This is a genomic window from Drouetiella sp. (assembly GCF_059504425.1).
This window is the reverse complement of record NZ_JCACIN010000060.1, coordinates 1-42,359: the sequence shown is the minus strand read 5'-3', so window position 1 is coordinate 42,359 and position 42,359 is coordinate 1. Positions and strand designations below refer to the sequence as shown.

Sequence of the window (42,359 nt, the reverse complement as noted above, 5' to 3'; positions counted from 1 at the left end):
ATTACAACCGCGCCATTGCCAGTCTTCAGCGCCAGATTAGCAACTACCCTGACGGCAACCTGGCAGATACTCCCTAGAGACCTATGCCGCCGCATAACAAGTCTGAGCTGACCCATCAACCTGAGCTGCCAAGCCATAGGTCTGAGCTAACGATCGCCGAGCTGGCTCAGATCATGCAGGTGGTGATGCGATTTGGCACTCTGATGTTGCGCTGCGGCACGGTGAGCTTTCGCGTAGAGGAAGCCATGCGGCAGGTGGCGATGACCCTTGGGGTAGAGCGACTGGATGCTTTTACTACTCTGACTGGGATTACGGCGTCGGCGCATTGTGGCGCACTGCACTACACGCAGGTGGCGCGAATTTACAGCATCGGAGTGAATATGAGCCGTCTGAGCGAGGTAGAGTTTCTCTCTCAGCACATTCCCGCTGACGCGACTCCGAGCAGCCTCATGGCGACTCTGGATAAGATCGAGTCCCACCCGTCTCTCTACTCTCCTCCGCTGACGGTGATGGCGGTAGCGATCGCCTGCGGGGCTTTTTCGGGGCTAAATGGGGGAGGTACGGCAGAGTTTATGGCGGCAACAGCGGCGGCAGGCATTGGACAGTGGGTGCGAATGCGTATTAATCGTAGGTATCTCAATCCGATCGCCATTACGGTCGTGTGTGCGGCGATTGCTACGCTCCTCTGCAACTTTGCCCTAAAGAGTTTGATTTGGCTTGGGTTAGAGTCTCAGACCCAAGACTCTGCTTTCCTGGCGGCTGTATTGTTTCTGGTTCCCGGTATGCCGCTGGTGACTGCTGCCTTAGATTTGGTGCGGCTCGATCTGCTTTCGGGTATGTCGCGGGTGATGTATGCGTTATTGCTGCTTGCCGGAGGGGCGTTTGGTATGATGCTGGGCATGTCGCTGGTAGGTCTAAGTCTCACCTAGTAGCTCCGTCTAGTAGCCTCTCCCCATTCAGGTTCTTGCAATGGATTTTTTGCTAAATGCCTTGCTTAGCTTCGTTGGCACTTTGGGTTTCGCTATTCTTTTCAATACGCCCCGCAACGCGCTGTTTATCTGTGCGGCGATCGGCATGGGTGGACATCTGCTGCGCCTGACAGCAGAGAATTTGGGCATGGGCAGCATCAGCGCCACGTTTCTGGGCGCTTGTTTTGTGGGGCTGGTGGGAATTTTGCCTTCGCGATCGCTCCATCTACCGCTTGTGCTGTTTTCGCTGCCTGGGATCATCTGCATGGTACCTGGCACCGTGGCGTACAAGGCGCTTGTGTACTTTCATCGGGGAGATCTGTCGGCAGGATTGCAAGGCACGATTCAGGCAGGATTTAAGGTGGGGGCGATCGCCGCTGGCATTGGCACCGCCCGCATTCTCACCGATGCAGAGTGGGGATTTGAGCGCCGCGTGTGATTGTCTAGGCAGATTCTACGCCGTTTGAGGTTGAATTAGAATTGTCCATGCTAAAGCTGTCTATGCTAAGGCTGTTCAGGCTAAAGCTGTCCATGCAGAGAGAAAGCTAGGTTCTCAGCTATTTGGCAAACCCAAACATAAATCTGGTTGTCTCTAGGCGATCGCATGGCACACTAGCTAAAGCACTTGTCCAACTCCTTGATCCAGCTCTGTGAACTGTGAGTAACCCCTTAGCCCACTTATCTGATCCTCTACTGAATTCTTCATCAGCTGATGGTGCTGCCACCCAGAGCCGCAAGGCAGACCATCTGCGGGTTTGCTTAGAAGATGATGTGCAGTCTCAGCAAACGACTGGATTTGAGCGATACCGCTTTATGCACTGCTGCTTGCCAGAACTCGATCGCAGTGAAATTGACCTCTCCACGCGCTTCTTGGGTAAGACTCTGAATGCGCCGCTGCTGATCTCATCAATGACGGGGGGTACAGAGCTGGCGCAAACGATTAACTATCGGCTGGCAGCCGTGGCACAGCACTACAAAATTGCCATGGGCGTAGGATCTCAGCGGGTGGCGATCGAGAATCCGCAGGTTGCCGCAACCTTTGCCGTGAGATCGCTAGCGCCAGACATTCTCCTGTTTGCCAATTTAGGCGCCGTGCAGTTGAATTACCACTACGGCATAGAAGAATGTCAAAGAGTCGTCGATAGCCTGGAAGCCGATGCCCTGATTTTGCATCTGAATCCGCTCCAGGAATGTGTGCAAACTCAAGGCGATACCAACTTTCGGGGGCTGCTAGGAAAAATTTCCCGCTTGTGCGAGAAGCTGCCCGTCCCGGTGATTGCCAAAGAGGTGGGCAACGGTATCTCGGCTAGGATGGCTCAAAAGCTCATTGAAGTAGGCATCAGCGCGATCGATGTTGCTGGGGCAGGCGGCACGTCTTGGGCAAGGGTAGAAAGTGAACGCGCTCAGGATGAACGTCAGCGGCGGCTGGGCAAGACCTTTGCTGACTGGGGAATTCCAACCGCCGAGTGTATTACCGAAATTCGGGCGATCGCCCCTTCCCTTCCCCTGATTGCCTCTGGCGGTCTGCGTAACGGGCTAGATGGCGCTAAGGCGATCGCTCTAGGAGCCGACCTCGCCGGACTGGCACTGCCTTTCTTACAGGCCGCCGCCGACTCTGAAGCAGCGCTGCATACCCTCATGGAGGCTCTAACCGCAGAGCTTGCCACCGTGATGTTTTGCACCGGAAGTCCGACACTGGCGGGGTTGAGACAGCCCGGTGTGTTGCGGGTACTATGAGAGTGATCGGGGAGAGTGATCTGGCAATATCAGCCGCTGCAATTTGCTCCCTGCACCCCCACCCCACTTGATTAATAAATGCGCGACTTCTTCAAATATACGTTTGCGACCCTAGCGGGAATTGTTCTGTTTTGTACGCTAGGCATTGCTGGACTGACGGCGCTGTTGGTGACGATCGCCTCTAGCAGCAGCAGCACAGAACCCCAGGTTGAAGCAGACTCCATTCTGACGTTTGACCTATCCGAAGAGATTACCGACTCCAGCGCTGCGTCAGAACCCAGAGCCATCATTGGGGCAGCGCTATCGGGTGGTAGCCGTAGCTCTATCCCGCTACGAACGGCGATCGAAGCTATCCGACGTTCTACCACAGACGATCGGATTAAAGGGCTATTGCTGTATGGCAGTATTCAGCCTACGGGTTCTGGCTTTGCCACCTTACAAGAAGTGCGGCAAGCGTTAGAAGCCTTTCGTCAATCGGGGAAGCCAATCTTTGCCTATGATGACGTGCAGTGGCAAGAGAAAGATTACTATCTCGCTTCGGTGGCGAATACGGTGCTGCTCAATCCCAGTAGCCTACTAGAAATTAATGGCTTCAGCTCTGAAAGCACCTTTTTTGCGGGGGCACTGGAAAAGTATGGGGTGGGCATTCAAATTTTGCGGGTAGGCAAGTTCAAAGCTGCCACTGAGTCGCTGACGCGATCGCAAAGCAGCCCGGAAGCCAAGGCGCAGACTCAGGCTCTGCTCACCGATCTCTGGAATGAGTTTGCCACTGCGGCGGCTAAAAGCCGGAAGCTAACCCCGCAGAAGATGCAGGAAATTGCCGATCGCCAGGGATTGCTGATGCCAGAGGAGGCAAAATCTGTGGGCTTAATCGACAAAATTGCCTACGAAGACGAGATCGTTGCCGAGCTTCAGGGGTTGACGGGACAAGAAAAAGGCAGTGAAACCCTGAGACAAATTGATTTGTCCAACTACGCGGCGGCTACATCCTCTGCTCGGCAGTCCTCCAGCAATCAAGTTGCCGTTATCTATGCTGAGGGAGATATCGTCAGCGGTGAAGGCGGCACCGGACAAATCGGAGGCGATGCTCTGGCAAGGCTGCTTCGTAAGCTGCGCCAAGATGACAGCACTAAAGCCGTAGTGCTGCGGGTCAACAGTCCGGGAGGCAGCGCTACGGCATCGGCTCTGGTGGCGCGAGAAATGTCGCTGACCCAAGCCAAAAAACCTGTCATTGTTTCGATGGGCACCTACGCGGCATCGGGCGGTTATCAGATTTCCGCCAACGCTAGCCAAATTTTTGCCTCACCCACGACCATTACCGGATCGATCGGCGTATTTGGAGTTTTGCCCAACGTCCAAGGCATCAGCAACAGCAACGGTATCACCTGGGACACGGTCAAGACTGCGCGTCTGGCGGATGGTGACACCGTTTCGCGCCCCAAAACCCCAGAGGAGCTGGCGATCAGTCAGCGAGTGGTCGATCGCATCTACGATCAGTTCATTAGCCTGGTGGCAGAGTCGCGTCGCCTGCCTAAAACAAAAGTTGCCGAAATAGCCCAAGGTCGCGTCTGGTCAGGGCTACAGGCTCAGAAAATTGGTCTGGTCGATCAGCTAGGCGGGTTAGAAGATGCCATCAAAGCTGCCGTCAAAGCGGCAAACTTGTCGGACGACTGGCAAATTGAAGAATATCCTAAGCCACGATCGTTTGAAGAGCAACTTGGCAAGCTTTTAGGCACTTCAACTCGCGCCACTACGCCTGTTGACCCGCTGACCCAGCAGATGGAGAAATTGGGCAAAGATCTAGAAATCCTGCGATCGATGAACGATCCGCTTGGAGTTTACAGCCGTCTGCCGTTCAACTCCGATATCCGTTAGCCTCTCATGCGCCTCTAGGGGGCAGGTATGGGTGGGGGCATGACTGCGCCAGTATCAGGCATATCAGAAGCCGCGCCAGTGTCAGGTGCGATAGGCTCACTTTCTGCTGCCCCTGAAGGAGTTGCCTCATTGGGGTCACTTGCCTCACTGGGGTTACTTACCTCTGGGGCGGTGCTCGATCGCCCACCCACCGATTGGTTCAGATGATCATAAACTGTGCCAGCCATCTGCCGAATCAGCTCTTGAGCACGATCGTCGTTGTGGGGGCGCTTCACCATGAGAGTAATGGCATAACGCTTGCCGTTCGGCATATCAATAATGCCTGTATCGCCCACCAGAGAGCCAATGTCGCCTGTCTTGTGAGAGATGGTGCTGCCTTCCCCTAGAGAGGTGGGCAGCAGCGTGTCTGTGATAGTATCCTGCATAATGTCGAGAGCACGATCGCGAGATTTCATCGACAACAGCTCTCCTTGACTCAGCATCGCCATCAGCATTGAAAGCTCTTTAGGCGAGGTGGTGTTTGTGCCTGTTAAATCGGGCAGAAGTTGACGAAGAGTCGTTTGCTGCAAGCCCCATTGACGGAATCGCTGGTTTACCACCTCCATGCCGCCCAAACGCCGAAGCACCATATTGGTTGCTGTGTTGTCGCTAGTGATGATCATGTTGCTGATCGTTTCCAGCACCGTATACTCCGATCCCACCGGAGTATACTGCATGTCTCCAGAACCTTCTGCCAGATCAACCTGCTGTAAAACTAGCTTTTCATTCAGCCGTACCCGACCCGCATCCACATCTTGCAGTAGCGCAATCAAAATCGGCACTTTAACCATGCTGGCAGCAGCAAAGCTAGAGCTACCGTTGAGGCTAAAGTAATCGCCTGTGTCCAGATCCACCAAAAATGCCCCTGGAATTAAGTCTTCGCTTTCCTGAGCCATGGGCAAAATTTTGGGCGTGAGTCCGGTGAGTTCCTGCCCTTTGGCAAGCAGAGTTGCAGCGGTCGATCGCCCTCCAAGGTCGCCGCCACCAGAACCGCCGCCCAAAGAAGCAGAATTAGCCCGCTGAGTTGCTAACGCCGAAGGATGAATTGCAGGGTTCCAGATTGACAGCACCGTTCCAGCGATCGCGCCCACGCCCACCCCCAGAATCAACAGGCGTACTAAGTGCAGTAAGGGCGGAGTTGGACGGCGATCGCGCTTCTCTCTGGGCTTACGTTGGAAGTTCGCATCTCGATCTGTTTTGCCCTGTCTGGCAGCCACTTTGGCTCTGAGGGCAGCTGTTCCAGGCTCACCCCCCGGTGCGGCAAGACTGTCTGTGGAAGACCCTACTGACCCACGCATTCCCGATCGCGGCTGATTTTTAGAACGGATAGACTCTCGTCTTGGATCATCCCTTAGCTCTCTGAAAATAGAAGTCCTAGAGTCTGAACTATTGGAATGGCGATGGGTTGCTCCACGCTGAGTGCTCAAGGGCTGAAATCGCGCCCGATCCAAAACGGCATCACGCCCTCTTCCCTGGGGTAATTGCTGCTGCGGTGGCTGCGGGGGGGAAGACCGACGACGGGCTGCACGGCGCCGCTGCGACTCTCTTGGATGACTCGATTCCAGCACAGATGATACCTCTAACACAACTGACTCTTAACACCACCAGCTCTTGTAGTGAGCGATACCCAGCTCTTGTAGTGAGCAATACTATGTGACGAGCAATACCCTGTAGTGAGCAATACTAGACAGGAAACTGCTAAACCGCATATCTCCTCTCAGCCTCACCCAAATTTTCTTTCAGAAACAGGCTGTCTATTTTTAGCAAGCTTGCTGACTTCTGGCAAGAACTTGGAGCCGCTAGTGCGGAAAACAAGTTTTATGAAGTAACTCGCCCTAAAGACTAACGGATCTCCGGTATTGCAGAGAAAGGCTTTACAAAACTTCAAAAATTTAGACGATCGCCTAAACGATACTGCAATCGATCAAAAAATCAGGATTTTCGAAGACTCAAGTTATGCTGATGAAAATAATAAGCTCACTGAATTAAGTCCACTGAATACCTTGCCACTCTCACGCTGAAGTTAGGCTATGCCGAATCTATTCCGCAAATTTGGGCTTAGGAGCGATCGCCCCTACCTCGCCAATCTTGACCTGAATCATCCCTATCTCACCAAACTGACGCTGTGGTTGGGGATTCCGGCAATGCTGTTGCTGCCCAGCGGTTTGGGGGTATGGGCAGTCGCTCAGCTTTTTGGCTTACCAGAATTGCCTAAGTGCCTGACGGTTTCCTGGACAGACGACAACCCGGCAACTCGCCTGTACTGTGCCGAAATTAGCGCCGATCGCTACACGCCTCAAGACTTACAGGAGGCGATTCAACTTGTCAGTTCCATTTCTCACGATCATCCCCTGCGCCCTGAATCCGATCGAATGATTCAAAAATGGTCAGCCAATCTGTTGCAGTTGGGAGAAGCAGCCTATCAAGACGGCAAACTTGAGGAGGCACTTAGCATTGCCGAGAAAATTCCAGACAATGTGCGCACCCGCACTCTAGCGATCGATCGGATGCAGAAATGGCAAGACACCTGGAAACAGGCAGAAGAGCTTTATGAAGAAGCCCAAACTAAGCTGCAAGATAGAAACTGGTTTGGTGTCATGGTCTCTGCTAGACGATTGCTAACCCTGGACAATCGGTATTGGGCAACGACCCAACATCAAGAGCTAATGCGGCAATTGCAGGTTGCCAAAGAAGGCTCTGAAAAACAGATTCTTGCTCGGCAGAAGTCGAAGCCCCTCTCTAGCCCTGCGCAAAACTTTTTGGCTCGGATCAATCAAGAGCAGACCGCCGAAGCTAAAGCGCATCTAGGAAAAGCCAGGAGCCTTGCTAGTCAGGGAGATTCGGCAGCGCTGCAATCAGCGATCGGTGAAGCCCAGCAGGTCATTTTTGGGAGTGATGGTTATGAAGAAGCCCAACAGCTAATTAGTAGATGGCGGCAGCAAGTTGAGGTGATAGAAGATCGTCCTCATCTCGATCGCGCCATGGCTTTAGCCAGCAAGGACAACGAGGCTGATTTACAGGCAGCGATCGCTGAAGCCAATCAAATTAGCTGGGGACGAGCACTCTACGACGAAGCCAATAGCCAGGTCGAGCGGTGGCGCGATCGCGTTTTTGAGCTAGAAACTGCCGCCCGTAACCAACAGCTTAATGAAATGTCCAGAAGCAGTGAATTAACCGGAGGCGGGTCGGCAAGCTCCTATCAGCCAGCTTCTCTGCCTGCCCAGCCCAGCCCAGCAGAAATAGAAGGCGATCGCTCTGCGGTAGAGCCGATCCAGAATGAGCCAATTAACCAGTTTCCTGTCGATTTACCGTCTGCCTCTCCCATTGCCCAACCCTGATCTCAATTACAGCTGTCGCCAGTTTGCTTAGAATATTTTGGGTGGGGCGCGAAGCGCCCCACCCAAAATGTCCCCGTCCTAACCGCCTTAGCGGTTGCTCTGGAAAAGAGTGCCAATTCATGCCAATTCATAAAAAGGCGCATGGCACCCTTTTCTGACGAGAAGGGCGCTGCTGATTCTAGGGATGAGGCATTGCCTCATTGCTTGACACGGTAGCTGCTGACAATCTTCTCAGCGTCACTGTTGTAATCTTGGTAGGACTTATTCACACCAAACAAATTGAGGATATAAATCGTATCGCCGCGTTGCTCAACAAAACTCACGGCATCTAGCGCATTTCCCTGGGGGTCTTTGCCCGTCCAATCGACGCGAATACTGCCATCTGGCTGCTGCTTGGTTTCTTGCCACTCCAGCTCTTTCAGCCGCTTTTCATACTCATCCTTGAGAGCTTTTTCAAGCTGCTCAGTCGTTAGCTTATTGCCCTGAGCTGCGCCAAAATCTACAGAACCGCCAAACCCCTGATCTTCAGAGACGAAAGCCAGTCCGCTGCCTGTCTCCTGATAGGTATAGCCTTTAGGGAAGGTGATTTCAAACAAGTCGCCTTGTTGCTTATAAACCTGTCCATCTGTGGTAGAAGCCGTGACGGATGGAGAGGGAGTCGCCGAGGCCGCTAATGAAGGCGTCGGTGAGGCAGAGGAATCTGAAGAAGGCTGACCTGCGGGCGTACTGCTGGCAGTGCTTGTGGCTTTGCCGCAAGCAGAGAGCATCAAGGCTGCAAGCACCATGAGGGAAGCAAAACGTAAAGCGTATTTCATTCAAAGAGCCGTTTTTCTAGAGTGATTGTATGGTGAACATCCCTCAGTCCATTAATTTATGCGGAGGTCACTGGTTCAAATCAGGACGCTGGATTTAGGACATTGGGGAAAGCTGAATTTCCTATCCCCCGTCCTAACCGATCCGGGTTCAGATTGTCACCCGTTTTTAGACGGACTTATTAGACCTCTTGCCAATCAGAATTTTTGGATTAGGTTTGGCGGAGGCGTAGCCCCCGCCAAACCTAATTTGCAAGAAGTCTATTAATCCATTTAGCCCAGAACAGGCAGCGATCGCCTACCCTTCTTCACCGGAAAATTCTGGCTTCAGCAGCGGAAAGGCGATCGCATCTCGGATACTGGCACAATCGCAGAGCAGCATCACAAGGCGATCAATGCCCATGCCCATGCCCATGGTCGGCGGCATCCCGTATTCTAATGCCGTCAAGAAGTCTTCATCCACACCTTGTGCCTCCAGGTCTCCGGCAGCTTTACGATCGGCTTGTGCCTCCAACCGTCCGCGCTGATCGATTGGATCAGTCAACTCAGAGTAGCCATTTGCCGTTTCTCGCCCGACGATATACAGCTCAAACCGCTCTACTAATCCTGGCTTGCTGCGATGCGGCTTTGCCAGAGGCGAGACCTCAATCGGGTAATCGGTGACGAAAGTTGGCTGAATCAGCGTTGTCTCTACCTTTTCTTCAAAGGTTTCGCTCAGCAGTTTGCCGATCGACTGACATTTCTCTACATTGGGCACTCCCACCTGCTGAGCGGCAGCCCTGGCAGACTCTAGCGTCTCAAACTGGGTGAAATCTAGTCCCGTATGCTCTTTCACTAGGTCATGCATAGTGACTCTGCGCCAGGGGGGCGTGAGGTCGATCGGCTCTCCTTGATAGGTGACTTGCAGCGTGGACAGCACATCTTGAGCCGCAGCAACAATGATTGCCTCCGTCAAAACCATCATGTCGTTGTAGTCACCGTAGGCTTGGTAAACCTCGATCGAGGTAAATTCTGGATTGTGGCGGGTAGAAATGCCCTCGTTGCGGAAGATCCGCCCCATCTCGAACACTTTCTCAAATCCGCCGACGATTAGCCGCTTCAGATGCAGCTCAGTCGCAATCCGCAGATACAGCGTCATCTCCAGCGTGTTGTGGTAAGTGATAAACGGACGCGCATCGGCTCCGCCTGCCTCACTCTGCAAAATTGGCGTTTCGATCTCGATAAACCCCTGGCGATCGAGATAACGCCGAATCGCTGCCGTAATCAGCGCTCGCTTGCGAAAAGTGTTCCGCACTTGAGGATTGACAATCAGATCGACATAGCGCTGGCGGTAGCGCTTCTCTACATCCGTAATGCCATGCCATTTGTCGGGCAGGGGCAGCAGCGACTTGGTAAGAATGGCGTACTGACTAACGCTGACCGAAAGTTCGCCCTTGTCAGTGCGCTTAATAGAGCCTTTCACGCCCAAGAAGTCGCCCATATCGGTTAGCTGCTTTAGGTGATCAAACGCGGCTGGGTCAGTATCTGACATCTCCGCTTCAATCTTCTTTTTGTCGAGATAAAGTTGAATCGTGCCTGTCTCATCTTGCAGCGTAAAAAACGCCAGTTTGCCAAATACCCGCCGGATGAGGATGCGTCCAGCGATCGCTACCTCTACCGCAGCCTCTTCGCCATTGGGCAGGTCAGAATACTGAGTCTGCAACTCTGCGGCGCGATGGGTAATTTCCCAGCGATAGGCAAATGGCGTAAACCCAAGCTGGCGCAATTGTTCAACTTTTTCAAGGCGAGTGGAGCGGAGATCGTCAGAAGACATGGCGAGAGAGTAAAAGTAAATGAGTAGAAATTAGCTCTAAAAATCCTAGTCCTGCTGATGGGCAAACTGGTATGCCCCGATCGCCCCCAAAACGATCGCAGCAATCAGCAGAATTGGAATGGAGTACCAGGGAAACTGGCTAAGCGGCTGAAACACGGCAGCTCTCAAGCCCAGGCTGGTATAGGTCAGCGGCAGCAGATACACGATAAATTTGAGCGCAGTCGGTAAGGTGCTGGGATCAAAAAAGGTGGCTCCCAAAAAGGACATCGGCACAATCAAGAAGTTGTTGAGCAGTCCCACGCCCTCTAGCGATTTGACGTTCAGCCCGACAATAACGCCTAGCCCCGAAAAGACAGCGCAGTTCAGCACGAGCAGCAGCAAAAACAGCGGACTCACAAAGCCGAGGTTTTGGGTGAAGGCGATCGCAATCACCAGCACTGATGCTGAGGTCAATAGCCCCCGCACCACTCCTGCCATCATTTTGCCGAGGAACAGCGCCAAAGGATGCACAGGCAGCAGCAAAATCTCTTCAAAGGTTTTGGAGTAGAGCCGCTCACCGCAGATGGAGAAAGTAGTGCCGCCAAAACTAATGGTCATGGAGGACAGCGCCACCATTCCGGGCAAAATGAACTGGAGGTAGCTATCGCCGACTGGAGGCTTAACGTTCATGGCATTGCCCAGCCCCAGCCCAAAGCCCAAGATATAGATCAGCGGCGAAATCAATCCAGAAGCCACAACTTGCAGGACGCGAACCCGCAGATCGAGCCATTCGCCCCAAAATACCGTCAGGCTGTCTGCCAAAACGCTGCGGAGGAGCGATCGCTTACGCGGCTGTCTCCTATCAAGAGAGGGCTGAGTGGCTACCATAGCGCTGTTAAGAATTGCAAAATTTGTCTCTCTCCATTCTGGCATTGGTTGGGTCTGACCTTTTGCCCAATTCTCACCTTTTGCTCGAATCTCTCACCTTTACACAATCGATTAAATCCTCGGCATACTGGAGGGTATGGGGCAGTTTCAGATGTCTCTGATATGCTGAGATTAGCAACGTCAAGATCTGCAAATGAGCCAGGTGCTAAGACGCTGCAACAGCTGCAAGGTATTTATCATCACCGATATTTATGACCCGTAGACCGAGAGTGCCACCCCGCGAATCCCGATACTCAGACCGATCGCCAGACCGTATGCCAGACCGAGAGCCTATACCCGCCAAACCTGCCTCAGTGCTGAACTCTGCCACGATCGCCATCCTGATCGCGGTCTTTGTGGTGGGCGTATTCATTGGCACCTCTTTTAGTGCCGTTTCCACGACCAGTCAGGGCACCATTTCAACCCGCTACGATATTGACCAGAAAGCGCCAAGTCCTGAAATTTGCTTACAGTATGGAGCCAGTGCCATCACGGTTGATATTCGTGCCTTCATGACCTTCAGCCCCTTCAATGCCTACATTTCTCAGCCTCGGATGCAGCCGGGATGCGTTATTCGCAGCAGCAACTGGGGCGTGTTGCAGGGCAAAAATCTGATTACTTCCCAGCAGGCGAATGAGTGTAAGAACCGGATGAATACCTTCGGCTTCACGGGCAACTTAGACAATGCCGAGAACAAGCCAAAGATTGACTGTATCTACCAAACTGACACAGCTCGAAATCTGTTCCTAGACCAGACAGGGGGCGGTGCTCCTTCTGATTTAGATAACTTCCGGTAAGCGATCCAGAAGTTCATTCTGTAAAACTTCTCCCACAGCTAAAAGCCCTGAAAAGCAACCTTGCTTCTCAGGGCTTCAAATTATGCACAGCTAGAACCTGATCTTACGCATCCAAAACTTTAGCCATGCTTTTATAGGTAGCGCTTTTGTCTGAGCTAGCCTCTTCACTGGCAAAAGGGTCGGTGTATAAATTCAAGATTTGCAGCAAGACAAACCAGAAAAATGTCGGACCTTCAACCAGATACCGTTTCCAAAGGCGACGTGGTTCTGATACTAGGCGATAGAGCCACTCTAGACCCAGTTCACTAATCCATTTGGGGGCACGAGCAACATTCCCTGCTTCAAAATCGATCGTTGCGCCGATCGCCATGAAGATTTTCACATGCTCAAAGCTCTCTCTGTACCTGTGAATAAATTTTTCCTGCTTAGGAGCACCCACGCCGAGCGCCAACACGGTCGCCCCCGATTCATTCACTAACTTAATCAGTTGATGACATTCTTCCTCATTTTTCTCAAAGCCAAATGAAGGAGAATGCGCTCCAACGATGATCGGACGACCCACCCTAGCATTAATTCGTCTCTGAGCCTCTGCCGCAACGCCTTCACGCGCCCCCAGCAGAAAAATCTTAATATCTAGATTATTTTTGTGATGACAATAAAAAGCTGGAAATAGGTCAGATCCTGAAATCTTTTCTCTGATGGGAGAACCTATAAATTTAGAAACATAAAATAGAACTTTGCTATCGCAAGTTTTGAAATCAGCTGCCTTGTAGGCTTCAAAGAACTCGCGATCGGTTTGCAGCTTAACAAGATGATCTACATTTGGCGTATAGACAACTCCCTGGTTAAGATTCTCTAGCAGCTCTGGCATTGAAAGATTGTCGATAGATGCATTCAATAGCTTAACGTTGCCCATTCGGACTATTCCTCCCTCGTGAAGTCAATGAAGGCTCACTTGTCAAAGTCATTTTTTGGATCTCTACAGCCCTGATTGAGTGGCTGCACACTTCTCGCCACGGACACCAGCCTTGCATTTTCCACCTAAGAAATCCAGTACTTCTACCTACTTTTACCAAGATTTCACTAAAAAAATATATCCTCTTAAGTCTTGACGTTGATTTACTTAGAACCAAAGAGCTAGCTAAGTTAGCACACTGACTTGCACATTAATCTTATGGACACTTCAGAATCCATAAATTCTTGAGAGGGCGGCAGAGACAGTGCCTATTGAAGCCATGCTATTTGGGGTCATGCTATAATTGTGTATGCAGGGTGATACAGAACCGATTAGGTCTACCCGGTCGCTCGATGACTCTACGGGTTTTTAGTGCTTTCTTCTGCTTCATCAGTTGAGTTTTTTCTAAAGTCTTGAGGTTCCCTGAGTGATTGCTATATCACTACGCCCTGTAGGTCGTAAGTGGGGCACAGTTAGTTTTGCCTCCACTCTCAATTTGTGTCCTGTTTTAGACTTGCTGCTAGCGGATGTACCGCCTGTACTCCGTCCTGATCTGCGGCTTGGGTTACAGGAGGCACTTGTTAATGCGGTCAAGCATGGCAATAATTTTGATCCCTGCAAGACGATCGCTGTTGAGTTTTTTTCAGTAGAAGATCAGCATTGGTGGGTTATCACTGATCAAGGGACTGGGTTTGCTCCAGGCTGTACCTGCGACACCAATCCTGACGAAAACCGCCAGACGATTGACGAACTTAACGACTGCGGCAGAGGTTTATTCATTCTTCACCAGATTTTTGACCAGGTTCACTGGAATCACCGAGGTACAGAACTCCGACTGTGTAAGCAGTTAAAAAACAGGCCGTTGAAGACTCGCGCTAGGATGCTGATGGCTCGCTAGAGATGCACTGACCGTGGTGTTACGACGCTGTACCTGAGTTGCCAAAGCTTTTTCACTGCCCTGATTTTGGTGGTGCTGAGCCTGTGTATAAATTTTCTGAAAAGGTCACTCCGCCACCCTTTCAGAAAATTTATACGTGAAACTAGCAACGCCCCGATTTTTTCACTGACGATCTTTTCACTAAATAGCGTGGTCAATTGAGAAGGCGATCGCGTAGCTTCACCTTAAACCCTCTTTTGTTACCTTTAGTGGAGTAAATTAGACTGAAAGGAGTAGAGTTTACCTTGAGATAGAGGATCGCGTTACGCCGATCGATCGCCACGGTTGGCTACATTGACGATTGCTGCCTCCTCTATCGCTCTGTGTTTGAAGATGTGCGCCTGTATAAGTGTTTCAAATGGCTGCATATGGGGATTCCCCTGCCCCGCAAAACGCTACCGGAGATTGCCAAACTGACTGGACTCAAAGACAGGCAAAGTCTGCATCACTTTTTGTGCGACGCGATGTGGGATGTCAAACAACTCAGAGCGATTCGCTTACACCTGATTAGGCAAGAAATTGGCACTCACCCCATCACTCTGTGCATTGATGAAACGGGTGATGTAAAGAGAGGGGAAGCCACCGACTATGTGGCAAAGCAATACATTGGCCATCTCGGCAAGACTGCCAATGGGGTAGTCAGCGTCAATGCATATGCGGTGGTTAATGGCATCACCTATCCGCTGCTATTCAAGATCTACAAACCGAAATCTCGACTCAAAGCCTCAGACGAGTACCAAAGCAAACCCCAGATAGCAATTGGGATGATTCAGGAGATCAAAGCTTTAGGATTTGCCATTGAGCGCGTGTTAGCGGATAGCTTGTATGGCGAAAGTGAAGCGGTGACCCGGTGTCTAGAGACGTTTCAATTGCCGTACATTGTGGCGATTCGCTCGAATCATGGGGTGCTGATGACGCAGGGGCAACGGGTACGCTACAACTCCTGGTGTGCCTATGATCAGCCTCTGTCGGAGCATCCCACCGAACGACGACATCTGCGCGAAATCATTTTTGGACATCGCCGCAAAGTGCGCTACTACCAAATCACCCAGGGCAGCACGTCAGACCCCGACAAAGCCGATAGTTGGTTCATCATGACGAATCTAGAGGGAAATATCCTGTTGAGTGTTGCGACTCAATACAGTTTAAGAACTTGGATTGAATATGGGTTCAGACCGGTGAAGCAGGAATTGGGATGGCATGATTATCGTTTAACTGATTACAACAGTATTGAACGGGGGTGGGAATTGATTTTCAGCGTGTATTTACTGGTGAGTCTCCATGCTGATGAATCTATTGCGCAACAGCAGTGCAATCTTGATGATTCAACACCCGCAGCATCGCCCTTACCCTTTACTCAGCATCCGCACTGGGAACGAGGAACCACTTGGAAGAGTGCCTTGAACAATTTGAGATTACTGCTGCAACCCTACAGTGGCTGGGGGTGGCTAGAGGTTTGGTTACAGGTTTTTCCCATCCCTGGACTTGAGCATGGACTCCATCAGTTGATGGATTGTATGGATACCTTTCGCATTCTCCCAATCCCAATCCTGGAGTCAGTTTGAGTCGCCTTATACTATTTCTCTCTCATGGTAGTAACAAAAGAGGGATAACTCGTCCTAACTCAATTTCGCAAAACTCTAAAAGCTGGATTTCAAAGGCGCTCTGCGCCTTTGAAATCCAGCTTTTAGAGTTTTGCGATCTGCCGGATCTAGAAGGTCGATCGCAGCAGACGACCAAAGATATTGAACGTCTCATCCAGCCAGCGCAATAGGCTCAAATCATTGGCGATCGACCGGGGCGGATTTTGAATCAGCGTATCGAGCTGCAACAGACGATTGAAATCAATTTTAATGTTGCCCTGGCGCTCTGTCTGACCGTCTGACCCATAGAATTTAACGCCCGCAAGCTGCATGATTTTAATTAATTCCTGCGCCATAATTCCATAGCCCACCGTTGTCGGATGAATGCCGTCTAAGGCAAAAATGCCGCCCTGCGTCCGCCCCTTGGCGCTAGAAGAGAAAAAGCGAGAATCTAGATCTGGAGTTAAGGCTTGCAGAGCGGGGGGTAGTTCATACTTGCCGCCGACTGCATCCCACCAGGAAGGACGAGCCTCCTCTAACCCAGGCGTGAGGTAGCGACGAAATGCTACCCGATCGAGCAAGCCGCTTAGCTCAAACAGATACCAATTTTTACCCTGCAACCGAGCCGTTTTGACAGCATCAACGATCGCCTCATTGTACTGATCGATGGCACTATCGATCGCCCTTGCCTCTTGCTCAGTTAATCGAGGATACTTTTTAGGATTATTAGCATCAAATGCCTGATCGCTGATCCAGGGCAAGGTATAAAAAGGGTAATAGCGAGAATCTGGACGAACTTTGCGATCGACTCCTCGCGCGTAGGGGGCGATCGTCACATGGGGCACCGTGGCAAAGATGACATGGCGTGCCTGAACTTTCTTAACTTCTGCAACCAAAAGATCGAGTTCCGCCTTGAAATGAATCGGTCGCCAGACTGTATACTTATTGTTCTTATCTTGATCCCTATAATCATCACCACTCCAAGAAACATTAAAGGTGAGAATGCTTCCTAAAGCGTTGTTTGCACCAATCATTACAATCAGCGTTTCAATACCGTCGCTTGTTCCCTGACCTGATTCTGCACCTAGTGCTGCCGCTGCCTGAACGGGAGATAGAGCTGCTCCACTAGCGTTTCGGGCAGAATTTAGCACTCGTAAAGTGGCTCGCTCGTTGTGGTAAGAGGTGATTTGCCCGATCGGGTCAGTAATTCGTTCTCCTAAACTATCTTGTGGCGGATTAGCTTTAAGTACCGCTTGGGCAATATCGGCATTGCGCGATAGGGTGTTGCGCAAATCCCAGCCATAGACTGCCAAATTATGATTAATTGCACCTTTGGGGTCAGGCAAAGTTGAGCCAGCTCCCCGCTCCCAGTAGTTTTCGATATCGTTGAGATAGCCATTGACGAAGAAAGCCGCTCCAGGCAGCTCATACCAGTCTATTTTGTCGCCAAATTGGCTCTCCAGCGATCGCGCCAGACTTTCCAGATTAAGAGGCAAGCCATCTCCCGGACTGTTGTAGGCGGGATAGCGAAACTGATTTTGCCAGCCTAGCTCTTGGGCAATCAGGCTGGGATAGGAAAGATTTGTCTTAAAAATAGCGCCACTCTGAAACCCTTGGGTCAAAGAATCGCCGAGGGTGACTAAGCGATGGCGCGGTGTGCCTGTGCGATCGACGGTAACAGGAATACCCAGCGTCGGGTCGGTTTCGGGATGACGCGCCTCTGCCTGAATAATCACGTCAGGCGGAGTTTTGGCATCTAACATATCAGGCGTGACGGCTTTGAGCATAGAAATTTACCTGTATGGGGGGCTATGGGTCACTTCAAGTTTGGCTGAAAAGATTCAGGACAGGGTAAATTGAGTTTTGTAACGAATGTCCCGTGAGTATTCCTATCCATGCCAGAAGGTCCTGAGATTAAGCGTGCGGCAGACAAAATTGCTAAGGCGATCGTTCATCAGCCTATCACCAGCCTATTTTTTGCCTTCGAGCATCTCAAGCCCTACGAGCAGACGTTTCAAGGTCGAGAGGTGCTTTCGGTGCAGCCCAGAGGCAAGGCTTTACTCACCCGATTTGATAATCAGCTTTCGATCTACAGCCACAATCAGCTCTATGGGGTGTGGATGATTCGCAAGCTGCACGACTATCCTCAGACCAATCGGCAGCTGCGGCTAGCGATTCACACCGACAAGAAATCGGCGCTGCTGTATAGCGCCTCTGATATTGAGGTGCTGGATGAGGTGGCGATCGCCTTCCATCCTTTCTTAAGCAAGCTGGGACTCGATCTATTGGATGAAGCCACTACGCTAGAGCAGGTGCTTGCCCGCTTTCAAGACAAAACCTTCCAGCGGCGGCGACTGGTAACGCTGCTGCTCGATCAGCATTTCCTATGCGGATTGGGGAACTACTTGCGGAGCGAAGTGCTATTTGTTGCCAAAGTTCACCCTTCTTACCGTCCGGTAGATTGCACCTCGACTCAAATTGAGGCGCTGGCAAAGGCAGCGATCGCCCTACCCCGTCAGTCCTACTTGTCCAACGGCATCACCAATAATTTGCAGCTTGCCCAGCAGCTCAAAGCCGAGGGAAAACGCCGTCGAGACTATCGGCACTATGTGTTTGGGCGGCAGGGAAAACCTTGCTACATCTGTGGAATGGCGATCGTGCGGGAGGAGTTGGGTGGCAGGCGATGCTACTACTGCCCCACCTGCCAATCAAATGCTTAAAAGATCAGTCAAATGCTTAGGTAGTGGTATTTAGGTAATAATTTTTTGTGGTGTGGGCTTTGCCCACACCACAAAAAATTATTACCTCTTGAGGACTATCAAAAATTTAAGAGGTGGTTTTACGGTAGTTTAATCTCCAGATACGCTCCAAGGTTTCTATCCTTTGGCGTAGCAGGGCAGCACGGCGCTTTCTGTGAATAACAACTCCTAATCCTGCAAATACGGGTAGCGCAACAATTAACGCGGTCAAGTAAATACCGTTAGAAATATCGCTAGGTTGGGCGATCGGCTGAGCGATCGGCTGAACGCTAGAAGCTTGGGCAAGAACCGTCTCAGGGGTTGAGTCAGACGATGACCGATGAATAGGAAGTCCCATGAGCTATTCTCCTACGGTCTGACAGTTTGCCAACCGATCGCGCCTATTCGCATTCCCCATAGATCGGCATAAGGAATCCGTAGGGCAACTGAGCTTAACTAATTTAGATACCATCTGACACCAGTTTAGAGTATAGAGTTTGCAACTGAGTAGGTGAATGAAGAATGTATAAGTGTAGATATTGTTTTCGTAAGCCATTGACACGGGATTAACCCGATACAAATTACATTACCTATCGCTTAAACCTTCATCAGGAAAGAAGTCTCTTACTGCTATGAAGATGTGATTTTTATAGGATAAAATTGTGAGTGCGATCGCTATTTCTTGTGATAGCCATCACGCTTAGTTTTCTAATTCTCGCTATCCGATAGGATGTAGAGAGCTGTTCCCTCACCTTCCTTCATGCAGACTTCATCTCGTTTTGCATCTGAGCTTCATCCGCTTCCTCATCTTGCAGAAACCCTGCGCTGTCGTAGGGGAAATTTAGCTCAGCAAATTGATTTTCCGGTTGTTCTCTGGTCAGGTCGCAGCAGTGCCCGCAACTTTCCGGCAAATGTCTATCCCTATCGCGCCAACAGTCACTTTCTCTACTTTGCGGGATTGCCCCTCTACAACGCAGCCATTCATTTAGAGGCAGGACGACTGGCGCTATTTATGGATGACCCGACTCCAGCCCATATCCTCTGGCATGGCGACACACCCCGGCGCGACCAAATTGCCCAAGCAATCGGCGCAGATGCTGCCTATCCTCTGTCTCAGCTTGAGGCTCACCTCGCGGATGCCGCCACGGTTCCGGTTCAGGATGCTGCGACGCGGCTAGATCAGTCACAGTACTTATCCACGCAAGCGCAAGCGTTGGCAAAGGCGATCGTCAATCTCCGGCTGATTCACGATGAAGGGGCGATCGCCGAAATGCGCAAGGCGGCAAGGGTGACTGTAGCCGCGCATCGGGCGGGGATGGCAGCGACTCGCAGAGCGCAAACAGAAGCGCAGATTCGGGCAGCAATGGAGCAGGTAATTATGGCAAATCAGATGACCTGCGCCTACAGCAGCATTGTGACAGTGCATGGAGAAGTGTTGCACAGCGATCGCTACAGTAATGCCATCCAGCCCCACGATTTGCTGTTGGCAGATGTGGGAGCCGAAGCTGAGTCGGGTTGGGCATCGGATGTGACGCGCACCTGGCCTGTGTCTGGCAAGTTTTCACCGACGCAGCGAGATATCTACAGCCTAGTGCTGTCTGCTCACGACCGCTGTATTGCAGCCGCCTGTCCCGGCGTAGAGTATCAAGACTTGCATTTGCTGGCAGCTGACATCATGGCGGCAGGGTTAGTAGATCTGGGCATTCTCAAAGGCAATTCAGAAGATTTAGTGGCGCAGGATGCTCACGCCCTGTTTTTTCCCCACGGTATTGGGCATTTGCTGGGTTTGGACGTGCATGATATGGAAGACTTGGGCGATTTGGCGGGTTACGCAGAAGGTCGGACGCGCAGCGATCGCTTTGGTCTGGGCTATCTACGGCTCAATCGTCCCTTACAGTTAGGCATGGCGGTGACGATCGAGCCAGGATTTTATCAAGTTCCGGCTTTGCTCAACGACCCAGAGCGCCGCGAGAAATATCGACAGGTGGTGGACTGGGATCGGCTGGCACAGTTCTCAGACGTGCGAGGCATCCGCATTGAGGATGATCTGCTGATTACTGAAACGGGCAATGAGATACTGACAGCGGCTTTGCCCACTCAGATGCAGGCGATCGAGCAATGGGTGTCGTGAGCTAGAGTCATCCGAGGCTGCAAACGTTATGGTTTTTCTTGGCTGAGGACTTCGCCTACGCCACAAAAAATCATGACCTTCTAAGGGATACTGTCTACCGTGGCTCAAGTGCGCTGTTGGACGAAATTAATTATCATCTTGTGAGACGGGCATCCCACAGTAAATTAACACCTCCTTCACATCGCTGATGACACTACCGCCAATTTTGGGTGCGCTTCTGATTCTCATCATCTGCCCTATTTTGGGTGGCTTGCCGCTGATTGCTTGGATCACCCAAGCCCTAACCCAGCGTAAGTTAGCCCAACTGGGTACAGGCAACCTCAGCGTTTCAGCCGCCTTTTATCATGGGGGGCAAACGGCTGGCATTCTAGCGGTAATGTCAGAAGCTTTCAAGGGCATTGCGGCAGTGTTGCTAGCACGGTACCTTTTCCCGTCTAGCCCGGTTTGGGAGTTAGTCGCGCTGATGGCGCTTGTAATGGGACGCTATGGCATTGGCAAAGGTGCAGGCACCACCAACGTGGTTTGGGGCTTTGTGGTGCATGACTGGCTCGTGGCAAGCTGGGTATTTTTGCTGGGCGGCATCGGGTTTACGCTGCTGAGAGAGCGGCAATTAGGACGGTTGGGGGTTTTGGTGCTGCTGCCGATAGTGGTGGCAGTGCTGCATCCCTATCAGAGCGATCGCATTTTTGCCACAATGCTGCTCAGCTTGCTCATGGCTGCGATTTATCAAAGAATTCCCGATGACCTAGATTTGTCTCCAGAAACCTCAAGCAGTGACTCGCGTAAAATGTTTCAATTTTTTCGGGGCGATCGTGCCTTGCTTTCCCTCGATAGAACTCTAGATGCCGCCAAGGTGGGTAACAAAGCTGCTAACTTATCGCAGTTACGGCGATGGGGCTATCCGGTGCCGATCGGCTGGGTGATTCCGCCCGGAGACGATCCGGCTCCTTTGATTGAGATGCTGCATCCTAGCCCCGAAATTCCTCTGGTGGTCAGGTCTTCGGCGATCGGCGAAGATTCAGAAACTGCCTCTGCTGCCGGACAATATGACTCGATTCTGCATGTCACCAGTCAGGCGGCTTTGGAACAGGCGATTCTGCGCTGTCATGCCTCCTACAATGACGAGAGTGCCGTCCGCTACCGTCAGGACAGAGGCATTGCCGAGGGAGCCATGGCGGTTGTGGTGCAAATTCAGGTACAGGGCGTGTTTTCTGGGGTAGCGTTTAGCCGCGATCCGATCGCCCGTCAGGGAGATGCGGTCGTCGTTGAAGGTCTTCCAGGGCTGGCGACTCAAGTGGTGTCTGGACAGGTCACGCCAGAGATGTATCGGGTTTGGATTCGGGAAGAAATCGATAGTAAAGCCTATACTTTGCCGGAATCGAATCCTGGCACGCCGCTTCCAGGCTGGCTCATGCCCGACTGGGTTGATTTAGATCTAGAGGGAACTGGCGATCTGCCGCCGCGATTGGTCAAACAAGTGGCGTTTTTGGCGCGGCATATTGAAAAGCAATATCACGGCATTCCACAAGATATTGAGTGGAGCTATGATGGACAGCACCTTTGGCTGCTGCAATCTCGACCGATTACCACGCTATTGCCGATCTGGACACGCAAAATTGCTGCCGAAGTGATTCCAGGCTATATCCATCCGCTCACCTGGTCGATTAACCGACCTTTGACCTGCGGCGCGTGGGGCGATCTGTTCACCCTAGTGCTGGGCGATCGCGCTGTCGGGCTAGACTTTAACGAAACCGCGACGCTACACCATTCCGCCGCTTATTTTAATGCTTCTCTGCTAGGTCAGCTATTTTTGCGGATGGGATTGCCGCCTGAGAGTCTAGAGTTTCTGACGCGCGGAGCAAAATTTAGCAAGCCGCCTCTGCGATCGACTCTGCAAAGCGCTCCCGGATTGCTGCGACTCCTGAGACGAGAGTTGAGGCTCAGCCAGGATTTTAGCCAGGACTGGGATCTGACCTTTGAACCAGGATGGGCAGTGTTGGAGGGGCAAAAAGTCGATCGCCTCTCTGCCGCAGAACTGCTCCAGCGCATTGAGCAAATTCTAGTGCTGCTGCAACGCGCCACTTACTACAGCATTCTGGCTCCCCTCAGCGCCGCCCTGCGTCGGGCAATGTTTTCTGTGCCAGAAGTTTCGCTAGACAATAGCCAAACGCCCGAAGTTGCCTCCATGCGATCGCTTCAGTCTTTAGCCAATGCAGCCCGTGCAACGGTGCCTAGCTTGGATCATCTCTCTCCTGACACCCTATGTGCACATCTGGCAGAAACCTCCCAGGGACAGGCGGTATTGCAGGAGTTCGATCGCTTTTTGTCAGACTACGGCTACCTCAGCGATGTCGCCACCGATATTGCCGTGCCTAACTGGAAAGAAGATCCAGGCGCGGCGAAAGCCCTGTTCACCCAGCTCTTACTCAATCCCACCCGTCCAGTTGTGAAGCCAACTACCGCGTCGGGATGGAAGCAGCGTCAGGTGCAGAAACGGCTAGACCTAAAAGGACAGGTTACTGCCCTCTACAGCAAGCTGTTGGCAGAACTGCGCTGGAGCTTTTTGGCGCTAGAGCAGCAGGGATTAGCAACAGGCTGGCTGACGCAGACCGGAGACATCTTTTTCCTGAAGTTTGCCGAAGTAGAGCAGTGGATTTTGGCACCCGACCCAGAATTGAAACAGCAGATGGGTCAGCGAATTGAAGTACGGCGATCGCAGCTTCAGAGCGATCGCCAGTTGACACCCCCTCTGCTGGTTTATGGCAACGATCCGCCAAGGCTAAGCGAAGATAGCCGACCGATCGTCTTGGCTGAGTCGAGCCGACAGCTTCACGGCATTGGGGCGAGTCCTGGACTGGTAGAAGGGCAGGTCGTGATTCTGCAAAGTCTGCAAACCTATCCAGAGGTGAGTCGAGACATCATTCTGGTGATTCCCTATGCCGACTCAGGTTGGGCACCCTTACTGGCTCAAGCCGGGGGATTAATTACCGAAGTGGGCGGACAGTTGTCCCATGGGGCGATCGTTGCGCGGGAGTATGGCATCCCGGCGGTCATGAACATTGCCCATGCCACCCAGCGCCTACAGGATGGACAGCGGGTGCGTTTAGACGGGCAGCAGGGCATCGTAGAAATTTTGCTCTAGAGGGGCGGGAGATTCACACAATCTCGCATCTTTCAAAAGTTACACTTCATTGCGAAACGAAATAGGGGCAAACTTAGATATGTTAAGTTCAATACCGTTGCTTTACATCACAGAGTCCTGGAAAGAGGGATAACACTTTGATCGCTAACCTTCAACCCCTACCCAATGCTTCAGTTCGTGAAGACCTGAGCGATTATGTCGCTCACCTCCAGCTTCACATGGCTTTACAGGCGCGCAATCTGGTTCCAACTTTGACGAAAACTGCTGACAGCCGGGAACAGCTTCTCCACAAAACTCAGGCTGATTTCGAGAAATTTGTGTCTCGTCAGGCAATCTAGAAAAATACAATACATTGCTGATGAAGGTATAAAATGTACCTTACGTAGATTTAGTTTCAACCTTGTGTACAGGCAGAGCCATTGGCTCTGCCTTTTTTACTGGCTGTTGCCACAGTCTATTAGAGTCATATAGCTGCCGCCAGTTTGCTTAGGACATTTTTGGTTGAGCGTTACGCTCAACCAAAAATGTCCCCATCCTAACCACCTTGGCGATTGCTATAAACAGCAAAAAAATTAGACAGCGCTGGCGATCGCAACAGGTTCATAGAGGTACTCAAACCAGTTATTATCCAAATCGCGTCCGTAGAAGGAGGCGGTTCCATCTCGATGTTCATGAATTTCTGTCAGGTGAACCCCTTCTGACTTGAGGCGATCGTAAGCGGCTTCTACCTCAGCGCGATCGTCAAACACAAAGCCAAAGTGCGGACCTGCCTGGGCGTACTGCGGACTCAGCAAGGCTAAACCGTCTTCTCCAGCTTTCAAATATGCCCAGTCAGCATCTTTCCAAACCAAAGCCATGCCCAAATTTTGATAGAACTGGGCAGCTTGTTCCAGATCTTTCACACAGATTGCCACATGACCAATGCGCTTGAGTTGCATACCTTTGAAACGTGAAAACGTTCTGCTCTACTTCTTCTATTCTAGGCTGTTAGCGGTTTTCGGGTGCGGCGCTGAGCCTTGCCCTCAAAAAATAATCTCTCGTTTTACGGTAAGCTGATCACGGTAAGCTGAGGGTAGTAAACCCCTCTCAAGATTTGCGGAATCCTTGCTTTTAGCAACCGATCGCCAAAAGAGCCATTAGAGAACGCCAATGCCCCACCCCATCCGGTTTCGAGTTCTAACCCTAGCGATCGCTTGCAGTCTATGGCTTTGTAGCTGGATGATTGCCCCCCCAGCTCTAGCGCTGACCCAAATCCGGCTCTTTGATGTTTCCTATCACGACTGTCCGCCCGAACTCGCCGAAGGCGCGATCACGCCAGGTACTAGCATGGCGGCTAACTGTTTTATTGTCACAGGCAAAGCCGAAAATAAGTCGGGCAAGCCTGTGCTGAATGCGGATATTTTCGGGCGGATTTATGACGCAAACGGCAATTCGATTATGGAGAATCGCACTCGGCTAGGGGCGATCGAAGAAGTTCCTCCCGGCACTAGCGATTTTGATTTGCGCATTAGTGTCCCCATCAATCAGCCCACGCCATTGAAATTGGAACAGTTCAAGGCGGCTGGCTTCACCGGAAAAGTTCGCCGCTAGAAGGTGAAGGCTATATGATTTCAGGCTTGCCTAATGGGTCGAATTTAGATAGCTCAGCGCTTCAACCCTGGAAGTTAAGAGGTCAGGCTTTTGACTGGGGAAAGCAAACTTATCTGATGGGCGTTCTCAACGTCACGCCAGACAGCTTCAGCGATGGCGGACAGTTCAACACGCTGGAAGCCGCGGTGAAACAGGCGCAGCGCCTAGTCAAAGAGGGTGCCCACATTCTAGACGTTGGCGGGCAGTCTACCCGTCCTCAAGCTGATACAGTGTCGCTGTCAGAGGAGCTAAACCGCGTGGTGCCCGTGGTTCAGGCATTGCGTATCGCTGAGAATCAAGACGCAATCATCTCGGTAGACACCACTCGCGCAGCCGTAGCCAAAGCCGCTATTGAGGCTGGAGCCGATATTGTCAACGATATCTCAGCAGCTACCTACGACCCTGAGATGCTGCCGATCGTCTCGGAGCTAAAGGTGCCGATCGCCCTGATGCATATCCGGGGCACACCCAAAACGATGCAGCAGTTGACCGACTATGCCGATCTGATGGCAGAAATCTACGAGTTTTTAGCCCGTCGAGTCGATGCAGCGGTAGCGGCTGGCATCGCGTCCGATCAAATTATTCTCGATCCCGGCGTTGGCTTTGCCAAAACCTGTGAGCAAAACCTGGAGATCCTGAGGAAGCTGCCCCAGCTGCGATCGCTGGGTTGCCCGATTTTGGTAGGGGTATCCCGTAAAAGCTTCATTGGGCGGATATTAGATCAACCCAACCCAATGCAGCGCGTCTGGGGAACGGCAGCGGCTTGCAGTGCAGCAATCGCGTTCTCCGCAGATATCCTGCGGGTTCACGATGTTGCACCGATGCGAGATGTTTGCAAAATGGCGGATGCGATTTGGCGACCAATCGATCTGTAACAGGCAACACCTTGATCGGCAGCTTAGTTATCGGAAGGGCGATTGGAACTGCCAGAATCTCTCCCTTTGGAAGAGTCACGTCCAGCATCAGAAATTAGCTCTGACATGCTCTCTGTCAAGTCTCGCGGATTCATGAACACCACCTTAGCATTGTCGCTCTTGCTCAGCTCAAAGTTGGCTTCTACATATCTTTGAGCCACTAAATAGCGGAGAATCTCTGCCGAATTTGCCCCTTCTGGAAGGGCTTCCTTGATTAACTTTAGGGAGTCAGCGATCGCGCTAGCTTGTTCGATCGAGGCTTTGCGTTCACCTTCTGCTCGCAGGACTACAGCACGGCGCTCACTTTCTGCCGCACGTTCTTTCTCAAGAGAATCCTGCACACTCTTGGGGGGCTTAATATCTTGAATCTCGACTCGAATAACCTTCACACCCCAAGGCTCTGTAGCCTCATCTAGGCTCTCCAGAAGCGCGCGGGTAATCCGAGTTCTTGCCGAATTTGTGTCCTCCAAATCCATCTCACCCACTTCGGCGCGCAGGGTGGTAATCACCAGGTTTTTGAGGGCTTCCTCAATGTCTTGGATCTCATAATAAGCCTGTTGCAGCTCTAGAATCCGCCAAAAGACAATGGCATCCACATCGACCCTAACGTTGTCTCTGGTGGTTGCGCCACTGGCAGGTGTATCCAGCATTTGTTCACGGGTCGAGGCTTCTGTCACCACTTCATCCACAAATGGAATGATGCCAAAATTTAAGCCAGGCGTGAGTTTACGATGATATCGACCCAGACGCTCGACCAGCGCTTCGTTGCCTTCTGTGATGCGTCGAGTCGAACCCACGGTTCCACCCAAAATAGTCAAAACAAAGACAAATCCCCAAACAAGTGACTCCATATTTTATTGTTCTCCTGCCGAGGCAGTAAGGAGAGATTAGAGCGGCTGCTTCAATATAGTCGTTCCCACAAAATCGGGAACACTCAATCTTAACAATCCTGTGAATTAGCAAACTAGCTATTAGCAAACTAGCTATTAGCAAACTAGCTATCTGTAGGTTCGTCGGCAAAAGTGGTGGGCATGACGAGCAGCGTGTTGCCCTGCCGACCGACTACCTGCACTGTTTGTCCCGGCGTAACCGTAATATCAGAAATTTGGCAGCGGGCTTTCCAAATTGCCCCTTCATAGGAGACTACGCCCAAGCCGCCTTTGGGAATGGTTTCAGAGACGATCGCATCAATATTTCCGCGCAGATCCTTAGATTTTTTGGGAACCATACCCCGCAGCACGACCGATAGGGCGATCGACAAAATTCCCCAAATCAAGAGCTGCATCAAAATGGAGGGAACCGAAAGAGCGGCGATCGCAGTAATAATGGCAGCAAGCCCCAACGCCGCTGCCACGGGTTCTCCAATCACCAAACCCAGTCCTAAAAATATAAAACCGCCGACTAACCAGAGAATATGAATATTAGATAACGCTAAGGCTTGAGTCTCCACGGCAGCTTTTCACCCGTTATTTTATAGATAGGAAATTTTACCCGTTTTGCCGACAGATAAGGTTGACCGACAGACAGTGAGTTCAGAAATTCGTCTGTCTCCAATTTAACTGAAGAAAAGGCGAGATTTGTTCAGGAATTTTTAAGGCAGCCGTTAATCTGTTTGCAAACTTTATCTTCGCCTGTCGAAATGACTGCTACTCGATCGTCATAGTATTAAGCGCAGAATTAATCCGTGCTTCCATACAAACCCAAAAACATGTGGAGGATGACGATGCAGTACATGATCATGAACTACGAAGATGATGCCGCCTTTAGTGCACGTACTGACGAACAGAAAAGCTCAGCCTACTGGGGAGCTTGGGCAGCTTACGCTCAGGCGCTCAAAGAGTCTGGTGTGATGGTCAGCGGCAATGGGCTACAGCCTCCCCATGCGGGGACGACGCTGCGGCTACGAGACGGGAAACCCAGTATCCAGGATGGCCCTTATGCCGATACTAAAGAGCAGCTTGGCGGCTACTTCATTATCGAAGTGGCTGATCTGGATACGGCGCTAGATTGGGCAGCACGCTGTCCTGCGGCAGCAGATGGCTCAGTCGAAATTAGACCTGTACTGGTGATGAGTTAGGGCTGATTTGAGGAGAGATCGTGAAGGCAAACGAGGCGATGGATGCATTTCAAACAGTTGAATCTGTGGCGCGCGCCTCCTACGGTCGCCTCGTTGCCTATCTTTCCTCTCGATCGCACAATTTAGCTGAGGCTGAAGATGCGCTTTCAGAGGCTTTCGTGGCTGCCCTCGAAACCTGGACTCGTAACGGGGTGCCGCAAAAGCCAGAAGCTTGGCTGCTGACAGCCGCGCGGCACAAACTAATTGATGGCAGCCGCGCGGCAAAGGTGCGTACCGATTCCTTATCGACGCTACGGATCATCGCCAAAGAAGCGCAGGAGATATCGCAGTTAGGCACCTTTCCAGATGAACGGTTAAAGCTGCTATTTATCTGTGCCCATCCAGCGATCGATGCCGCAGCGCATACACCTCTGATGTTGCAGACCGTTTTGGGACTGGATGCGGCTCGGATTGCTTCCGCTTTCTTGGTTGCCCCCAAAACCATGGGTCAGCGGCTAGTAAGGGCTAAGGCTAAAATTCGGGATGCGGGCATTGCTTTTGAGGTGCCAGAGTTAAGTGAACTCCCGACGCGGCTGGGCGCAGTCATGGAGGCAATTTATGCCGCCTATGGCACAGCCTGGGAAGAGGTGTCAGGTGCCGACCCTCGGCGCAGAAATCTCTCGAATGAAGCAATTTGGCTAGCAAATGTTCTGGTTCATCTGATGCCAGAGGAAGCTGAAGCGCGGGGACTTTTAGCACTGCTGTTGCATTGTGAGGCAAGGCGCAAAGCCCGTCGATCGCCCGAAGGGAACTATATTCCGCTCTCAGAGCAGGATGTCTTGCTTTGGAACAGTTCTATGGTTGAGGCAGCCGAGCAAGAGTTGGCGATCGCGAGTCTATCCAAGTCGCTTGGGCGATTTCAGCTCGAAGCGGCGATTCAGTCTGTCCATGCTCAACGGGCTGTAACTGGACAAACCCACTGGGAGGCAATCGCCCTTCTCTATGAAGCTCTGGTACGCTTAGCTCCTACCTTGGGGGCGATCGTAGGTCAAGCTGCTGCCACCGCCCAAGTCTACGGCAGTGCCTCTGGACTCGCTGTTCTAGACTCGATCGCTCTTGAGCAGGCGGCTATTACCTATCAACCCTATTGGGCTGTCCGTGCCCATCTTTTAGCGGAACTAGGGAACTCTCAAGAGTCGCAGGCAGCTTATATTCGTGCAATTGGTCTCAGTGAGGACAAGCAGGTACGCCAATTCTTGATCAAACAGTCTTTGCTCAGATCATCTTGACTCAGATTCAGATCCTGACTCAGATATAACTGTCGCCAGTTTGCTTGGGGTATTTATGGTGGGGTGCGAAGCACCCACCATAAATACCCTCGTCCTAACCGCCTTAGCGGTTGCCATAACCGCTCAGATAGGCTCGTTCAGTGACGTGAACAGCCAATTCTATCGGGACTTCCTTCTCCGGCGTTTGTTGAGCTTCAAGAATTGCTTGGCGGCCAGGGGTAGCCCCCCAGGCAGAATGAACATGACTAGAGGCAACGGATTCCATAGGCAGTCAAGGCTGCGATCGCAGCTTTGCTCTGTAGAACGCCTGGTTAATGTGGTCGATACGAACTGTTCCATGGGCAGCGCCGCCATCTTTAGCCAATTTGAGAAGTTGGGCGGCAAATCAGAATTAAGCCGTAGCTTTAGATCTGCGGTAGAAAACGACTGAGCATAGCTGGGAGTCAAAAAGGAAGCATAGCGGCTGGCTTGAGGAGTCATTTGCTGTACGAAGGCAAGACTCAGCCCCTTTAGCAGCTCTCGTAAAGCCTCTGTCTGCTGATCGGGTCGCTCCCGCACGAAAATGCTCTGGGTTAGCGCCCGATTGAGGTTAGTCGGATCGCCTACGCTCAGGTGACTGGCACCGATCGCCGTCAGCAGCAGCTTTTTGTGTTTGAGCTTGGTGAAAGGCAGAAACTGTTGGCTAACGGCGGGAGTAATCGCATCTTCGGTTGCGGCTAACATCAGCAGAGGAATTGTGACTTGAGCCAAGCTTGCTTCATTAAATAGCCGCCCAATAATGGGATTAAGGACGATCGCCTCAACAATCCGCTCATCCTTCAGCTTCACCACATCGTTAGGCAAATCGGCCGCATTGCACTGAAGCAAATCGGCGGGTGAAAATGTCATCGGGTTGGGGTCATCACAAAACTGACGCAGAGACTTAAGGCTGAGGGGTGCCCCCGCCAGAGCCAGAGCCGTATAGCCTCCCAGCGAGTGTCCAATCAGCGCCACCTGCTTCGTGTTGAACTTGTCGCGGAGCATATCCGAGAAGCGATCGAGCCGACTCAGCCGATCCAGCACAAAGCTGACATCTTTAGGACGATCGACAAACTCACTGGCAGGCAGAATGTTGTTGGGTCGATCTAGGCTAGCGCTAGTTAGCCATGTCACGTTACTAGCCGGATGTTCTAACGCCACGACCGTCAAGCCATAGGAGGCTAGGTGATGCGCCAAATAGCCCAAAAAGCGGCGATCGGCTCCAAATCCGTGGGAGATGACCACGAGCGGTCCTTGGGTGTGGCGGCTCCAGTAGAGATCTAGGGGAATCGTGCGATCGCGTTCATAGTCTCGCAGCGTTAGAGATTGCTTCCAAACCCAGTAAGGCCCTGTCTGCGTTGGGTCAAAGGGCAGATTCAGCGGCTTGGTGGCGACCGTCAGCTCTCGATCCATCACGGCGCTGAGGGTTTGGCTCTGCCATGCGGGCAGGTTCATCTGCGAAACCATGGCGATCGCCGAAGTCGCATCGATCGTCACAACTTTTGAGGAAAACGATTGAAACACGCCTAAGAGGCTCATCCCTTCCGGTCGCAAGGCTGCCTGAGAGAGCGCCGCCTTGATTTCGGGGGTTGCCGTATGGGGTATGGCGGCTTGCAGGGTGTTCAAAAACCGCTCTCCTGCCGAAGAATGCAGCAAATCTTCGACTAGCTTGTCTCCTACATTGGGTTCTAGCTGAAGTCGGCTGCTGAGCGCCTGACGCACCTCTGAAGTTAGCAGCGGCGCATAAAGACTGAGACTAGAGGGCACCTCCCCCGTTTTGGCGAAACGCTCTAGGTCGGCGATCGCTACCGTCTGCTGAATCGGGCCAAACTGTACCAAAAGCTGTTCTGCTGCTAGAGCCGGAGCGCACCCCATACTCAGGGCTAGACACACCATGCACAGGCTCAGCCAAAAGCCTCTGAATATTGGCTTAAAAGGCATTGACTCGGAAGCAAGGGAAGCTAGAGCAGGGAGAAGTGGGAAGGGGCAGAGAAAATTCACGGGCACTTTGGAAAGGGGCACAGCGAAAGGGGTCAGCACAAGTCGATCGTAGGTCGATCGCGGAAGTTTAGCGTTTGCACTTTAGTAAGGGGGCTTAACTGGTTCAATCTGGGGTAGTCCTTACCTAAATACCACGACCTAATCTGGTGCAATGAGATGGATTATGGCGAACTCAAACAACGTTTCCATAATATTTCCCTAGAGTGTTAAGGGGATATCACTCCATCATAATTATTAGTCCCAGCATGGTTGTAAGAAGTTCAGGTGAAACTTCTGGCTCTACTTCTACAAGTTAACGGCAGATGCAGCTTGTGAACAGATTTCGGTAGGATGAGATGTGAGCCAAGCTATTTCCGCGGCATCCTTGGGCAGGAAGGCATAGCGCTGACCCTGGTCACGGGCTTGATGACACAGCAGATCTAGAGGCGTATCAGCGATCGCGTCTAAACCTTGAGAGTTTCCTCCCGCGATCGCTTGAGGAATTTCCTTCAGCAGCCAGCGGCTAATCCGATAGAGGTAGTCTCGCCAAGTCGTTTCTGGACTCAGGCTCACCCCATGAAGCTGATGCAGGTAGCGGTTTGAGCGCCCATAGCGCTGCCACTGGCTGCGGAGTTCAGCGATCGTGGCACGATGGCGATGCTGTACGGTAGCATTGGCGGCAAGCTGCATCCGCCAGGGGGTTTGCCGCAAGATCCGCCAGCACAGATCGGCATCGCCTCCTGTGGTCAGGTAGGGACGAAATAGCCCAACTTGCTCTAGAATCTGACGACGCAGGGCTAAGTTGGCAGTTTGTCCGTAGGGGCAAAAGCTATGAGCCAGCGTATGTTTTTGGGAAAGGGTTTCATGGCGATCGGCATAGCGCTCTAGCAGAGAATTTCCAGGCAGTGCCGTAATTTCACCTGCAACAAGTCCCACCTGCGGGTCAGCAAACGGCTCTACAAGACGCGACAACCACTGAGGCTGGGGACGACAATCCGCATCGGTAAAAGCCAGAATGCTGCCTTTTGCCGCCCGGATGCCTGTATTGCGGGCAGCATAGGAACTTTGAATCGCCGTTTCACTCAGGTAACAAAGCGTAAACTGAGGTGGGCTGGAGTTTTGAGCCGCCTGGATCATTGCCGCCGTTCGATCGCTGCTCCCGTTATCGACCAACAAATACTCAACGCGATCGCTTGAATAAGTTTGATGCTGCAAACAGTCTAATAAATCGGGCAGGTCTGCGGCTCCGTTGTAGATTGGGATAATCACAGACACTATCGGCACCGAGGGCGAAAGGCTGGGCAGCGAACAAGGCTCAGAAGCATGAGACATAAATCGGGCGGCAGATAGGGCAAGTGAGACTTAAGGATGGCTGTCACCAGTTTGCCCATCCATTGCCTGAACTCATCAAGATCCTGTTTTATGGCAACCGCCAAGGCGGTTAGAACGGAGACATTTAGGGTGGGGCGCGAAGCGCCCCACCCTAAATGTTCTAAGGATCGTGGATTAAATAACCCGTACAACCGATCTGCTGTAAGGGGTTAGCAATGCCAAGCCCCTACAGGCGACATCTACATTGGTAGAGGTGAAGGATAGCGAGAGGCAATTGCCTTTGTTTAAGAAAAATTATGGCTTTAGTAGACCTAGAGGAATAGAACTTTCTAATTCTGTTAGGTCAGAATATAGTGTCAAGGTGGTCGATTCTACCTTAGTTAAATGGACAAATAGCTGTGACAGACGATAAAGACAAAGTTAAAGATCAGTTTCTATTCCCTAGAAGCAACTACCACGGCGACTTCACGCCGGAGAAATTGACATTCAATGCCAATCTCCAGGAGTTTGCTCAGCGAGTATCCCTTCTCTGTAGCTTAGAGACAGGGGGACGCATCTCTTCCGAAGATGCATATGACCAAATTAAAGATATGTGGAAACAGCTCAAGCGGTCTAAGAAAGAGCTGCTAGATGTCTCTAAGCCCGAACCGCCAGAGTTGCCGCCTGAAGAATAGTCTACTTAGAAGTTCTTCACAGGGTAGGTTCTTCCTCCTGTGGATTCCTAGATCTGTCCTAGATCTGAAAGTGCGCCTTAACAATTTTGGCAATGTTTTGAGCCGCGTGACCATCGCCAAAGGGGTTTGAGACATTAGCCATGACCGCGTATGCCTCTGGGCTACTGAGTAGACTTGCCGCCTCTCTGAAAATAATTTCTGGATCTGTGCCCACCAGCTTCGCGGTACCCGCCATCACAGCTTCGGGTCGCTCAGTGGTTTCTCGCAGCACCAGCACAGGCTTTCCCAGACTGGGAGCTTCTTCCTGTAAACCTCCAGAATCTGTGAGCAACAGATAGCAGCGCTGCATGGCGCTCACTAAACGTCCGTAGTCCAGCGGTTCAGTCAAGAAAACCCTGGGATGATTGCCCAAAATTGCTTGCAGTGGCTCTCGCACAGTCGGATTGCGGTGCATAGGCAGCAGCAGAGCCGTATCTGAGAATGTATCCAGGATCTTAAGGAAGCCTTGGGCAATGTCTTTTAGCGGTGTACCCCAGTTTTCCCGGCGATGTACGGTTGAGAGAATGACGCGATAATTTTGCCAATCCAAGCCAGGAATGGGGCAATCGAGCTGTCGAGCTGCCACGGAAAGCAAGGCATCAATGACGGTGTTGCCCGTGTTGTAAATTTTGCCGACGACTCCCGATCGCTCTAGATGCTCGACTGAGAGAGAAGTTGGGGCAAAGTGCAGGTGCGTTACCTGGGAGATTAGGCGGCGATTGGCCTCTTCGGGGTAAGGGTTATAAATGTCGTCTGTACGGAGTCCTGCCTCAACGTGACCCACAGGAATCTTTTGGTAAAAGGCGGCGATCGCCGCAGCAAATGCCGTTGTGGTGTCACCCTGAACTAAAACAATTTGCGGCTGAAGCTGTTTAAATAAATCCTCTAGCCCGCGTAAACTGCGGCAGGTAATATCGGTGAGGGTCTGCCCATGCTGCATAATTGCAAGGTCATGATCGGCTTTCAGGTCGAACAAGTCCATCACCTGTGCGACCATTTCCTGATGCTGTCCGGTCAGCACCACCTGAGTTTCAAAAGCAGGATCTTGGCGAAACTGCTGAATCACAGGAGCCATCTTAATGGCTTCGGGACGGGTGCCCAAAATAATGCAAACTCGGATCGGAGGTTTCACCACTGGGATACGCCCTTAAAAAATCACATCTTGCAAAATTTTACGGAATAAGGGGGAATATGCGTAGAGCGATCCTGCTTAAGCTGCAAAAATCTGTAGTGTGGGCATCTGGGTCGGTATGGCATTACGTAATTGAGTTAGGACGAGTTATTTTTTGAGAGCTGCGCGGAGCGCAGCTCTCAAAAAATAACTCGTTGGATCTAAGCGCGTGGCGCTATGTAGCAACCGCCAAGGCGTATGAGAACGGGGACATTTACAGCAATTTTCAATTGCATAAAACACAGTTATTTTTGTAGAAGCCGCGCGGAGCGCGGCTTCTACAAAAATAACCCATACCTAATCAAGCGCAAACCGATCTGCTGTACAGGTTATTTAATCCACGATCCTAATCAAACTGGCGACAGCTATAATTCCCAGCAAACGAGTGTTTGAAACCTGCTCCAAACGCTGGCAGGTGAAAACTAGCCTCCCGTCGGGGTGCCGTTGCCTGGTCCCGCAGTCACGATCACGAGACTATCAGGATGAATCAGATCAGTAATCACCTGCTGTACCTGTGCCGGGGTGACCGCATTCAGCTTTTCAGGGTATTGACGAATCTCCTCCAGGGTCAGCCCCAGAACATCATTGTCCAGAATTGAGGAAGAGAGATTGCTCGGATCAGCTAAATCTACAGAATAGCTGCTGATCAGCGATCGCTTCGCCGTATCTAACTCATCCTGGGTGATGCCCTTCTCACGCATTTGCTTCAGCAAGGCGATCGTGCTGTCAATTGCCTTGGACGCATCTTCAGGAGCCGTCTGCATGGAGATGGCAAATGGCCCAGGCTGCAATCCTGCCTGAAAGAAGCTGTAGATGCCGTAGGTCAAACCCTGGCGATCGCGGATCTCTGTGCCCAGCCGACTCGACAGCGTATCGCCACCCAAAATCTGGTTGAGCAACAAAGCCGCATAGAACCGGGAGTCCTGGCGATCGATGCCGCCATAGTAGCCCATGTAGGTCACGGCTTCGGTCTTGCCGGGAATCACGGGGGTTAGCTCACTCGTAGACTGGGGCAAAGACACTTGCGGGAAAGACAGCTGAGGCTTGTCGCCCTGCGCCTTCCAGGTGCCAAAAGCCTCAGTCAACAGCGTCTTGACCTGATCGGGATCAAAACTGCCGACCAAGGACAGGATCGTGTTGTCCGGACGATAGTGCTTTTGATAAAAGCCAGCTACATCTGCCTGAGCAATATTCGTCAGCGTCAAAGGGGTGGCAAACGATCGATAGGGATGGTTCTCTGGATAAACCGCCTGCCGGAAGACGCGCCAGCCCAGCTGTTGCGGATCATCTAGCTCTACCTTGAGGCGAGTCAGCGATCGCTGCCGAGTTAGCTCCAGCTGATCGGCGGGAAAGACGGCATTCTGCACCACATCTGCCAGGGTTTGGATTAGAGTTGGCAGACTTTCTGGCAAGGCATAGCCGCTAAAGTTCACGCCCTCACGACGGGCGGTAAAGCCCAAACTTGCCCCCTCATTTTCCAGGGTTTTCGCTAAAGTCAGTGCGTCTTTCGATCGCGTCCCATTCATCAAATTATCGGCGGTCAGGCTAGCCAGTCCGGCTTTGTCGGCGGTATCAAAACTCAATCCTGCATCTAGCCAACCGTTGAGGTTAATCATTGGCGTTCCAGCATCAGGTAGGAGCAACACCCGCAAACCGTTCTCTAGCTTAAACTGCATCGGCAGCGGCTGAGAATTGGCGTTGGCAATAGGTTTAATGGGAGGCAAATACCGAGCAACTTCTGCCGGATCTACGGGTGCGCCCGGATTAAAGCTTTCGACTGCGCGAGTAGAGCCACTGCTAGCACCCGGCTGACCGTCAGCAGTCGTCGGCTCAAAGTAGCCCACGGTGCGTTTGCTTGGCTCCAGATAGACCTTGGCGACCTGCTGCACTTCTGCGGGAGTGACCTTGGCGATCGCCGCCAGATAGCGATCGCTATACAAATAATCCCCTGTCACCGTCTGGTTATAGGCAAGCTGACTCGCCTGACTCGAAATGTCCTGATTGTTCAACACAAAAGAAGTCTTGAGCTGGGTTTTGGCCCGCTCTAGCTCTTCTTCCGTCACGCCCTTCTCACGTAACTCTGTCAAAGCTTTCAGCAACACGCGATCGACTTCTGCAATGTCTTTACCTGGAGCTGCCGTTGCCGACATATTGTACCAACCTGGCTCAATCATTTCTGCCGCATAAGCCCCTAAACCTGTAGCCAGCCCTGTCTCTACAAGCGCCTGATAGAGGCGAGAACTGCGTCCGCCCGTGAGGATCATGTCCATCAGGTCGATCGCCGGGACATCTGGATGGGTAATGTTGGGGAGGGGATAGGCAGCCTGCAAGAGCGCCGCACTTCCTGGCTGTTTCAACACAATGGGTGACGACTGTACCGGAGTAGACATCGCCGCTGCACTAGGCAGAACCTCACTACGAGCTGCCGACTGCTGAGGAATCGACCCATAGAATTCGCGCACTTTATCTAGCGTCGCCTGGGTGTCAAAATCACCTGTAATGATCAGCGTGGCATTATCGGGGCTGTAATAAGTCTTGTAATAAGCCTGTACCTGTTCTGCGGTAAATTTCTCCACGTCCGACTTAGTACCGCCCACAGGCAATCCATAGGCACGATCGGGAAACACAGTTCGCATCACTGCCTTACTCAATCGATAGCCCGGATTATTTTCATAGCCCTGCAACTCCGAAATTACCACCTTTTTTTCGCTCGCAAGCTGCTCTGCATCCATCAGAGAATTTTTCATGCGATCGGCTTCCAGAGTTAGCAGCGCTTCCAGCTTATTGCTTTCTACCGTGCCAAAATACGCCGTCTCGTCATAGCTGGTAAAGGCATTCGACTGACTGCCCAAAGCGCTAAAAAAGCGACCAAACTGAATTGGGCGATCGCGCGTTCCCTTAAACATCAGGTGCTCAAGCTGATGAGAAATGCCGTTTTGTCCAGCAGGCTCGTTGCGTGATCCGACTCGATACCAGATCTGCACACTCACTACCGGAGCCGTATGAATCTCTTTGGTCAAGACAATCAGACCGTTATCTAACACTGTCTTCTGAGATCCTTCCGTCAGAGACGCAGTGGACGGTGGCGTTGCGGTTGAAGCAGCCGTTGATGCAATGGTCGGATTTGAGGAAAAAATAACGATACCCAGGAAGAAACTGAAGAACAGCCCTACCAGTAAATAGGGACGAAGCTTGAGCGTTAAAACAGCCATAGGTAGAAATATATTGGGCAGAATTTTGAGGAAACCAGGTGTGGTGTAGCGATCGCGGTCTAAATGCTGCTGTTTATTTAATTTAAGCAAAAAAATCGCAATTGTCCTATGGATGCAGTGAGGATGGAGGACAATCGGCGATCGCTGCTTACCTACTCATTAAGCATTGCTGAATCTGATACCAATTTAAGACCCAAACAGGGCGAGTGGTTTTCGAGAGCCGCACTCCGCGCGGCTCTCGAAAACCACTCGCCGCCTCATCAATAGACCTCTTGCAAATTAGGTTTAGTGGGAGCTGCGCCCCCACTAAACCTAATCCCAAAACTTTAATCTGCAAAAAGTCTAATTTGAATGGGTAGGAGTGTGAATTAAAAAAGCTGGAGCAAAACCCATCTCAGGGAGTCACTCCAGCCAAAATATATCAATTAACTGTTTTAACTCAATCACGGTACAGCATCACGATTCAACTACTGAACGGTAATTTTGCCCGCCATGCCTGCACCCCGGTGAGGCGCACAGTAGTAGTCAAATGTACCCGCAGTGTCAAAGGTCACTTCGTAAGACTCACCAGGTGAAAACATCATCTGGTCGTGAGACTTGTTGGCGATCGCTTTGTCAGCAAACACAATGTTGTGGGGGGGGAGTTTGTTGTTCACCCATTTGACGGTATCACCCGCTTTAATGGTGACGTTAGCAGGTTGGAATGCCAACATGCCGTTGTCAGCGCCCATCTTAACCGTGACGGTATCAGCAGAGGCGGGAGAAACCGCCAAGAAAAAACTGCCGACGACCAGCGCGATTGCGCAAAGGGCGAGACTCAAACTCTGGGAAACCTTCGTAATCAGCTTCATGAAACACCTCAGGAGACTTAAGCAGAATTCTTTCTCTAATAAAATTTTAGCTTGAATGCGATCATTCATGGCATGTCAAAAGGAAGAAGTCCCCCAGCCGGGAGCTTTCTGGGCTGCCCTCAAAATAAAGGCAGCTAAGTTCTCTACTTTTTCCTGCGACATCCAGCTTTCGGGGATCTGCCGACACCCAAACGATTCTTCACTGCCATCGTAGGTCATGGGCTGCCGCAAAAAAGCGATCAGACTCCTAACCGTGTCGCGAGGCGGCATCGCCCCTTGCAATGCGCTCAGTGAGAGCGGCTGAGTCGGATCAGGTAACGTTGCACCGCCCACATGACAGTTCGTGCAGCTTTCTCCAAACAGCCGCTTCCCTTCAGAGAGCTGCGCCGCAGAAAATAGCTGGGTTCTCCGAGTCTCGTCGATCGCCAGCTCCACAGGGTCTGCCGCATCCAGATATCTCAAGACATAGGCATCTATTGCACCTGCTTGAGCGTATGAGTTGCCGACAGCTAGACTGCCACAGATCATCAAGATCGCCATCAGAATCCTAAAAGGCACAATCCTAAAAGGCACAATCTTAGAGAACGATCGACGAAGCATCAGAACCATAGGAAGGAGTTTAGTAGTAGATTTTGCCGCCACCCCACTTCTCGCCCACCACTTTGGGTTGAAGTAGGATATGTCCTGCGATCGCCACCAAATCATCTTCCGTCAGATTTCTCATCTTAGGAAAAATATCGGTGCTTTGGGTGCTGGGATGCAGCTCGGCGATCGAATCCAGACCGTCATAGGTGGTCGGATTCTTCATGTAGTCCACTAGCGAGTCAACGGTGTTGCGGGCGGGAGATGCCAGCGCCAGCGTTTCGGGATCAAGACCAATGTTGGGATCGGTTTTAGTCACACCGCCCACATGACACTGACCGCAGGCGTAGTTAAACATGCGCTTGCCCTGAGACACCTGTTTCAGGCTCAAGACAACGTTCTCGCCCGTGTCGTTTAACGGCACTGTCCGGGTTGCTTCATCTAGTTCAGTGGCGATCGCTCCGCCCACAAAGCCCTGAAATGTAAAGAATAGAGTGACCGCAATAAGCCAGATGTATTTCTTAAACATGGTTCTCCTTGAAAGCGTCCTCAATTATCGGGAATTCAACACAGCGAAGCTCAATCTGCTGAGGTCTAATCTGCTATAAGCCTGATCCGCTGTAAGCCTGAAGCCAAATGAGAGCCGATCGCCACAAAATGCTTTGCGTGAGGTCAGTCCCACAAAACCCAAAGTACAGAATATGTATGAGATCAGGACAGTTGACAAAGCTGAAAAAGCTTAGGCATAGATTAATCAAGATTGAGCGGTTCTCATTCAATATCATGCCACTGAATGGACGCTTTCCCAAGCAGGTTTTGGGTTCCAGAGGTTAAATCAAGCGGGCTAGTCATTAGAACATTGTGTAGAGTCGTTACAAGTTGTTCTACTGCTGTCAGCGCTCAGTTTCTGAACCGTATGAACTTCAAAAAACGGTGAGTTTGGGATGCCATAGCCTATCGATAATTTGGCTTATCGATAGTTCGTAAATTGCAGCGCTAGAGGGTAATCTTCCTGCTTTAGGCGCTGCATCACGAGCTGTAGGTCGTCTTTAGACTTCGCTGAAACCCGAACCGCATCGCCCTGAATAGAACCCTGGACTTTCTTAAATTCGTCGCGGATCAGCTTAGAGATTTGCTTAGCGATTTCTGAGCTAATGCCTTTACGCAGCTTAATTTCTTGCCGAACTCGATTGCCGCTGGCCGATTCAATCTTGCCATAGTCAAAAATCTTCAGCGAAAGGCTGCGTTTTGCCGCTTTGGTTTGCAGGATCGTATTGATCGCATCTAGCGTAAACTCGCTGTCCGTATTGACAACGATCTCATCTGCCCCTAGTTCCACCGTGGTTTTGGTGTCCTTCAGGTCATAGCGGGCGATGATCTCACGAACCGTCTGATCGACCGCATTAACGAGTTCCTGCCGATCGAAGTCACTGACGACATCAAAGGAGAAGTTGGAAGCCATAGGTCACATTACATTCCGTGGAGCCTTTAAACTCTAGCTCACTTGTACTCTAGCCTACTTAGAACTTAGCCTACTTAAACCCTAGCTGACTTAGGGGCTGACCTGCGCCAAGCTAAGAATCATCAGCGTCCCAATGGTAGTGGAGCCAACTGCAAACATGAGCGATCGCCCCAGAGGCACATTAAGTATGTAGAACAGCGAGTAGAGGAAACGCGCGATGACATAGGCGATCGCCGCCTGAGCCGCCAGAGGCGAACTCACCTGCGTTACGTATGCCATTAGCGCCGCCGCAGTAAACAGCACAAAAGACTCGAATGAGTTCTCGTGCGCCCAAGTTGCCCGCTGAGCAAAGGCAGGCAGCTTATCAAACAAAGCCCGTGGAGCAGATGTATCATACCCGACCTTAACCCTGCCATATCCCACGACTAGGAACGGAAAATAAATTAAGGCTGCTGCCGCCACGACACAGTAGAGCAGCGTGCCTGACACCGAGAGCTGTTGCAGAAACGCCATATTTTTTGTACTCAATTACAAGGCTTAATCAAAGTAAAACAGCGTCACCACTTTCCGTTGATCTTCTGCATCGCTACAGGTTTTCAGCAAAATTTGGCTATCGTGAAACGCAAAGCAAATTAACTGCTGACAGCGGGAAATAATTTCCTGATTGCAAAGGGCGCTAGCTTCTCCCAAAGACAAATGATCATTCTCCGGGCTTTGAACCAAGTGGATCACTTGCTCTAGCTGCTCGCGAGACTCACGCGGCTGACGTTCCATGCTCTGGGGCAAAATCACCGTTAGCAGATTGGGATCTGCCCGCATGGCTCCTCGAATCGCCGCTGAATTTGTGCCTGTTGCACCAGAGGTAATGATCTGGTTGCCCACTAGCACAAGGGCATAGGTCATTAGCTCAATCAGATGCTGATGTGTAATCGGTACATGACGCGACCCCAATATGGCAATCCGCTTCGATCCAATTTGCTGGATCGCTGCTAATTCCTGTAAAAAATCATCTACTTTAGGCAGATCAATGGATTGACTCAAAGACCCTATTCCAGGAACGACCCAGATATTTTAGTCGGGTGGGAGATCGCGGTCAAGGGCTTTGTTCAGGATTGATGGCAGCACGACCGCTTTTCGTCCCTTCCTCTGAGCTGAAACTCTACAGCAACCGCTAAGGCAATCAGAACAGAGACATGTTTGGTAGGGCGCTTCGATACCCCACCAAATATGTCCTAAGCAAGCTGGTGATAGCTGTACTTTCAAAAATCAGTGAATTGCAAAGTCCTCCTAATTTTTCTCAAAAGCTGGATTTCAAAGACTCTCTGCGCTTTTGAAATCCAGCTTTTAGGGTTTTGTGGCGCGCTCCGCGCGCCACAAAA

At 51.5% G+C, this 42,359-nt stretch carries 38 protein-coding genes; 18 read left to right on the top strand and 20 right to left on the bottom strand.

Features of this window, described 5'->3' with window-relative positions; all coding sequences use genetic code 11:
* The first annotated feature begins 83 nt into the window (after positions 1-83).
* From AC5JMP_RS14800 to sppA, 4 genes are all read left to right on the top strand, one after another.
* Positions 84-929, top strand: a complete 846-nt coding sequence (locus AC5JMP_RS14800) for a threonine/serine exporter family protein (RefSeq protein ID WP_495852251.1) — start codon at positions 84-86, stop codon at positions 927-929.
* A 40-nt stretch (positions 930-969) separates the two neighbouring features.
* Positions 970-1,407: a threonine/serine exporter family protein gene (locus AC5JMP_RS14795; protein ID WP_495852250.1), complete on the top strand. Its 438-nt coding sequence runs from the start codon at positions 970-972 to the stop codon at positions 1,405-1,407.
* A 254-nt stretch (positions 1,408-1,661) separates the two neighbouring features.
* Entirely contained in the window at positions 1,662-2,705 is a 1,044-nt protein-coding gene (fni, locus tag AC5JMP_RS14790; RefSeq protein ID WP_495852256.1) for a type 2 isopentenyl-diphosphate Delta-isomerase, read from the top strand.
* A 78-nt stretch (positions 2,706-2,783) separates the two neighbouring features.
* Entirely contained in the window at positions 2,784-4,580 is a 1,797-nt protein-coding gene (gene sppA, locus AC5JMP_RS14785; protein WP_495852249.1) for a signal peptide peptidase SppA, read from the top strand.
* Positions 4,581-4,594: 14 nt separating this feature from the next.
* Here the strand turns inward: sppA and AC5JMP_RS14780 are convergent, their stop codons facing one another.
* Complete coding sequence (locus AC5JMP_RS14780; protein ID WP_495852248.1) at positions 4,595-6,187, bottom strand: serine hydrolase; 1,593 nt, start codon at positions 6,185-6,187, stop codon at positions 4,595-4,597.
* A 462-nt stretch (positions 6,188-6,649) separates the two neighbouring features.
* On the opposite strand from AC5JMP_RS14780, the gene AC5JMP_RS14775 reads away from it, so the two are divergent.
* Positions 6,650-7,957, top strand: a complete 1,308-nt coding sequence (locus AC5JMP_RS14775; RefSeq protein ID WP_495852247.1) for a hypothetical protein — start codon at positions 6,650-6,652, stop codon at positions 7,955-7,957.
* Between the two features lie 197 nt (positions 7,958-8,154).
* Here the strand turns inward: AC5JMP_RS14775 and AC5JMP_RS14770 are convergent, their stop codons facing one another.
* The 3 genes from AC5JMP_RS14770 to AC5JMP_RS14760 form a co-directional block, all read right to left on the bottom strand.
* Positions 8,155-8,772: a hypothetical protein gene (locus AC5JMP_RS14770; RefSeq protein WP_495852246.1), complete on the bottom strand. Its 618-nt coding sequence runs from the start codon at positions 8,770-8,772 to the stop codon at positions 8,155-8,157.
* Between the two features lie 295 nt (positions 8,773-9,067).
* The gene (lysS, locus tag AC5JMP_RS14765) at positions 9,068-10,582 is read right to left on the bottom strand and encodes a lysine--tRNA ligase (protein ID WP_495852245.1); all 1,515 of its coding nucleotides are present in this window, start codon (positions 10,580-10,582) and stop codon (positions 9,068-9,070) included.
* Between the two features lie 45 nt (positions 10,583-10,627).
* The gene (locus tag AC5JMP_RS14760) at positions 10,628-11,449 is read right to left on the bottom strand and encodes an ABC transporter permease (protein ID WP_495852244.1); all 822 of its coding nucleotides are present in this window, start codon (positions 11,447-11,449) and stop codon (positions 10,628-10,630) included.
* Between the two features lie 251 nt (positions 11,450-11,700).
* Here AC5JMP_RS14760 and AC5JMP_RS14755 point away from each other — a divergent pair, with 251 nt between their 5' ends.
* Positions 11,701-12,285 (top strand): DUF3172 domain-containing protein, encoded by a 585-nt coding sequence (locus AC5JMP_RS14755; protein ID WP_495852243.1) that lies wholly within the window; start codon positions 11,701-11,703, stop codon positions 12,283-12,285.
* A 103-nt stretch (positions 12,286-12,388) separates the two neighbouring features.
* Here the strand turns inward: AC5JMP_RS14755 and AC5JMP_RS14750 are convergent, their stop codons facing one another.
* On the bottom strand, positions 12,389-13,201 hold the full coding sequence (locus tag AC5JMP_RS14750; protein ID WP_495852242.1) for a WecB/TagA/CpsF family glycosyltransferase: 813 nt from the start codon (positions 13,199-13,201) through the stop codon (positions 12,389-12,391).
* 466 nt (positions 13,202-13,667) lie between these two features.
* Here AC5JMP_RS14750 and AC5JMP_RS14745 point away from each other — a divergent pair, with 466 nt between their 5' ends.
* Together AC5JMP_RS14745 and AC5JMP_RS14740 are read left to right on the top strand one after the other, a co-directional pair.
* Positions 13,668-14,138 (top strand): ATP-binding protein, encoded by a 471-nt coding sequence (locus AC5JMP_RS14745; protein WP_495852241.1) that lies wholly within the window; start codon positions 13,668-13,670, stop codon positions 14,136-14,138.
* A gap of 296 nt (positions 14,139-14,434) precedes the next feature.
* Positions 14,435-15,742, top strand: coding sequence for an IS701 family transposase (locus AC5JMP_RS14740; RefSeq protein WP_495852255.1), 1,308 nt, complete (start codon positions 14,435-14,437; stop codon positions 15,740-15,742).
* Between the two features lie 146 nt (positions 15,743-15,888).
* Here the strand turns inward: AC5JMP_RS14740 and AC5JMP_RS14735 are convergent, their stop codons facing one another.
* Positions 15,889-17,547: a hypothetical protein gene (locus tag AC5JMP_RS14735; protein ID WP_495852240.1), complete on the bottom strand. Its 1,659-nt coding sequence runs from the start codon at positions 17,545-17,547 to the stop codon at positions 15,889-15,891.
* Positions 17,548-17,655: 108 nt separating this feature from the next.
* Between AC5JMP_RS14735 and nei the strand changes: the two genes are divergently transcribed.
* Positions 17,656-18,480 carry an endonuclease VIII gene (nei, locus tag AC5JMP_RS14730; protein ID WP_495852239.1) on the top strand — a complete coding sequence of 275 codons (825 nt, stop codon included), beginning with the start codon at positions 17,656-17,658 and terminating at the stop codon, positions 18,478-18,480.
* Between the two features lie 106 nt (positions 18,481-18,586).
* On the opposite strand, the gene AC5JMP_RS14725 is transcribed toward nei, so the two are convergent.
* Positions 18,587-18,856, bottom strand: coding sequence for a hypothetical protein (locus AC5JMP_RS14725; protein WP_495852238.1), 270 nt, complete (start codon positions 18,854-18,856; stop codon positions 18,587-18,589).
* A gap of 402 nt (positions 18,857-19,258) precedes the next feature.
* Here AC5JMP_RS14725 and AC5JMP_RS14720 point away from each other — a divergent pair, with 402 nt between their 5' ends.
* The 3 genes from AC5JMP_RS14720 to AC5JMP_RS14710 all read left to right on the top strand — a co-directional run bounded on the left by AC5JMP_RS14720 (position 19,259) and on the right by AC5JMP_RS14710 (position 24,109).
* Positions 19,259-20,629, top strand: a complete 1,371-nt coding sequence (locus tag AC5JMP_RS14720; RefSeq protein ID WP_495852237.1) for an aminopeptidase P family protein — start codon at positions 19,259-19,261, stop codon at positions 20,627-20,629.
* Positions 20,630-20,816: 187 nt separating this feature from the next.
* Entirely contained in the window at positions 20,817-23,771 is a 2,955-nt protein-coding gene (locus AC5JMP_RS14715; protein WP_495852236.1) for a glycerol-3-phosphate acyltransferase, read from the top strand.
* A gap of 137 nt (positions 23,772-23,908) precedes the next feature.
* Positions 23,909-24,109, top strand: a complete 201-nt coding sequence (locus AC5JMP_RS14710) for a hypothetical protein (RefSeq protein ID WP_495852235.1) — start codon at positions 23,909-23,911, stop codon at positions 24,107-24,109.
* Positions 24,110-24,343: 234 nt separating this feature from the next.
* On the opposite strand, the gene AC5JMP_RS14705 is transcribed toward AC5JMP_RS14710, so the two are convergent.
* Positions 24,344-24,709 (bottom strand): VOC family protein, encoded by a 366-nt coding sequence (locus AC5JMP_RS14705; protein WP_495852234.1) that lies wholly within the window; start codon positions 24,707-24,709, stop codon positions 24,344-24,346.
* Between the two features lie 280 nt (positions 24,710-24,989).
* Between AC5JMP_RS14705 and AC5JMP_RS14700 the strand changes: the two genes are divergently transcribed.
* Together AC5JMP_RS14700 and folP are read left to right on the top strand one after the other, a co-directional pair.
* Positions 24,990-25,361, top strand: a complete 372-nt coding sequence (locus AC5JMP_RS14700) for an FxLYD domain-containing protein (RefSeq protein WP_495852254.1) — start codon at positions 24,990-24,992, stop codon at positions 25,359-25,361.
* A gap of 14 nt (positions 25,362-25,375) precedes the next feature.
* Positions 25,376-26,275 carry a dihydropteroate synthase gene (gene folP, locus AC5JMP_RS14695; RefSeq protein WP_495852233.1) on the top strand — a complete coding sequence of 300 codons (900 nt, stop codon included), beginning with the start codon at positions 25,376-25,378 and terminating at the stop codon, positions 26,273-26,275.
* Positions 26,276-26,298: 23 nt separating this feature from the next.
* On the opposite strand, the gene AC5JMP_RS14690 is transcribed toward folP, so the two are convergent.
* Positions 26,299-27,165 (bottom strand): SPFH domain-containing protein, encoded by an 867-nt coding sequence (locus AC5JMP_RS14690; protein ID WP_495852232.1) that lies wholly within the window; start codon positions 27,163-27,165, stop codon positions 26,299-26,301.
* 143 nt (positions 27,166-27,308) lie between these two features.
* Entirely contained in the window at positions 27,309-27,764 is a 456-nt protein-coding gene (locus tag AC5JMP_RS14685; protein WP_495852231.1) for an NfeD family protein, read from the bottom strand.
* A gap of 273 nt (positions 27,765-28,037) precedes the next feature.
* Between AC5JMP_RS14685 and AC5JMP_RS14680 the strand changes: the two genes are divergently transcribed.
* Both AC5JMP_RS14680 and AC5JMP_RS14675 read left to right on the top strand, forming a co-directional pair.
* On the top strand, positions 28,038-28,391 hold the full coding sequence (locus AC5JMP_RS14680; RefSeq protein WP_495852230.1) for a YciI family protein: 354 nt from the start codon (positions 28,038-28,040) through the stop codon (positions 28,389-28,391).
* 38 nt (positions 28,392-28,429) lie between these two features.
* Positions 28,430-29,659, top strand: coding sequence for an RNA polymerase sigma factor (locus AC5JMP_RS14675; RefSeq protein ID WP_495852229.1), 1,230 nt, complete (start codon positions 28,430-28,432; stop codon positions 29,657-29,659).
* A 159-nt stretch (positions 29,660-29,818) separates the two neighbouring features.
* On the opposite strand, the gene AC5JMP_RS14670 is transcribed toward AC5JMP_RS14675, so the two are convergent.
* A complete protein-coding gene (locus AC5JMP_RS14670) occupies positions 29,819-31,573 on the bottom strand; it encodes an alpha/beta hydrolase (RefSeq protein ID WP_495852228.1) in 1,755 nt (584 codons plus the stop codon).
* A gap of 390 nt (positions 31,574-31,963) precedes the next feature.
* Positions 31,964-32,989 (bottom strand): glycosyltransferase family 2 protein, encoded by a 1,026-nt coding sequence (locus AC5JMP_RS14665; protein WP_495852227.1) that lies wholly within the window; start codon positions 32,987-32,989, stop codon positions 31,964-31,966.
* Between the two features lie 398 nt (positions 32,990-33,387).
* On the opposite strand from AC5JMP_RS14665, the gene AC5JMP_RS14660 reads away from it, so the two are divergent.
* Positions 33,388-33,663: a DUF7219 family protein gene (locus tag AC5JMP_RS14660; RefSeq protein WP_495852226.1), complete on the top strand. Its 276-nt coding sequence runs from the start codon at positions 33,388-33,390 to the stop codon at positions 33,661-33,663.
* Between the two features lie 58 nt (positions 33,664-33,721).
* Here AC5JMP_RS14660 and wecB read toward each other — a convergent pair whose 3' ends face one another.
* Together wecB and AC5JMP_RS14650 are read right to left on the bottom strand one after the other, a co-directional pair.
* A complete protein-coding gene (wecB, locus tag AC5JMP_RS14655; protein ID WP_495852225.1) occupies positions 33,722-34,837 on the bottom strand; it encodes a non-hydrolyzing UDP-N-acetylglucosamine 2-epimerase in 1,116 nt (371 codons plus the stop codon).
* A 458-nt stretch (positions 34,838-35,295) separates the two neighbouring features.
* Entirely contained in the window at positions 35,296-38,085 is a 2,790-nt protein-coding gene (locus AC5JMP_RS14650; protein WP_495852253.1) for a M16 family metallopeptidase, read from the bottom strand.
* 108 nt (positions 38,086-38,193) lie between these two features.
* Here AC5JMP_RS14650 and AC5JMP_RS14645 point away from each other — a divergent pair, with 108 nt between their 5' ends.
* Positions 38,194-38,352: a hypothetical protein gene (locus AC5JMP_RS14645; RefSeq protein ID WP_495852224.1), complete on the top strand. Its 159-nt coding sequence runs from the start codon at positions 38,194-38,196 to the stop codon at positions 38,350-38,352.
* 200 nt (positions 38,353-38,552) lie between these two features.
* Here AC5JMP_RS14645 and petE read toward each other — a convergent pair whose 3' ends face one another.
* The 6 genes from petE to AC5JMP_RS14615 form a co-directional block, all read right to left on the bottom strand.
* Positions 38,553-38,936, bottom strand: coding sequence for a plastocyanin (gene petE / locus AC5JMP_RS14640; RefSeq protein ID WP_495852223.1), 384 nt, complete (start codon positions 38,934-38,936; stop codon positions 38,553-38,555).
* 75 nt (positions 38,937-39,011) lie between these two features.
* Positions 39,012-39,536, bottom strand: coding sequence for a photosystem II cytochrome PsbV2 (gene psbV2, locus AC5JMP_RS14635; protein ID WP_495852252.1), 525 nt, complete (start codon positions 39,534-39,536; stop codon positions 39,012-39,014).
* Positions 39,537-39,555: 19 nt separating this feature from the next.
* Positions 39,556-40,047 carry a photosystem II cytochrome c-550 gene (psbV, locus tag AC5JMP_RS14630; RefSeq protein WP_495852222.1) on the bottom strand — a complete coding sequence of 164 codons (492 nt, stop codon included), beginning with the start codon at positions 40,045-40,047 and terminating at the stop codon, positions 39,556-39,558.
* 441 nt (positions 40,048-40,488) lie between these two features.
* Positions 40,489-40,980: a YajQ family cyclic di-GMP-binding protein gene (locus tag AC5JMP_RS14625; protein WP_495852221.1), complete on the bottom strand. Its 492-nt coding sequence runs from the start codon at positions 40,978-40,980 to the stop codon at positions 40,489-40,491.
* A 90-nt stretch (positions 40,981-41,070) separates the two neighbouring features.
* Complete coding sequence (locus AC5JMP_RS14620) at positions 41,071-41,493, bottom strand: MAPEG family protein (protein WP_495852220.1); 423 nt, start codon at positions 41,491-41,493, stop codon at positions 41,071-41,073.
* Between the two features lie 24 nt (positions 41,494-41,517).
* Positions 41,518-42,021 carry a DNA-processing protein DprA gene (locus tag AC5JMP_RS14615; RefSeq protein WP_495852219.1) on the bottom strand — a complete coding sequence of 168 codons (504 nt, stop codon included), beginning with the start codon at positions 42,019-42,021 and terminating at the stop codon, positions 41,518-41,520.
* Positions 42,022-42,359: the final 338 nt, after the last annotated feature.

Coding starts and splice junctions, on each gene's coding strand:
- AC5JMP_RS14800 (WP_495852251.1), top strand. CDS start 84: ATGCCGCCGCATAACAAGTCTGAGCTGACCCATCAACCTGAGCTGCCA.
- AC5JMP_RS14795 (WP_495852250.1), top strand. CDS start 970: ATGGATTTTTTGCTAAATGCCTTGCTTAGCTTCGTTGGCACTTTGGGT.
- sppA (WP_495852249.1), top strand. CDS start 2,784: ATGCGCGACTTCTTCAAATATACGTTTGCGACCCTAGCGGGAATTGTT.
- AC5JMP_RS14775 (WP_495852247.1), top strand. CDS start 6,650: ATGCCGAATCTATTCCGCAAATTTGGGCTTAGGAGCGATCGCCCCTAC.
- AC5JMP_RS14770 (WP_495852246.1), bottom strand. CDS start 8,772: ATGAAATACGCTTTACGTTTTGCTTCCCTCATGGTGCTTGCAGCCTTG.
- lysS (WP_495852245.1), bottom strand. CDS start 10,582: ATGTCTTCTGACGATCTCCGCTCCACTCGCCTTGAAAAAGTTGAACAA.
- AC5JMP_RS14760 (WP_495852244.1), bottom strand. CDS start 11,449: ATGGTAGCCACTCAGCCCTCTCTTGATAGGAGACAGCCGCGTAAGCGA.
- AC5JMP_RS14755 (WP_495852243.1), top strand. CDS start 11,701: ATGACCCGTAGACCGAGAGTGCCACCCCGCGAATCCCGATACTCAGAC.
- AC5JMP_RS14750 (WP_495852242.1), bottom strand. CDS start 13,201: ATGGGCAACGTTAAGCTATTGAATGCATCTATCGACAATCTTTCAATG.
- AC5JMP_RS14735 (WP_495852240.1), bottom strand. CDS start 17,547: ATGCTCAAAGCCGTCACGCCTGATATGTTAGATGCCAAAACTCCGCCT.
- nei (WP_495852239.1), top strand. CDS start 17,656: ATGCCAGAAGGTCCTGAGATTAAGCGTGCGGCAGACAAAATTGCTAAG.
- AC5JMP_RS14725 (WP_495852238.1), bottom strand. CDS start 18,856: ATGGGACTTCCTATTCATCGGTCATCGTCTGACTCAACCCCTGAGACG.
- AC5JMP_RS14720 (WP_495852237.1), top strand. CDS start 19,259: ATGCAGACTTCATCTCGTTTTGCATCTGAGCTTCATCCGCTTCCTCAT.
- AC5JMP_RS14715 (WP_495852236.1), top strand. CDS start 20,817: ATGACACTACCGCCAATTTTGGGTGCGCTTCTGATTCTCATCATCTGC.
- AC5JMP_RS14705 (WP_495852234.1), bottom strand. CDS start 24,709: ATGCAACTCAAGCGCATTGGTCATGTGGCAATCTGTGTGAAAGATCTG.
- AC5JMP_RS14700 (WP_495852254.1), top strand. CDS start 24,990: ATGATTGCCCCCCCAGCTCTAGCGCTGACCCAAATCCGGCTCTTTGAT.
- folP (WP_495852233.1), top strand. CDS start 25,376: ATGATTTCAGGCTTGCCTAATGGGTCGAATTTAGATAGCTCAGCGCTT.
- AC5JMP_RS14690 (WP_495852232.1), bottom strand. CDS start 27,165: ATGGAGTCACTTGTTTGGGGATTTGTCTTTGTTTTGACTATTTTGGGT.
- AC5JMP_RS14680 (WP_495852230.1), top strand. CDS start 28,038: ATGCAGTACATGATCATGAACTACGAAGATGATGCCGCCTTTAGTGCA.
- AC5JMP_RS14675 (WP_495852229.1), top strand. CDS start 28,430: ATGGATGCATTTCAAACAGTTGAATCTGTGGCGCGCGCCTCCTACGGT.
- AC5JMP_RS14670 (WP_495852228.1), bottom strand. CDS start 31,573: ATGGTGTGTCTAGCCCTGAGTATGGGGTGCGCTCCGGCTCTAGCAGCA.
- AC5JMP_RS14665 (WP_495852227.1), bottom strand. CDS start 32,989: ATGTCTCATGCTTCTGAGCCTTGTTCGCTGCCCAGCCTTTCGCCCTCG.
- AC5JMP_RS14650 (WP_495852253.1), bottom strand. CDS start 38,085: ATGGCTGTTTTAACGCTCAAGCTTCGTCCCTATTTACTGGTAGGGCTG.
- AC5JMP_RS14645 (WP_495852224.1), top strand. CDS start 38,194: ATGGATGCAGTGAGGATGGAGGACAATCGGCGATCGCTGCTTACCTAC.
- petE (WP_495852223.1), bottom strand. CDS start 38,936: ATGAAGCTGATTACGAAGGTTTCCCAGAGTTTGAGTCTCGCCCTTTGC.
- psbV2 (WP_495852252.1), bottom strand. CDS start 39,536: ATGCTTCGTCGATCGTTCTCTAAGATTGTGCCTTTTAGGATTGTGCCT.
- psbV (WP_495852222.1), bottom strand. CDS start 40,047: ATGTTTAAGAAATACATCTGGCTTATTGCGGTCACTCTATTCTTTACA.
- AC5JMP_RS14625 (WP_495852221.1), bottom strand. CDS start 40,980: ATGGCTTCCAACTTCTCCTTTGATGTCGTCAGTGACTTCGATCGGCAG.
- AC5JMP_RS14620 (WP_495852220.1), bottom strand. CDS start 41,493: ATGGCGTTTCTGCAACAGCTCTCGGTGTCAGGCACGCTGCTCTACTGT.